The 57,671-nt window shown below is 72.0% G+C and carries 47 protein-coding genes (2 of these 47 cut by a window edge); 17 read left to right on the plus strand and 30 right to left on the minus strand.

Features of this window, described 5'->3' with window-relative positions; genetic code table 11:
• Nucleotides 1-129, minus strand: partial view of an AMP-binding protein gene (locus tag ACLQ2U_RS14875; RefSeq protein ID WP_425751217.1) — the start only. It extends 1,533 nt beyond the left edge of the window; the window shows 129 of its 1,662 coding nt (coding positions 1-129); it begins with the start codon at nt 127-129; its stop codon lies off the left edge, out of view.
• 431 nt (nt 130-560) lie between these two features.
• On the opposite strand from ACLQ2U_RS14875, the gene ACLQ2U_RS14880 reads away from it, so the two are divergent.
• The 3 genes from ACLQ2U_RS14880 (at nt 561) to ACLQ2U_RS14890 (ending at nt 3,625) form a co-directional block, all read left to right on the plus strand.
• Nucleotides 561-1,499, plus strand: a complete 939-nt coding sequence (locus ACLQ2U_RS14880; RefSeq protein WP_425751218.1) for an ECF subfamily RNA polymerase sigma factor, BldN family — start codon at nt 561-563, stop codon at nt 1,497-1,499.
• Nucleotides 1,500-1,764: 265 nt separating this feature from the next.
• Nucleotides 1,765-2,640: a DUF5667 domain-containing protein gene (locus ACLQ2U_RS14885; RefSeq protein WP_425751219.1), complete on the plus strand. Its 876-nt coding sequence runs from the start codon at nt 1,765-1,767 to the stop codon at nt 2,638-2,640.
• Nucleotides 2,641-2,752: 112 nt separating this feature from the next.
• Nucleotides 2,753-3,625, plus strand: a complete 873-nt coding sequence (locus tag ACLQ2U_RS14890) for an HAD family hydrolase (RefSeq protein ID WP_425751220.1) — start codon at nt 2,753-2,755, stop codon at nt 3,623-3,625.
• Nucleotides 3,626-3,761: 136 nt separating this feature from the next.
• Here ACLQ2U_RS14890 and ACLQ2U_RS14895 read toward each other — a convergent pair whose 3' ends face one another.
• The 11 genes from ACLQ2U_RS14895 to ACLQ2U_RS14945 all read right to left on the minus strand — a co-directional run bounded on the left by ACLQ2U_RS14895 (nt 3,762) and on the right by ACLQ2U_RS14945 (nt 20,286).
• On the minus strand, nt 3,762-4,718 hold the full coding sequence (locus tag ACLQ2U_RS14895; RefSeq protein WP_425751221.1) for a hypothetical protein: 957 nt from the start codon (nt 4,716-4,718) through the stop codon (nt 3,762-3,764).
• Between the two features lie 134 nt (nt 4,719-4,852).
• A complete protein-coding gene (locus tag ACLQ2U_RS14900; protein ID WP_425751222.1) occupies nt 4,853-5,488 on the minus strand; it encodes a hypothetical protein in 636 nt (211 codons plus the stop codon).
• 146 nt (nt 5,489-5,634) lie between these two features.
• Complete coding sequence (locus tag ACLQ2U_RS14905; protein ID WP_425751384.1) at nt 5,635-6,507, minus strand: lysophospholipid acyltransferase family protein; 873 nt, start codon at nt 6,505-6,507, stop codon at nt 5,635-5,637.
• 305 nt (nt 6,508-6,812) lie between these two features.
• Nucleotides 6,813-7,886 (minus strand): NAD-dependent epimerase/dehydratase family protein, encoded by a 1,074-nt coding sequence (locus tag ACLQ2U_RS14910; protein WP_425751223.1) that lies wholly within the window; start codon nt 7,884-7,886, stop codon nt 6,813-6,815.
• Nucleotides 7,887-8,006: 120 nt separating this feature from the next.
• Nucleotides 8,007-8,108: a 30S ribosomal protein bS22 gene (locus ACLQ2U_RS14915; RefSeq protein WP_007465623.1), complete on the minus strand. Its 102-nt coding sequence runs from the start codon at nt 8,106-8,108 to the stop codon at nt 8,007-8,009.
• A 219-nt stretch (nt 8,109-8,327) separates the two neighbouring features.
• Entirely contained in the window at nt 8,328-8,537 is a 210-nt protein-coding gene (locus tag ACLQ2U_RS14920) for a helix-turn-helix domain-containing protein (RefSeq protein ID WP_334487057.1), read from the minus strand.
• A gap of 218 nt (nt 8,538-8,755) precedes the next feature.
• A complete protein-coding gene (locus tag ACLQ2U_RS14925; RefSeq protein WP_425751224.1) occupies nt 8,756-9,940 on the minus strand; it encodes an ABC transporter permease in 1,185 nt (394 codons plus the stop codon).
• Nucleotides 9,937-10,851 (minus strand): ABC transporter ATP-binding protein, encoded by a 915-nt coding sequence (locus ACLQ2U_RS14930; RefSeq protein ID WP_425751385.1) that lies wholly within the window; start codon nt 10,849-10,851, stop codon nt 9,937-9,939. The genes ACLQ2U_RS14925 and ACLQ2U_RS14930 overlap by 4 nt, the downstream gene beginning before the upstream one ends.
• Before the next feature lie 151 nt (nt 10,852-11,002).
• Entirely contained in the window at nt 11,003-12,391 is a 1,389-nt protein-coding gene (locus ACLQ2U_RS14935) for an efflux RND transporter periplasmic adaptor subunit (RefSeq protein ID WP_425751386.1), read from the minus strand.
• A 419-nt stretch (nt 12,392-12,810) separates the two neighbouring features.
• Nucleotides 12,811-13,383: a hypothetical protein gene (locus ACLQ2U_RS14940; protein WP_425751225.1), complete on the minus strand. Its 573-nt coding sequence runs from the start codon at nt 13,381-13,383 to the stop codon at nt 12,811-12,813.
• 48 nt (nt 13,384-13,431) lie between these two features.
• Nucleotides 13,432-20,286, minus strand: coding sequence for an RHS repeat-associated core domain-containing protein (locus tag ACLQ2U_RS14945; RefSeq protein ID WP_425751226.1), 6,855 nt, complete (start codon nt 20,284-20,286; stop codon nt 13,432-13,434).
• Between the two features lie 387 nt (nt 20,287-20,673).
• On the opposite strand from ACLQ2U_RS14945, the gene ACLQ2U_RS14950 reads away from it, so the two are divergent.
• Together ACLQ2U_RS14950 and ACLQ2U_RS14955 are read left to right on the plus strand one after the other, a co-directional pair.
• A complete protein-coding gene (locus ACLQ2U_RS14950; RefSeq protein ID WP_425751227.1) occupies nt 20,674-25,173 on the plus strand; it encodes a LamG-like jellyroll fold domain-containing protein in 4,500 nt (1,499 codons plus the stop codon).
• Between the two features lie 262 nt (nt 25,174-25,435).
• A complete protein-coding gene (locus ACLQ2U_RS14955; protein ID WP_425751228.1) occupies nt 25,436-30,013 on the plus strand; it encodes a LamG-like jellyroll fold domain-containing protein in 4,578 nt (1,525 codons plus the stop codon).
• 100 nt (nt 30,014-30,113) lie between these two features.
• Here ACLQ2U_RS14955 and ACLQ2U_RS14960 read toward each other — a convergent pair whose 3' ends face one another.
• From ACLQ2U_RS14960 to ACLQ2U_RS14975, 4 genes are all read right to left on the minus strand, one after another.
• Nucleotides 30,114-31,397 carry a hypothetical protein gene (locus ACLQ2U_RS14960; RefSeq protein WP_425751229.1) on the minus strand — a complete coding sequence of 428 codons (1,284 nt, stop codon included), beginning with the start codon at nt 31,395-31,397 and terminating at the stop codon, nt 30,114-30,116.
• Nucleotides 31,398-31,473: 76 nt separating this feature from the next.
• Complete coding sequence (locus ACLQ2U_RS14965; protein ID WP_425751230.1) at nt 31,474-31,809, minus strand: YrdB family protein; 336 nt, start codon at nt 31,807-31,809, stop codon at nt 31,474-31,476.
• Nucleotides 31,809-32,375 (minus strand): TetR/AcrR family transcriptional regulator, encoded by a 567-nt coding sequence (locus tag ACLQ2U_RS14970; protein ID WP_425751231.1) that lies wholly within the window; start codon nt 32,373-32,375, stop codon nt 31,809-31,811. Before ACLQ2U_RS14970 ends, ACLQ2U_RS14965 begins: the two co-directional genes overlap by 1 nt.
• A complete protein-coding gene (locus ACLQ2U_RS14975; RefSeq protein WP_425751232.1) occupies nt 32,368-33,159 on the minus strand; it encodes an alpha/beta fold hydrolase in 792 nt (263 codons plus the stop codon). Before ACLQ2U_RS14975 ends, ACLQ2U_RS14970 begins: the two co-directional genes overlap by 8 nt.
• Nucleotides 33,160-33,236: 77 nt before the next feature.
• On the opposite strand from ACLQ2U_RS14975, the gene ACLQ2U_RS14980 reads away from it, so the two are divergent.
• On the plus strand, nt 33,237-33,641 hold the full coding sequence (locus ACLQ2U_RS14980; protein WP_425751233.1) for a VOC family protein: 405 nt from the start codon (nt 33,237-33,239) through the stop codon (nt 33,639-33,641).
• Nucleotide 33,642: 1 nt separating this feature from the next.
• Here the strand turns inward: ACLQ2U_RS14980 and ACLQ2U_RS14985 are convergent, their stop codons facing one another.
• Entirely contained in the window at nt 33,643-34,563 is a 921-nt protein-coding gene (locus ACLQ2U_RS14985) for a proline dehydrogenase family protein (protein ID WP_425751234.1), read from the minus strand.
• 142 nt (nt 34,564-34,705) lie between these two features.
• On the opposite strand from ACLQ2U_RS14985, the gene ACLQ2U_RS14990 reads away from it, so the two are divergent.
• Genes ACLQ2U_RS14990 through ACLQ2U_RS15000 form a run of 3 tightly spaced genes read left to right on the plus strand, consistent with a single transcriptional unit; the run spans nt 34,706 to nt 36,738 of the window.
• The gene (locus tag ACLQ2U_RS14990) at nt 34,706-34,981 is read left to right on the plus strand and encodes a hypothetical protein (protein ID WP_425751235.1); all 276 of its coding nucleotides are present in this window, start codon (nt 34,706-34,708) and stop codon (nt 34,979-34,981) included.
• A gap of 1 nt (nt 34,982) precedes the next feature.
• Nucleotides 34,983-36,149 (plus strand): glutathionylspermidine synthase family protein, encoded by a 1,167-nt coding sequence (locus ACLQ2U_RS14995; protein ID WP_425751236.1) that lies wholly within the window; start codon nt 34,983-34,985, stop codon nt 36,147-36,149.
• A gap of 19 nt (nt 36,150-36,168) precedes the next feature.
• A complete protein-coding gene (locus ACLQ2U_RS15000; protein ID WP_425751237.1) occupies nt 36,169-36,738 on the plus strand; it encodes a CGNR zinc finger domain-containing protein in 570 nt (189 codons plus the stop codon).
• A gap of 12 nt (nt 36,739-36,750) precedes the next feature.
• On the opposite strand, the gene ACLQ2U_RS15005 is transcribed toward ACLQ2U_RS15000, so the two are convergent.
• Together ACLQ2U_RS15005 and ACLQ2U_RS15010 are read right to left on the minus strand one after the other, a co-directional pair.
• Nucleotides 36,751-37,557 (minus strand): sugar phosphate isomerase/epimerase family protein, encoded by an 807-nt coding sequence (locus ACLQ2U_RS15005; RefSeq protein WP_425751238.1) that lies wholly within the window; start codon nt 37,555-37,557, stop codon nt 36,751-36,753.
• A gap of 76 nt (nt 37,558-37,633) precedes the next feature.
• The gene (locus tag ACLQ2U_RS15010; protein WP_425751239.1) at nt 37,634-38,578 is read right to left on the minus strand and encodes a Ppx/GppA phosphatase family protein; all 945 of its coding nucleotides are present in this window, start codon (nt 38,576-38,578) and stop codon (nt 37,634-37,636) included.
• Nucleotides 38,579-38,652: 74 nt separating this feature from the next.
• On the opposite strand from ACLQ2U_RS15010, the gene ACLQ2U_RS15015 reads away from it, so the two are divergent.
• On the plus strand, nt 38,653-39,462 hold the full coding sequence (locus ACLQ2U_RS15015; RefSeq protein WP_425751240.1) for a hypothetical protein: 810 nt from the start codon (nt 38,653-38,655) through the stop codon (nt 39,460-39,462).
• Between the two features lie 7 nt (nt 39,463-39,469).
• On the opposite strand, the gene rraA is transcribed toward ACLQ2U_RS15015, so the two are convergent.
• The 5 genes from rraA to ACLQ2U_RS15040 are packed head-to-tail and all read right to left on the minus strand — an operon-like array spanning nt 39,470 to nt 43,314.
• Nucleotides 39,470-39,955 (minus strand): ribonuclease E activity regulator RraA, encoded by a 486-nt coding sequence (gene rraA, locus ACLQ2U_RS15020; protein WP_425751241.1) that lies wholly within the window; start codon nt 39,953-39,955, stop codon nt 39,470-39,472.
• 14 nt (nt 39,956-39,969) lie between these two features.
• Nucleotides 39,970-40,098 (minus strand): hypothetical protein, encoded by a 129-nt coding sequence (locus ACLQ2U_RS15025; RefSeq protein ID WP_425751242.1) that lies wholly within the window; start codon nt 40,096-40,098, stop codon nt 39,970-39,972.
• The gene (locus ACLQ2U_RS15030) at nt 40,095-41,597 is read right to left on the minus strand and encodes a tripartite tricarboxylate transporter permease (RefSeq protein ID WP_425751243.1); all 1,503 of its coding nucleotides are present in this window, start codon (nt 41,595-41,597) and stop codon (nt 40,095-40,097) included. The genes ACLQ2U_RS15025 and ACLQ2U_RS15030 overlap by 4 nt, the downstream gene beginning before the upstream one ends.
• Nucleotides 41,597-42,310: a tripartite tricarboxylate transporter TctB family protein gene (locus ACLQ2U_RS15035; protein ID WP_425751244.1), complete on the minus strand. Its 714-nt coding sequence runs from the start codon at nt 42,308-42,310 to the stop codon at nt 41,597-41,599. Before ACLQ2U_RS15035 ends, ACLQ2U_RS15030 begins: the two co-directional genes overlap by 1 nt.
• Nucleotides 42,307-43,314, minus strand: a complete 1,008-nt coding sequence (locus ACLQ2U_RS15040; protein ID WP_425751245.1) for a Bug family tripartite tricarboxylate transporter substrate binding protein — start codon at nt 43,312-43,314, stop codon at nt 42,307-42,309. The genes ACLQ2U_RS15035 and ACLQ2U_RS15040 overlap by 4 nt, the downstream gene beginning before the upstream one ends.
• A 144-nt stretch (nt 43,315-43,458) precedes the next feature.
• On the opposite strand from ACLQ2U_RS15040, the gene ACLQ2U_RS15045 reads away from it, so the two are divergent.
• Both ACLQ2U_RS15045 and ACLQ2U_RS15050 read left to right on the plus strand, forming a co-directional pair.
• Nucleotides 43,459-45,108 (plus strand): ATP-binding protein, encoded by a 1,650-nt coding sequence (locus ACLQ2U_RS15045; RefSeq protein WP_425751246.1) that lies wholly within the window; start codon nt 43,459-43,461, stop codon nt 45,106-45,108.
• The gene (locus ACLQ2U_RS15050) at nt 45,105-45,779 is read left to right on the plus strand and encodes a response regulator (RefSeq protein ID WP_425751247.1); all 675 of its coding nucleotides are present in this window, start codon (nt 45,105-45,107) and stop codon (nt 45,777-45,779) included. The genes ACLQ2U_RS15045 and ACLQ2U_RS15050 overlap by 4 nt, the downstream gene beginning before the upstream one ends.
• 4 nt (nt 45,780-45,783) lie before the next feature.
• Here the strand turns inward: ACLQ2U_RS15050 and ACLQ2U_RS15055 are convergent, their stop codons facing one another.
• Both ACLQ2U_RS15055 and ACLQ2U_RS15060 read right to left on the minus strand, forming a co-directional pair.
• The gene (locus ACLQ2U_RS15055; protein ID WP_425751248.1) at nt 45,784-46,467 is read right to left on the minus strand and encodes a response regulator; all 684 of its coding nucleotides are present in this window, start codon (nt 46,465-46,467) and stop codon (nt 45,784-45,786) included.
• A gap of 22 nt (nt 46,468-46,489) precedes the next feature.
• On the minus strand, nt 46,490-47,779 hold the full coding sequence (locus ACLQ2U_RS15060) for a sensor histidine kinase (RefSeq protein ID WP_425751249.1): 1,290 nt from the start codon (nt 47,777-47,779) through the stop codon (nt 46,490-46,492).
• A 215-nt stretch (nt 47,780-47,994) separates the two neighbouring features.
• Between ACLQ2U_RS15060 and phoU the strand changes: the two genes are divergently transcribed.
• Complete coding sequence (phoU, locus tag ACLQ2U_RS15065; protein WP_425751250.1) at nt 47,995-48,648, plus strand: phosphate signaling complex protein PhoU; 654 nt, start codon at nt 47,995-47,997, stop codon at nt 48,646-48,648.
• 53 nt (nt 48,649-48,701) lie between these two features.
• Here the strand turns inward: phoU and ACLQ2U_RS15070 are convergent, their stop codons facing one another.
• Nucleotides 48,702-49,469, minus strand: coding sequence for a phosphoglyceromutase (locus ACLQ2U_RS15070; protein WP_425751251.1), 768 nt, complete (start codon nt 49,467-49,469; stop codon nt 48,702-48,704).
• 152 nt (nt 49,470-49,621) lie between these two features.
• Between ACLQ2U_RS15070 and ACLQ2U_RS15075 the strand changes: the two genes are divergently transcribed.
• Both ACLQ2U_RS15075 and ACLQ2U_RS15080 read left to right on the plus strand, forming a co-directional pair.
• A complete protein-coding gene (locus ACLQ2U_RS15075) occupies nt 49,622-50,950 on the plus strand; it encodes an MDR family MFS transporter (RefSeq protein WP_425751252.1) in 1,329 nt (442 codons plus the stop codon).
• A 229-nt stretch (nt 50,951-51,179) separates the two neighbouring features.
• Nucleotides 51,180-52,451 (plus strand): MFS transporter, encoded by a 1,272-nt coding sequence (locus ACLQ2U_RS15080; protein ID WP_425751253.1) that lies wholly within the window; start codon nt 51,180-51,182, stop codon nt 52,449-52,451.
• 436 nt (nt 52,452-52,887) lie between these two features.
• On the opposite strand, the gene ACLQ2U_RS15085 is transcribed toward ACLQ2U_RS15080, so the two are convergent.
• The 3 genes from ACLQ2U_RS15085 to mshA all read right to left on the minus strand — a co-directional run bounded on the left by ACLQ2U_RS15085 (nt 52,888) and on the right by mshA (nt 56,013).
• The gene (locus ACLQ2U_RS15085; protein WP_425751387.1) at nt 52,888-53,529 is read right to left on the minus strand and encodes a hypothetical protein; all 642 of its coding nucleotides are present in this window, start codon (nt 53,527-53,529) and stop codon (nt 52,888-52,890) included.
• A 546-nt stretch (nt 53,530-54,075) separates the two neighbouring features.
• The gene (locus ACLQ2U_RS15090; RefSeq protein ID WP_425751254.1) at nt 54,076-54,591 is read right to left on the minus strand and encodes a YbjN domain-containing protein; all 516 of its coding nucleotides are present in this window, start codon (nt 54,589-54,591) and stop codon (nt 54,076-54,078) included.
• 57 nt (nt 54,592-54,648) lie between these two features.
• Entirely contained in the window at nt 54,649-56,013 is a 1,365-nt protein-coding gene (gene mshA, locus ACLQ2U_RS15095; RefSeq protein ID WP_425751255.1) for a D-inositol-3-phosphate glycosyltransferase, read from the minus strand.
• 181 nt (nt 56,014-56,194) lie between these two features.
• Here mshA and ACLQ2U_RS15100 point away from each other — a divergent pair, with 181 nt between their 5' ends.
• Nucleotides 56,195-56,956 carry an SDR family oxidoreductase gene (locus tag ACLQ2U_RS15100; RefSeq protein ID WP_425751256.1) on the plus strand — a complete coding sequence of 254 codons (762 nt, stop codon included), beginning with the start codon at nt 56,195-56,197 and terminating at the stop codon, nt 56,954-56,956.
• A 1-nt stretch (nt 56,957) separates the two neighbouring features.
• Nucleotides 56,958-57,671 carry the 5' portion of a class I SAM-dependent methyltransferase gene (locus tag ACLQ2U_RS15105; RefSeq protein ID WP_425751388.1) on the plus strand. The gene runs 69 nt beyond the window's last position, so 714 of the gene's 783 nt are visible here — the first part of the coding sequence; it begins with the start codon at nt 56,958-56,960; its stop codon lies off the right edge, out of view.

Genomic DNA, 57,671 nt, shown 5'->3' on the forward strand with positions numbered 1-57,671 from the left:
GTGCAGCGCGGGGTGGTCCCCCCGGTCGGCGGCCGCGCTGCGGAGCCGGTCGGCGAGGGTGGGCGCGGAGCTGTCGGCGGCATCCTGCACGGTGGCTGAGTCTCGCACAGCACCACCCCGCCGGACCATGCCCGCGCGACCGGCGGGGACACGCCGGGTTCCCGCGCGACACGCCGAACGCGGGCCCATTTCACCACCGACCTGGACTTTCCACTCCGGATCAACCCGGGACGTGAAAGTCAACCGCACACGACGGACAACCGGTCCGCCATCGGTGCGACGTCGGAGGAAATACTTCGGCCCTGTGTAACGGACTTGCCACACGCGGGTGACGTTGGCCCTATCATCACTCGGGTCGGCTCACCCCATTTGCCGTGAGTCGACACCCCTCAGCCCGAGGAGGCCGCCGTGCCTGTGAGCGCATTGGACCAGCACCTCAAGGGGATCTGCCGTACGTCGGCACACCCCCACGTGGCCCTGCCCGCCCGGGGCAGAACCGACGCCGCGGCGACCCTTCGTCGCCCGGCGCGCCCGGCCGCGGAGCGGACCGGGGAGGCGCGGTGACCACCTTCGGTTACGCCGAGCGGCCCGCTGGTCTGACCGGCCCGGCGCCCCGGACCTCGGTCAACGAACGGCCGGAGTCCGGCCGCTCCGACAGCGTCCCGCGCCGGGTCCACCAGCGCCCGCACCACAACGAGGCGCCGACCCGACCGCTCGTGCCGGGCGGCAACGCCGCGCCGGCGGGCCGGGTGGCGTCGCCGTCGCGCCCCACCATGCCGGCGCAGAGCCGACGGGTCGGCGAGCCGGCGCCGGTCACCGACACCGAGACCGCCGTGCTGCCGGCGGTGCCGGCCGGCGACACCGCCGTGCTGCCCGCGGTACCGGCCTCCACCACGCCCGCCACCGGCTTCCCCAGCCGGCCCGACCCGTCCGATCCGGCGACCGAGGTCTGGGCGCTGGTGGAGCGCGCGCAGGCCGGCGAGGCCGAGGCGTTCGGCCTGATCTACGACCGGTACGTCGACACCGTCTTCCGCTTCGTCTACTTCCGGGTCGGCAACCGGCAGCTCGCGGAGGACCTGACCTCCGACACCTTCCTCCGGGCGCTCAAGCGGATCGGCAGCTTCACCTGGCAGGGTCGCGACCTCGGCGCCTGGCTGGTCACCATCGCCCGCAACCTGGTCGCCGACCACTTCAAGTCCGGCCGCTACCGCCTGGAGGTGACCACCGGCGACGTGCTCGACGCCGACCGCGAGGACCGCGGGCCGGAGGGCAGCCCGGAGGCGGCGGTGGTCGAGCACATCACCAACGTCGCCCTGCTCACCGCGGTGAAGCAGCTCAACCCGGAGCAGCAGGAGTGCATCGTGCTCCGCTTCCTGCAGGGCTTCTCGGTGGCCGAGACCGCCCGCGCGATGGGCAAGAACGAGGGCGCCATCAAGGCCCTGCAGTACCGCGCGGTCCGCGCGCTGGCCCGCCTGCTCCCGGACGGTCTCCGGCCCTGACCGACCCCGCCGGCAAGGTCGGCGGCTGCGCCCGGACGCCCGGTGACGGTGATCACTCTTGGTAATTTCGCCTCCGCCGCCCCCGTAACCGGCACCCGGCGCGGACCGTTTCTCCGGGTGCGACCAGTGGTTTCCCGGCATCCTCGGGCCACCCGGTCCGGTCAGCACGGTCGGCCGGCGTGCCGTCCGTCGGCGCCACACTGCCACCGGTCGCTGGGAACCACCGCGGCCGATCGGCCGTGACCAGCGAGAGGGGGTGCCTGCGGTGGACAGCGACCTCTTCTCCCGTAGGCGAGCCGCACGCTTCGCCCAGCTTCTCGACGAGGCGAACGGCGGCCGGCGCCACCACGTCCGGTCCCGGACCGACGACCAGCTCACCGCGCTCGTCGCGGTCGGGCGGCAACTCACCGCCGAACGGCCGGACGTCCAGGTGGACCCCGAGTTCCGTACCGGGCTGCGGGCGATGCTGGTGGCCACGGCGGAACGCGAGAGGGTCGGCGCCGCCAGCGCCGCGGACGGGGCCACCCAGCCCACCGCCGCCGCCTCGCGCAGCCCGCTGCTCGGCGGGGTGACCGCGCGCCGGGCCCGCGCCCGGGGCGCCATCCTGGTCGGCATCGCGGCCGGCGCCGTCGCCCTGTCCGGCATCTCCGCGGCCAGCGAGAACGCGGTCCCGGGTGACGCGCTGTACGGCATGAAGCGCTCGACCGAGCGGGCCCAGCTCGCCCTGGCCAGTTCGGACCTCAGCCGGGGCCAGCTCTTCCTCGACTTCGCCCGCACCCGGCTGGACGAGGCCGCCACGCTCCACGGCGATCTGGCCGGGTTCAGCGCGGTACTGGACGACATGGACGCCGACACACGCCAGGGCGTACGACTGCTGACCACCACCGCGGTCCAGCGCTCGGACCCGGCCGGGTTGGACGCGGTCAACACCTTCGTCACCGGGCAGCGCCAGGCGATCAGCGGGCTGCTCGGCGGCGCCGACCGCGCGGAGCGGGACCGGACCCGACGCTCCCTCACGCTGCTCGACGCGGTCCGCAAGCGCTCGGACGGCCTGCGCGCCGCCATCGCCTGCGACCTGCCCAGCCCGGTCGGCAGCGACGCCCTCGGCCCGGCCCCGGCCAGCTGCCCCGCCGACCGCTGACCCGCGGAGCCGTGTACGCCACAGTTCTCCCGTCGGCCGATCATCCGGTGCCGCACCCCGACTAGGCTCGGGGCTGGAGGCAGCGCCGGCTGGTCGTACGGAGGGAGGTGGCATGGCCCGCACCCGCAAGGTCACGGTCAGCACCGACGTCCACGGGCATACCGCCGGCTGGGCGGACGCGGAGCTGCCGCCCACCCCGGCGGAGCCGGACCCGACCGCGGCGGCCTTCTTCGACGTGGACAACACGATGATGCAGGGCGCCTCGATCTACTGGTTCGCCCGCGGACTCGCCGCCCGGAAGTACTTCACCACCGGTGACCTGGCCCGGTTCGCCTGGCAGCAGGCCCGGTTCCGGCTGCTGGCCACCGAGCACGCCGGCGACATGTCGCAGGCCAAGGAGGCCGCCCTGGCCTTCATCCAGGGCTGGCGGGTGGACGAGGTGGAGTTGCTCGCCCAGGAGATCTTCGACGAGCTGATGGCCCCCCGGATCTGGGCCGGCACCCGGCGCCTCGCCCAGCGTCACCTCGACGCCGGCGAGCGGGTCTGGCTGGTCAGCGCCGCCCCGGTGGAGATCGGCCGGGTGATCGCCACCCGGCTCGGGCTGACCGGTGCGATCGGCACCGTCGCCGAGGTGGTCGACGGCGCGTACACCGGGCGGCTGGTGGGCGACCTGATGCACGGGCCGGCCAAGGCGGAGGCGGTCACCCAGCTCGCCGCGGTCGAGGGGCTGGACCTGTCCCGCTGCGCGGCGTACAGCGACTCGGCCAACGACCTGCCGATGCTCTCCGCGGTCGGCCGGGCGGTGGCGATCAACCCGGACGGCACGCTGCTGCGCCGGGCCCGGGAGCGGGGCTGGGAGGTACGTGACTTCCGCACCGGCCGCCGGGCGGTCAAGATCGCTGTACCGTCGACCGCCGCAGCCGGGCTGCTGGCCGGCGCGGTCAGCGCGGGCTTGGCGCTGCACCGTCGTCGCCGGGTCAGCTGACCGCCTCCGGGCCCGCACCCGGTCGGGCCGCCGGGCGTCCGGGGCGTCTGGTCGACAGGACCGGAGGGCCCTGGTGGACCCCCGTGCCGGCGCGGACGGCGACCGTGGCCACCGCCCGCGCCGCGTCCGGGACCACTCAGACGTCGACGTGGTAGTTGACAGCCCAGTAGCCGGTGTTCGCGGTGAAGTTGGAGGCCTCCACCCCGACCCAGCCGTGGAAGGTGCCGTTGTCGCCGATCACCTGCAGCTGTGGCTTGCGGTGCGAGCCACCGGTGTAGCAGGCGCTGCTGGTCAGGCAGCTGCACCAGTGCTCGTAGAAGTTCCGCCGTCCGGCGCCGGCCAGGTAGTACCGGATCGGCGACGAGGTGGTGCTCCCCCCGCATGCCGAGCAGGCGCTGCTCGGACCGCTCAACTGGCTCAGGCAGTTGGTGCTGCACCGGGAGAAGCCATTGAGGTTCATCCCGCTCGGGCCGGCCCCGCCGGTGGTGCCGCTGTAGCCGGCGTACCGGCCGGAGTACTGGACCAGCGGGATGTCCCCCACCGGGACGTACGCGTTGTTGGAGGCGGCGCTGCCGAAGCCCCAGCCCACGGTGACGCCGTAGTTGGAGCTGACAAATTCGATCTTGGTGAGGTCACTCGCCGCGTCGCTCACCCGCCAGGTCTCCTGGGAACCCTCGCTCCAGGAGATGGTGACGGTGCCGTCGCCCGAGTTGGTGTACGTGCCGGAGAGGGCCTTGTTGCCTGCGCCCGGCTGGAAGCCGGTGACCGTCCGCACCTCGCAGTCGTGATTGGCGCAGCCCGTGGTGCGGATGCCCGTGCCCGAGGCACCGGCGGCTTGGGACCGGTTCCAGTACCAGAAGCCCTCGGTGACGGTGCCGTCGCCGAAGAAGTAGTACATGGCCAGGCGTACCCAGACCGGGCCGCTGGCCTGGGCGCCCGCCGGAGGGATGGCGCCGAGCGCGACCGTGTAGATGCGCCGGCCGCCCGGGTACTCCACCGCCTGCGCCGGGGTCGGCGCGACGAAGGTCGCCATGGTCACCGCGACCAGGACCAGGGCCAGCCGCCGGCGTACGAACTTCAATCTGTTGAGCAAGGTCCCACCCCTGTGTGGACGTCGAGTGCCGTGACGCTATCCGATGCCTCCGCACGCCGGTGGCCTGCTGGGCAAACCGGACATGCCCGGCTCAACGCCGGGGCGACGTGTCGCCCCCCGGCCCCCTCGCCGCGTCAGATGTCGAGGTGGTGGTGCACCGCGAAGTAGCCGGTGCCGGCCGTGAAGTTGGACGCCTCGACGCCGATCCAGCCGTGGAAGGTGCCGTTGTCCCCGATGACCTGCAACTGTGGCTTGCGGTGCGAGCCGCCGGTGTAGCAGGTGGTGCTGGTCAGACAGGTGCACCAGTGCTCGTAGAAGTTTCGCCGTCCCGAGCCGGCCAGGTAGTAGCGGACCGGCGAGGAGGTCGCACCGTTCGGGCACGCGGAGCACGCCGTCGTCGACGCGCTCAGCAGGCTGAGGCAGTTGGCGCTGCACCGGGAGAAGGAGCTGAGGTTCATCTGGCTCGGCCCCGCGTAGCCGCGGACGTTGTTGGATGCGGCGTACTCGCCCACGTACGGCTTGAGCGGCACGCTGCTGATCGGCGTGTACGTGTTGTTCGACGCGAGACTGCCGAAGCCCCAGCCCACGGTGACCCCGTAGTTCGAGCTGACGAAGTCCAGTCGGGTGAGGTCGCTGACGGGGTCGCTGGCCCGCCAGGTCTCCACGGACCCCTCGCTCCAGCTGATGGTCGTCGTGTCCCCGGACGTGGTCCAGGTCCCGTCCAGGGTCTTCGCCGGCGCGCTGGGCTCGAAGTTCTTCGCCGTCCGCACCTCGCAGTCGTGGCCCGCGCAACCCGTCGTCCGGAAGCCGGTCTCGGATCCGCGGTCTCGCGTGTCGAACGGGCAGATCGTGGGCAGCGGCTCACCGCGCCGTGATCCACGGCGACGAATGGGGCACTTCCGGCGTGCCCCGCAGGTCAGGGGCCGAACGGGTCGGGTCGGCGTTCCAGCAGCTTGTGCAAGGTCTGCTGGATGGTCTCCCGGACCTGGTCGGCCAGGTTGAACACCACCAGCGGGTCGTCCGCGGAGTCGGTCAGGTGCGCCGTCGGGATCGGCGGGCAGAACTCGATCAGCCACTTGCTCGGCAGCGGCACCATGCCCAGCGGCCCGAGCCACGGGAAGGTCGGCGTGACGGGGAAGTACGGCAGCTTGAGCAGCCGGGCGAGCGGCTTGATGTCGGCCAGCATCGGATAGGTCTCCTCGCCGCCGACGATGGCGACCGGCACGATCGGGGTGCCGGTGCGCAGCGCCGCCGAGACGAACCCGCCCCGGCCGAAGCGTTGCAGCTTGTAGCGGTCGGCGTAGAGCTTGCCGACGCCCTTGAAGCCCTCCGGGAAGACGCCGACCAGCTCGCCGTTGCCAAGCAGCCGCTCCGCGTCGGGGTTGCAGGCCACCGTGCCGCCGGTCTTGCGGGCGATCTCGGAGACCACCGGCATCCGGAACACCAGGTCGGCGCCGAGCAGCCGCAGGTAGCGGTGCTCGGGGTGCTGGTCGTGCAGGGCGGTGGAGAGGATCAGCGCGTCCAGCGCGACCGTGCCGGAGTGGTTGCCGACCACCAGGCCCGGCCCGTCGGCGGGCACGTGTTCCAGGCCGGTGACCTCGGTGCGGAACCAGTCCCGGTAGAGCACCCGCAGCAGCGGGTGGAAGACCGACCCGGTGAGGTCCGGGTCGAAGCCGAACTCGTCCACCTCGTAGTCGCCGGAGAGCCGCCGGCGCAGGAACGCCAGACCGGAGGCGACCTTGCGGTCCCAGTGGTCCCCGGGCCGGTCCGGCACCGCCGGCCCGGTCACCGGCCCGCCGCCGTTCCGCCCGCCGGCCACCACGTCGGTCGCCTCGGCGCCCGCCCGCGCGTCGGCGGCCGGGACGTCGGCCGCGGTCGGCTCGCCGGTCGCGGAGGCGTCCGCCGGGCTCGCGACCGGCTCGTCCGTCGCCGCGGTGTCCGGCTCGTCCGGGACCGCCGGGCCGTCGGCCGCCCGGTCCGGAGCGGCGGCGGCCGTCCGGCGCCGGTGCCCGTTGCGCCGCGCCGGCTCCGCGTCCGGCCCGGCCACGGTCAGCGGTACGTCGTGCCGACCCTCGGGTCGCTCGTCTGATCGGCTCACGAACGCTCCCGTACGGCCGAGCGGACCTGCCGGATGCTCTCCAGCACCAGCTGCTCGGCGGCAGCCAGATTGTCCCGGGTGACCACCACCCCGCCGTGGTGGGCGCGGATGAAGTCCTCGAACGCGGCGGCGGTCGACCGCGGGGTGAAGCCGTACTCCCGTTCCAGGCGGGTGGTGTCGACCACCCGGCCGTGCACGAAGAGGTCGACCTGGTCCAGGCCGTAGCGGCCGAAGCCGAGGTTCCGGGCGATCGCGGCGGCCCCGGAGAGGCCCGGCTCCAGCACCGGCATGGCCACCCGGCCGGCCCGGCGGATCGCCTGGGAGAGCGAGAGCACACCCGGACCGGCCACGTTGTACGTCCCCGGGTGGTCCTCGACGATGGTTCGGTGCAGCACCTCGAGGGCGTCGTCGAAGTGCACGAACTGCAGCCGCGGATCCCGGCCGAAGACGGTGGGCACCACCGGCTGGGAGAAGTAGCGGGTCAGCGTGGTGTCCGCGGTGGAGCCGATGAACGGGGCGAAGCGCAGCACCGTCGCGGTGACGTCGGGACGGCGGCGGCGGAAGCCGCGGACGTACCCCTCGACGTCGAGGATGTCGCGGCCGAAACCGCCGCGCGGCACCTCGCGCGGCTCGGTCTCCTCGGTGAAGACGGCCGGGTCACGGAACGACGCGCCGTACGCGGCGGTCGACGAGCGGACCACCAGCTTGCGCAGCCGTGGGGCGCGCTGGCAGGCGGCGAGCAACTGCATGGTGCCGATGACGTTCTGTTCCTTCATCGCCGTCCGGCCGCCGTGCTGCGGGTCGGGGGCGCTGACCAGGGCCAGGTGCACCACGGCGTCGACGTCCAGGTCGGCGAGGAGGCCGCCGAGCGAGCCGAGGTCGAGCCGGATCCGCTCGACCCGGTCGAGCAGGTCGGTGAACTCGGGGCCGGGGGTCGCCGGGTCCACTCCGATCACCCGCTCGATCCGCGGGTCGGCGGCGAGCCGGGCGGCGACGTGGGCGCCGAGGTAGCGACCGACCCCGGTGACGACGACGACCCCCGGAGCACCTGAGGTGCCACCGGGGGTCATCGCGCACGCCCTGACCGGCAGGAGGGATCGAGCCGGGACGTCCGCGGCCTGATCACCTGAGCCTCCGAGGGTCGACAGTTTGGCAAGTGGTGCCGGTGCCGGGCAGTGGCCCGGCCCCGGTCACTTGCCGAGGCGGCGACGCTGGACGCGGGTCTTGCGCAGCAGCTTGCGGTGCTTCTTCTTAGCCATACGCTTGCGGCGCTTCTTGACCACCGAGCCCATACGACAGCCTTTCAATGGAACGTGCGGGGCGGACGGGTGGCGCCACTGCGGTGGCGCCGGTGACCGCTTGCGGACAACGGACCGGACCAGCCTGGTGGCGTCGGGGCGCACCGGCGAGCGGTCACGGTCGGCTCCAGGGTAGCCGGAGAGCGTCAGCAGGGCCAACGCGGCCCCGTCGATGCCCGTTACGTCGCAGTCGACGGATCGCCGGGCGACGGGTCAGGCGCTCTCCTGAAACGCGCCCCGCAGATAGTCGTGCACCGCGTGCTCCGGCACCCGGAAGGAGCGGCCGACCCGTACCGCGGTGAGCTCACCGCTGTGCACCAGACGGTAGACCGTCATCTTGGAGACCCGCATGACCGACGCCACCTCGGCGACGGTGAGGAACTTGACATCCGACAGCCGACCGTCGGACTGCGACCCGGCCATGGCTCACCCGACCCATCCCATGCCCGGCGCGTGCCGAGCGACCGGAGCTTCCGTCCGGGCCGGCAACGCGCGTGTTACCAGTACGGTAGCGGGGCGGCTGTGACCGGCGCGATCCCTTCGTGCAACTGATCATGGCCGACGGGCCGTTCACCCGGCCCCGAGCTGGCGTTTTCCGCCCCGTTGCGTCGGTCGTCCCATTGCCGGGGACCGCCGCCGGGTCACTCGGCGCGCAGCGCGACCACCGGGTCGAGCCGGCCGGCCCGCTGCGCCGGGACCACCCCGAAGACGATGCCCACCGCCGCGGAGACGCCGAAGGCGAGCGTCAGGGACCACCAGGTGATCGCGGCCGGGATCGGCGAGAAGGCGTCCACCAGCAGCGCGGTGCCCACCCCGAGCGCCATCCCGGTCAGCCCGCCGATCGAGGTGAGCAGCACCGCCTCCAGCAGGAACTGCACCCCGATGTCCCGGGGTCGGGCGCCGACCGCCTTGCGCAGGCCGATCTCCCGGGTCCTTTCCCGGACCGAGACCAGCATGATGTTGGAGACGCCCACCCCGCCGACCAGCAGGGAGATGCCGGCGATGGCGGCCAGCACCCCGGTGAGCACGCCGAGGATGTCGCCGAGCACGCCGAGGATCTGCTGCTGGGTGACCGCGCTGAACTCGGTGTCCGGATGCCGGCGGCTCAGTTCGGCGACGATCCGGTCGCCCAGTTCCCCGATCCGCTCCCGGTCCGGCGCCTTCACCGCGATGCCGTCCACCCGCTGGGTGCCCCAGAGCCGCTGCGCCGCGGTGACCGGCACGTGCACCTCGTCGTCCCGGTCGACGCCCAAGCTCTGCCCGAGCGGGGCGAAGACGCCGATCACCCGGAACCGGACGCCGGCGAGCGCGACCTGCTGGCCGAGCGGGTCCCGATCGGGGAAGAGGGCGCGGGCCACCGAGTCCCCGAGCACCGCCACCCGCCGGCTGGTGTCCACATCGGCCCCGGTGAGGTAGCGGCCCCGGGCCAGCGACCGGGTGAAGACCGTCGGGGTGGTCTCCAGCACCCCCTGCACGGTGGTGAAGTCGGACCGGTTGCCGGCCCGGGCGGTAGCCCCGGAGGCGATGGTGACCGCCACCCGGCTCGGATCGCCGACCACCCGGGACACGGCGTCGACGTCCTTCAGCGTCAGCGGCGAGACCACCGGGGCCGTGCCCACCTCGATCTTCCCGGGTACGACCAGCAGCAGGTTGGAGCCGAGCCCTTCGACCTGCTGCTCGACCTTCTGCTTCGTACCGGTACCGATGGCGACCAGCAGCACCACCGAGGCCACCCCGATGATCACGCCGAGCATGGTCAGCCCGCTGCGCATCCGGTTGGCCCGCAGCGCGTCCAGCGCCACCCGCCACGCCTCGGCCACCCTCACGAGGCGCCTCCGGCTTGGCGCGGAAGGCGTCCGGTGGCTCCAGTGGGCCCACCGGAGCCACCGGACGGGTGCCCCGGGCCGCTTCCGGACGCGGACCGGGGCTCCGCGCTGGGAGCGGTCCTCAGTGTCTCAGGTCGTCCGTCGCCGTCGGACAGCGGTCGATCATGAAGCCCCGGCACGGTCGTCGCCGCAGGTCGGGCCTCCGCGCCCTGGTCCGAGACGACGACCCCGTCGCGCATAGCGATCTGCCGGCGGGCCCGGGCCGCCACCTCCCGATCGTGGGTGACCATCACCAGGGCGACCCCCGACTCGGCGTTGAGCTGCTCCAGCAGGGCCAGCACGGCCTGGCCGGTGGCGCTGTCCAGGTTGCCGGTCGGCTCGTCGGCGAGCAGCACCGTCGGGTCGGTGACCAGCGCCCGGGCGATCGCCACCCGCTGCTGCTCGCCGCCGGACATCTGGTTGGGACGGTGGTGCAGCCGGTGCCCCAGGCCGACCCGGCCCAACATCGCAGCGGCCCGCTCGCGCCGCTGCCGGGCGCCGATCCCCCGGTAGACCAGTGGCAGCGCCACGTTGTCGACTGCCGAGGTACGCGGCAGCAGATGGAACGCCTGGAAGACGAAGCCGATCGTCTCGTTGCGCAGGGTCGCCATCTCCGGCGCGGAGAGGCTGTTGACGTTCCGACCGCCGATCACCAGGCGCCCAGCGGTCGGCCGGTCCAGCCCGCCGAGCAGGTGCATCAGAGTGGACTTGCCGGAGCCGGACGGCCCGACCAGCGCCACGTAGTCGCCCGGCTGCACGGTCAGCGACACCCCCCGCAGGGCGGGCACCGAAACCCCGTCCAGTTCATAGGTCCGGGAGACATCCACCGCCTCGATCGCGGGCGGCCGGGGCGTCGGCCCCGTCGGAGCCACGCCCGGCCGGCCCGGCTTCGCCGAGGCGCTCACCGGTTCCGCTCCGTACCGCGCGGCTTGCGCGAGGCCGCTGGAACCGCGCCCCGGCCCGGTCCACGTACCGCCGCGACCGCGCTCCGCGTAGGCCGTCCCGGACCGCCGGTCGGTGCGGTCACCGGACCTCCTGGCCGTCGGTGACCTGGTCGGCGCCGCGGACCACCACCCGGTCGCCGGCCTGCACGCCGTCGATGATCTGCACCAGGTCGGGCCCCTGCACGCCCACGGTCACCGCTGCCCGGTCCGCCTTCCCGTCGCGGACCACCCAGATTGCGTCCCGGCCGTCGGCGGAGAAGACCGCCGATGCGGGGACGGTGACCGCGTCGGCGGCCTCGCGCACCCGCAGGTGGACGATGGCGTTCATGCCCGGGCGGGGCGTCGGGGCCGGCTCGCCCTCGCGCAGCTTCCCGGCGCCGAGGCCGAGGCGTACCCGGTAGCTGACTCCACCCCGGGCGGAACTGGTGGGGAGCACGTCGACCGAGCGGACCGTGGCCTCGTACGTCGCTCCGGTGACCGCGTCCAGTTCGACGGTCGCGGTCAGCCCGGGTCGCACCAGCAGCACGTCCGTCTCGTCGACCTCGGCGGCCAGGCCGAGCGCACTGGTGTCCACGATGGTCAGGACGGGCGCACCGGCGGTGACCCGGCCACCGACGCCGATCGCGTCGTCCACGCCCGACGGCGGGCCCGCCCGGGACGGGCTGAGCGCCGACGAGTCGATGCCGGCGGGCAGCTCGCCCCCGCCGAGCAGCGCGCCGAGGTCGGTCCCACCCCCGGTCGGGGTGCCGCCCGGCTGGACCACTCCCCCGATCGGGGCGCGCAGGGTCAGCGCGTCGACGGTTGCCTTCGCCAGGTCGTACGCCTGCTGGGCCTGGAGCCGTTGCGCGGACGACAGCGCGCTCACGGCGGAATTCAACCCCGCGATGCCCCGCTGCACCGAGCGGACGGCCTGGTCGGCGCTGCGCGCGGCGGCGGCGTACTGCTTTTGCCCGGAGGTGACCTGGGCCAGCAGCGCGTCCCGCAGCTGCGGATCGGCGATCTTGTTCGCGGCGTCCCGGGCGGCGTCGAAGGCCTCGTCGGCGGCCTTGTCGGTGCCGCGCCGACTGCCGGTCAGATCGCCCGTGCCGACGCCCCGACCGGCCCGCTTCGCGGCGGCGAGCGCCTCCTTCGCCTGGCGGAGCCGCTGCTGGGCGGAGGGCGAGTCGACCACCGCGAGGACCTGGGCGCGCTTCACCCGCTGTCCGGGCTGGACGCGCAGGCTGGTGAGGGTGCCGTCGGCGGGGGCGGTGAGGGTGGCGGCGGCCCGGGCGGTGACGGTGGCCGGGGCGTCGACGACCTCGGCGACCGCGTTCCTGGCGGCCGAGGCGAGCGTGAGGTTCGACCTTTCGTCGCCGCAGGAGGCCGCGGTGGTGGCTGTCAGGACGGTGACGGCGATCAGGGTGGTGAGTAGGCGGGGCCGCGTGGCTCTGGGGGGCCGCGGCGAGTGGGTGCGGCGCACTTGACCGATGCTACGGGCCGGAACACGCCATAACCATGAGTGGTCGCCAGGCCACGGAAACCCTGCTGCGGCGGAACCACCCACGCGAAGCCTCGAGTCTGTACGGCGACGTCCGGAAGAAGCATATGAACAGGCCGAGCGGGACGACGACGGACGAAAGATCGACCGGGTCATCCCGCGCTTCCAAGACATGGTCGTACCAACCCAACCCGCCGAGGCCGGCTACGGCGACCGTCGAGGCGACGGGGCTTCGCGTCACCCTACGACGCAGGGCGCCAGGACGCTGATGACCAGGAGGGCGGTCAGCAGCCGGGGTCGCACCGACCTGTCGCGAAAATTGAACGGCGCCACCACGAGCGCGGTGACGCCGTTCAATTCACTTCAGTCGGGTCCAGCTCAGCTGATCGGCTTTAGACCCAAGTCCACATCTATTCCTCTCCAAGAGCCAGCCATGCCAGGGCGTCCTCGTTTTCAGCAACCGTACGGTAGGGCTTACCGACGTTGCGACGGACGGTCTCACGGAGTGAGGTCGCCTTGTAAGGAGCAGGCAGAACAGCCGTTCCGATGCTGTCCTGCCAGACAGTTCCCTGAACGAAAACCGAGCCGCTCAGGGACGACATGGCGAACCCAGGGCAGCCGGGCCCCCAACCTAGTACCCCGGATGCCGCACCTACTCCCATCACATCCCATTCGTCTGCCAGTTGGACCAACCCCCACACAAGTTCAGCCTCCTCCTCGTCGTCGGGACCAGAACCGCCGGCTGCCGCCAGCGGAACCTCCAGCGAAACCAGGAACCGTCGCCCGTCGGTGAAGAGTCCGTAGTCCGTGGCCAACGTGTACCAATCCGCATTGGCTTTGGACACCCGCTCGGGGTCGTCGAGACTCACGGTGCGGTCGCGTCGTCCCTCGTCGGGGTGGCTGGACGTCACCATCCAGGCGGCGAAGCTCGGTATCCCAGTCGACCTCTTGATTCCGAGGAAGTCGAACCCGAACTCCGCCATCCTGGCCACGAGCAGGCCCGACGGCCGCCTTGAAAATGTCACCAGACCTCAACACTTGGGCACGAAGGGTAGGAGCTTGTTGTAGTTGTGGCCATGGGGGTTTTTCCCGTCGGGCGCGAGGTAGGCGAACTGGCCGTCCTTCTCAAGGATCCGGTACGCGTTGTTGTTCGGGTCCGGAGCATAGATCTTCGCACCCGCCCACCACTTCGTCTTGCGGTTGTCGCCGCCTCGGTAGAAGTCCAGAGACCCATTTGGGTTCGTACGCTGCTGCAGCGTCCCGTCCTTGATCTGCTGGACACCCCGCTGAATGATGTTCGGCGACGGCTGCCCGTCGGTGTTGTGCACGAGGACCGGCGCGGTTCCGGCCATCACATAGTAGGTGTGGATGCCGTCGACGGTCAGGTTGTAGGCCATCGCCGTCTTGGTCGAAGCAGGACGAAGGCCACCCACCGGGAAGAAGTGACCATCCGGACCAGTGACCAGGTCGCCGCGGTTGAGCTCGTCCGCCCGCTGCCACGCACGATCCGTGTGATTCCAGAACGGATGATCCTCAGTGGTGGTGAGAAGCACTCCACCGATCTCGAGATCGATCAGTTCGTCCCGGTGCACCCAGACGTGAGTCACCCTCCGAGGACCGTGTTCGCCAGTTTCGGGATCAGAGACGAGGATTTCGTCACCAACCTCGACCTCATCGATCGGCTTGGTGCTGCCGTCGGCCATGAGCACTTCGGTGCCACCGCTGAAGCTCATGCAGCCGCAGTTGCACTCGACGTCCGGCCCGCGGTTTTGCTTGCCTCCCTTGCCTAGGCCACCCTTACCGCCAACTCCCGAGATGATCCGATCGTCGTCGGGCAGATTTTCGACACCCCAGTCCCAGTGATCGGACCAGAGTTCCTCGATCCACTGCTGACAGCCGCCGGGCCTGCCCATCTCGTGACAGATGTTCATGGCGAGATTGCGGGTGTCATCCATCATCCAGTCTTTGTTGTTGCCCTGGCTCATGGTGGAGAAGTGCGCGGCCCGCTGGGCGTTCCAGCGGCGCATGAACTCCTCGTAGGGCACGGTTTCCGGCACCATGATCCCGTAGCCGAGGTTCCGCGGGTGGTTCCACTTCCGGGACTTGGTGCTCTTCCGACCGTGGCTGTTGCCCCACGCGATGTTGGCCTCGGTCCCACAGCCGCCCGGGCATCCGCCAGCGCCACGACCGTCTCCCTCCTTCAGAGGGCGCGGGTCGTACCCGCGGCAGTCGAACTCCAGGCAGTCGCTCGGGATGAGGCCGCTCGGATCGCTCAGGGTGACCGGGGAGTTGTTGGCGTAGGAGTAGCCGTTCCACTGCTGCGGATCCGCCACGTCATGCAAAGCGTCGAGCGAGACGAAGCGTCCGATACTCGGGTCGTAGTTACGTGCACCGACCTGGGTCAGCCCGGTGTTCGGGTTGAGCGGCTGGTTGAGGAAGCCCCGATTGTCGGGAGCCGACACCGTGGCACCTCGCGGCGCGCCGTAGGGCGCGTACTGCCGCCAGGTCGGCACCTGGGCGGTGTTGTTGAGGTAGAGGCTCGGCGTGCCCTGGTGGTCCGGCACGGTGAAGCCGTACGTGCTGCCACTGCCAGTCCGATAGGCCATCGCACCGCTAGGCAATTGGTAGTACCGGGTGCCGCTCAGCGTCTGGCTGCTGGTGTTCAGGACGATCTGCTCACCGGGCAGGTAGAGGGTGGTTACCCCCGGGTCCTTCTGGATGAGCAGGTTGCCGTCGGCGTCGTACAGGAAGGAGCTGTCCCCGTCCGTACCGCCGGTCACCGACCCGAGTTCGCCACTGTCGTCCCAGGCCAGAGCCTGCGTGCCCTGCCCGGCCTGACGGCTGGTCATGTTCCCCGCGTTGTCGTAGGCGTACGAGGTGCTGCCGGTGAGACCACCGGTGGTGGTCGTGCCGGTCAGCGTGTGCGGCTGCCCCTTGCCGTTGCCGTCGTAGGCGTAGGTGGTGGTGGTGTCGGTGCCACCGGTGAGCGAGTACTGCGTCTGGGTCTTGCGGTTGCCGAGCGAGTCGATGTCCCACTCGGTCCAGTACCTGCTGGTCACACCGATACCGCTGCCCACCATCGCCCGGTTGCCGGTGGTCGGGGTGACCGCACAGCCGTCGGTCGCGGTCCACGCCTTGGTGAGCCGCCGCAGCGAGTCGTACCGGTAGCACTGGGTTTCCGACGCCGTGGTCGGCTCGTACCGGGTGTCGACCGTCTTGACGATGTTGCCGGACAGGTCGTACTCGTAGTCCTGCTTGTCGACATTTTTGGTCGTGGTCGTCGTCTTGGTGACCATCTGCTGCTTACGCCGACCGTTGTGGTCGTCGTAGGTGTTGACGATCGACGCCAGGCTTGTGGCGGAACCCACGACACCACGCGTCACCCGACCCCAGGCGTCATACTCGGTCGACTGGCTGTAACCGGCCAGACCGCCGAGGGTGGTCGGCATGTCCAGCACGCCACTGTAGCCACGCAGGACCGTCTCGGCGGGCAGGCCGCCCCGGGCCGGGTAGGCGTCGGTGATCGGCTTTCCGGTCGAGGCGTTGTAGCTGTGGCTGAAGCCGTAGGTGTTGCCGAGCTGTCCCTCCACCGCGGGAATGGTGATGGTCTCTCCGGTGGAGGAGCCGAAGGCGTTGAAGCCCACCCACTGTGTGCCGTAGGCGGCGCCGTTCCGGAAGGCGGTCGCGGTGGTCAGGTTGCCGATCGGGTTGGCCATCGAGGCCACGGCGGCGTTGTCGTTGTCGTACACCCAGGCGGCGAGCTGGTTGCTCGTCGACTGCCCCGATACCGCTGCCGCGTAGCTACCGGTCTTACGGTTGAGCTTGTCGAAGGTGTACGAGACCGTCTTGCTGCGCGCGTCCGTCGACTCCACGACGTTGCCGACACCGTCGTAGCGGATCGTGCTGGGGCCGGAGTCCGGGTCGTCCTTGCTGACCACCTGCCCCAGCAGGTTGTACTGGCTGGTCCAGACGTTGCCGGCCGCGTCGGTCATCGTGGACTGGTTGCCGTGGCCGTCGTACCCGTAGCTGCTGGCGACGGTGGTGCCCCCGGTCACCTGGAAGATGCCGGTGAACGGGTTGGCCGGGCTGTTCAGTGTCGGTGCCGAGGTGTACTGGAGCTGCTTCTCGGCCCGGCCCATCGGGTCGGTCACCACGGCGGTGGTGGTGCCGCCAGTCGGCGGGATGACGGTCGTCCGGTCGCCGTTGTAGACCGTCCTGCTCGACGACTTGACCACGCCGTCCCGGGCGGCCTCGGTCAGGATGACCCGGCCGAGCCCGTCGTAGGTGTTGAAGGTCTGGTTGAGGGCCTTCTTCAGCAGGCTGTCGGCGTAGACCGGGGTGGTGTCCGGCGTGGCGGCGGCGTCCCACCAGCCGTTGTACGTCGCCCGCACCCAGCCGCGGGTGTCGTAGAACGAGTCGGTGACCATCCGGCCGCCCTGCGGGGTGACCGACTGGGTCTGCCGCACCCGGTACAGCGCGTCGTAGATGGTGGTCGACTTCTGGTAGCCGTTGCTGTTGTTGAGGGTCTCGGTGGTCGTCGCCGTCGGCCCGGTCTTCGAGACCGTGTAGGTGTGCTTGACGTTGGCGGGGGTGCTGGTGGCCCGGGAGGCCATCCACACCGCCGTGGTCCGGCCGAGCGCGTCGAACTGGGTGCGGGTCACCACACCGTTCGGGTCGGTGCTGGAGGTGGTGAGGTTGCGCATCGGCGTGGCGGTGTTGGAAGAGACGTGGCCATCCGCGTTCGTCACGGTATGGCCGGTGGTCAGACCAACGGCGTTGTCCGTGTAGGCGGTCGTGCTCTTGTTGCCGTTACCGTCCCAGCTCCCGGTCGCCCGGCCATACGCGTCGAACTCGGCCCGGTCGGTGGTCTGGTAGACGTACGCGCCGGAGACCCAGTCGGACGCCTCCCGGACCATGGTGACGTTGCCCCGGGTCGGCGCGGCCTGCGGGAAGGTGGTCGCGAAGGTCGGGTCGTCGTAGTAGGTGCGCACGTGCGAGACGACCTGCGCCGGACGGTTGACCGTCGTCGGGGCGGTGAGGGTGTTCATGCTGCCCGGCTCCGACGCTGGGGAGCCCTGGGTGAAGCCGCCGCAGGCCACCGACACCGTCTCGACCTGGCTGGTCAGGCCGACCAGGTTGAGGCCGGTGTTCGCCGGGGCGTACGTCGTGGTGGTGCAGCGGTCGTAGGCGGCGTTCGCCGGCACCGAGTGGTCGTACGTGTGCTCCAGCAGGCCGAAGGTCGCCGAGCTGGTCGACGTGTCGTACGACATGTCGGTCTGGCTGTACCGCCAGGTGGTGGTGCCACCGGTGGTGACTGCCTGCCGCCGCCAGGTCTGCACCGGCGCGCTGAACCGCGCGTTCAGCGCGGGCAGCCCGGTACGGCTGCGGCTCGCCGTCGCCCCCGATACCCAGTACGAGGTGACCGTCGAGCTGTCGATCGGGCCGCCGTCGCCGAGGTAGCTGGTGGTCTCCAGCGCACGCCCCGCGAGCTCGTCGACGTCCTCGTGGACGCCGCCGGCGGAGTCGGTGACGTTGACGACCGTGGTGTTGTTGTTCTTGCTCATGCCACGGTAGTAGGTCGTCTCGGAGAGCGTGCGGGGGTCGTTGACCCCGTCACCGCTGCGCACCCGGACCTTGCCGTAGCCGCGGAACTGTCCGTACGTGCGGTACTTGGCCTTGATCACCTCATTGTCGTCGTAGTGCCAGGCGGCACCGCCGACGTACTCGTAGCTGGTGGAGGTGGCCGGCGCGCCGCCGGTGGGGTCGGTGGCGGTGACCCGGGTGACGGCGTACTTGTTGAACCAGTCCAAGGTCTGGTTCGTGTACCCGTCCGGCGTCCAGTAGGTCGGGTAGCAGGACTTCGTGTTCGACGCCGGGCTGACCGTGACCGGGGCGGTGCACGGCTGCGGCAGCTCGTAGCTGGGCGAGACGACCGAGCCGGTCTCAGTGGTGATCGCCGAGATGCGCTGCCGGTAGAACGACGGCAGGCCGCCGGTGACGTCGACCCGGTTGGCCAGCTTGATGCCGCTGAACGACACCGAGGGCAGCGTGATGGCGGCGGTGGAGCCACCGGAGGTGGTGTCGTGCCCGCTGCGGGTGATCGACGACAGCCACAGCGTCGGTGAGGTGCCGTCCCCGGTCGCCGGCATGGTGTGGGCCAGGGTGTATCGGTCCACCGGCTTGTGGGTGGAGGTCGCGGTGTCGTACTGCTGGGTCTCGATGGAGGTCAGCCGCACGGTGGAGAAGAACGACGGGCTCCACGACTGGCAGTCGGTGCCGGAGTTGCAGATCAGGTCGAACGGCACGTCCGGCCAGTTGGCCTTGTTGGTCGAGTTCAACGGCTGGCAGGTGCCGGAGAGGCAGCGGTCGCCGGTGTTGAAGATGATCCGGTTCGGGACGGTGCCGTAGGCGCCGTTGTCCCGGAAGCCGTAGTCGATACGGGCCAGGTAGCTGTCCCGGATGTAGGAGACGTCGGTGGTGCCCTGGTTCCGGCCGTAGTAGTTGGTGGCCTGGTTGTAGTAGTAGGCCATCGCGTTGCCGTGGACGTCCTTGACGTAGTCGAGGTTCCACCGGTACGCCATCGTGCAGACCGAGGAGGAGAAGCCGGCCGAGTTGTAGCAGGGATCGCCCGAGTGCGGCGAGTAGACTGGAGTGTGGTCGACAGACTTGGTCTCCGGCTTGCCCGTGGTCCAGCCCGGCAGGCGGTTGCGACCGAACTCGTAGGTTGTGCCGTCGCGCTCGGTGACCCGCCAGTAGTCGGTGTTGTAGGTGCCGCTGCCGTTACCCGAGTTGGTCACCTTGGTGACCACGGCTCCGGTGTCGTTCTGGAGCTTCCATACGTCCTTTGTGGAGTCCCAGATCAGCGAACTCGACGACCCGTTCAGCGCGATGGTCAGAATCGGGCCGGTATAGCAGCGGTCGTAGGTCTTGACCGGGGACGGACTGCCGCCCGGGTCGTCCTTGCAGGAGACAAAGGTCTGCTCGACGTACGACTTCGGCGTGGTCCAGCCGTCGCCGGCCCAGGACGCCTGCGCGTTGGTGGAGGAGGTCTGCCCGTCGACGCCAGCCGAGTCGTAGGCCAGGCCGACCTGGGGCACGAGCTTCGACCGGCTCGGCGGCACCGTCACCGGGTACGAGTACGAGAATGAACCCGTGCTGTTGCCCGCGCTCCAAGAGCCGGACGGCATCAGATCGGTCGCGGCGTAGGTGCCGCCCTTGCCGCCCTCCTCACCGGCGGTGGCGACCGCTGCGAGCACCATCGCCGTGCTGGTCGTCTGCGCTGCAGAGGCGGTCGGAGTCAACGTGACCTCGGCCGACACCGTGCTCGCCTTGGCGTCGTTGGTCGACGGCAGGGGCTTCGGGGTGCGGCACGTGTCGACGGTCGGCGTGGTCAGCGCGCACGCCGGCAGCTGCACCAGCCTCAACCGCGAGCCGTAGTTGCCGCCGTACGCCTCGGCGAACTGCGCGTAGTCCACGCCCACCCGGGCCGCGCCCGAGGCGACGTCCGGCGTGACGGACAGCAGCACGCCGTCCACCCCGGCCGCCTCCGCCGCCGTCCGGTCGGCGACCTTCACCTCCAGACTCCGCGGACCCGCTGGACGGCCCGCCTTCGCCGGCACCGGCTGCGCCCACACCGGGGTACCCGCCACGCGCACCTTGGCCGGCGCTGCCACGCGGCCACTGGCGGCCGACGCGGACACGGACTCACCCAGGTCCACCCGGGCGGACGCGGCCTTCGGCCACGTCGTTCGGGTCGGCTTGTAGGTGGACTTCGCCTCGTCCGGCGGAGTCTTGAACTTCGTCGGCAGGGGCTTGACGCCCTTCACCGACCGGCCCGGCGAGACGGCGGGCAGCTTCGGCTGCCCGTCGTCCACCGGTTTCGCCATCGCTGGCGTACCCGACAACAAGCTCGCCGCCAACGACGCCGCCGCGGTCATCGCGACCAGACGTCTGGGACGAGTCAACAGGCGTAAGCCCCCGTGCCCGACCATTCGAACCTCACCTCTGCGAGATACAAGGAAAGCCACGCAGGGTGTCAGATCGCGCACCCCCGTGGCGCGACCAATGTTTCATGTCATCGATCCTTCAAGGTAACGGGAAGGTAACGATAGGCAAGGATCACAGGGTTCATAACGACCGCAGAGAGTTCGAAAGGGACAACCCGATGTGAGGGAAGGCGTTCCCCGAAGGCCGGTCCGGCTGCTTCACTGTGGCCGCTCAGCGGATGCGGGACGCGCGTCCGTAAGACATGCACACGGGGGAGGTACCTCTTGATGCCCAAAAACAGCCCTCCACAGCGGACGAGACGAAGGAGAGCGGTCGCGACCAGCGTCGCCACCAGCGTCTTCCTGGCCAGCGCGGCCACGTCCCTGACCATCTCGCCGGCCGTCGCGGCACCGGCCAAGCCGGCCGCGAAGCCGGCCAGCGGCTCGCTCGGTGTCGACCAGGCCATGGTCGAGGCGAAGCGGACCGGCAAGCCGGTCGAGGCGGTGAAGGCTCGGACGTCGACCTCGACCTACACCGCCCGCCCGGACGGCACGGTCGAGCTGACCCAGTCCGCCGTCCCGACCCGCACCCGAGTCGACGGCCAGTGGAAGAACCTCGACCCGACGCTGGTCCGGCACCCCGACGGCAGCATCACCGCCGCCGCCACCACCAACCCGATCCGAATCTCCGCCGGCGGCACCGGCCCGCTTGCGCAGATGACCAGCGGCGACCGGGCACTGTCCGTCACCGCACCACTGACCCTACCCAAGCCCACCCTGTCCGGGCCGACGGCCACCTATGCCGAGGTCCTGCCCGGGGTGGACCTCACCGTTCGGGTCAATGGCGGGGGCTCGTTCTCCCACGTCTTCGTCGTCAAGAACCGCCAGGCCGCCGCCAACCCCAAGTTGGCCGCCCTCGACCTGGCCACTACCACCAAGGGCGTCACCCTCGCCGCGGACACCGCCGGGAACATCACCGGCCGTGACCGCGCCGGCCAGACGGTGCTCACCGCCCCCGCCCCCGCCATGTGGGACTCGGCCACCCGCTCCACCACCCAGGCCGGCCCCACCAGCCGCGACGCGACCTCCAGCCCCGCCGCCCCGGGCGAGGACGCGAAGACCGCCCCCATCGGGGTCAAGGTCAGCGCCGGCAAGCTGCGCCTGACCCCGGACCGGGCCCTGCTCGACGACGCCAGGACGGTCTACCCGGTCTTCATCGACCCGACCTTCACCTGGACGCCGGTCGGGCCGACGATGTCCGGCTGGGCGACGATTTCCTACCAGCACCAGTCGACCAACTACTGGAAGAACACCCCCGACCCGATCGGCCGGATGCAGGTCGGCAACTCCGGCAGCCAGCGCTCCAACACGCTGATCAACTTCCCGGTCCCCTACAGCACCCTGACCGGGGCGGAGATTTACGACGCGATCTTCAAGATCACCAACACCCGGTCGTGGAGCTGCACCGACAAGACGGTCAACGTCTACGCGCCCGCCACGGCGCTCACGTCGGGCAACGCGACCTGGAACTACTGGGAGACCCAGAGCAACGGCTCCCTGGCCGCGTCCAAGAGCTTCGCGTACGGCTACAGCGGCTGCGACGCCACCGGCGTCTCCTTCGACATCACCAACCAGATCAAGGCAGACGTCACCGCCAAGAAGGGCACCCGGACGCTGCGGATGGTTGCCGCCAACGAGGCCAGCGACACCCAGAGCTGGAAGGAGTTCCTTGAGACCAGCCCCACGCTGACCATCCGCTACAACCACGCCCCCGCCGCGCCGACCGGGCTGAAGACGTCGCCCGCGACGTCCTGCACGGCTGCCAGCCCGACGGTCGTCGGTGACACTTCGGTCTCGCTCTACGCGCCGGTTTCCGACCCGAACAGGGGCACCCTCGGCGTGAGCTTCAAGGTGTGGAAGGACAGCGACGCCACCCAGACCGCCATCGTCCCGATCGACCCCAACCTGTTGACGTACTCCTCGGGAACCACCGCGGTGCGCATCGTTCCCCGGGATGTACTCGCCTCGAAGTCCCTCGACGGCGCCGGGAAGCCGGTGCCAACGAGGTTCGCGTGGAAGGTCCAGAGCACGGACTTCCGCACCCCCAGCGCCTGGTCGGTCACCTGCAAGTTCACCTTCGACGCCACCCGCGCCGGGCCGCCGAAGATCGCGGAGCTCACCGAGCCGACCACGATCGGCACGCCGGTGACCATCTCGATCACCCCGCCTTCCGACGGGACCAAGCCGACGAGCTACGTCTACCAACTGAACGCGGCACCGCCGGTGGCGAAGGCCGCAGACGTGAACGGCAACGCGAGCTTCGAGGTGACCCCCACGCGCTTCACCAACACCCTCTCCGTCACCAGCGTCACCGCGGCCGGGAAGAATTTCGGCGAGACGGACGTCTTGGAGTTCAACGCGAACCCCCCGTCCACGCCGGCCCCGGACGGTGACCTGAACGGTGACGGCAAGGCCGACCTGCTGACCGTCGGTTCGGTCAACAACCTGAAGGCCGGGCTGTGGCTGGCCGAGAACAACGGCGAGGCGGGCGTCAACCCCGGCATCAGCAACATGGGTGCCCGGGGCAACGGCGTCACCGGCAACAACTCCCCGGCCGACTTCGACGGCGCCCAGGTGCTCACCGGGCGTTTCACCGGCGGCAGCTTCCAGGACGTGATGGTCTACTACCCCGCCGGCAGCAACCCCGGTGGTGGCGGGATCATCGCCGGCAACGGCGACGGGTCCGTGCTGATGCCGGAGCGTAGCGGCGTCCATTACAGCATCGACCCCAGCTCTCTCTCCGACGAGTACAGCAGGTCGCCGATCCAGCTCGCCAGCATCGGCGACGCCCGTGGCTACGGCTCCGACTTTCCGGACCTCATCGGTACCACTGGTGACGCGACCAACGGCTACCAACTGACCTACTACCCCAGCATTGCGATCTCCGGCGGCTTCATTGGAGGGACCTCGACCGGTGCGCTGACGCCTACCGGCGACACCGACTGGAACAACTGGACCATCGCCACCGCGCAGACCAGCACCGGCGCCGCGATGTTCCTGTGGAACAGGGCCACCGGTGGCCTGTACCTCTGGTCCGACCTGCACTACGACGACAACACCGGACAGCTGACCTCCACGGCACGCACCCTGGCCGCCTCGGGTTGGAATACCGGTGCCTCGCTGTCCCTGCGGGCCGGCGACGTCGACAACGACGGCACGCCGGACCTCTGGACCGTCGGCTCCGGTGCGGCAACCACCGCCTGGCTGGTCACCAACCTCCAGCCGACCAGCGCCACCATCACCGCCCAGCCCCAGCAGACGCTGATCACCTCCGACCACACCTGGCAGTTCGACGACCAGGCCGACGATCCGGTGATTACCGCCAAGGACCTCTCCGGCGGCAAGGCGCTGGCGGTCGAGGGCGGCAACGTGACGTGGCGGAGTGGCGACCTCTTCAGCCCGGTCGTGATCATGAACACCGACGAGACCGGTACCGTCGTGGACGTCTCGAAGAAGGGTGCCCTCTCGGTCAACGAGCGGCTGATCGACACCAGCAAGTCGTTCAGCATCTCGGTCTGGGCGAAGCCGACCGCTGCCGGCGGCGTGATCGTCAGCGAGGACGGCGCCAACGCCTCGCGTTTCCTGCTCTGGAACAACGCGAGCGACAACACCTGGCGCTTCGGCCTGGGCAACACCGACAGTGGGTGGTCGTACACCCAGGTGGTGACGCCGGCCGGCACGGCGCTGGGGGTGTGGACGCACCTGGTCGCCACCTACAACGCCGAGACCCGGACGATCTCGCTCTACGTCAACGGCATGCTGAAGGGCAGCGCCCAGTACACCGCGACGCCGACCTGGCCGAGCACCGGCAAGTTCGTCGTGGGGCGCTACCTCTACCAGGGCGCGCCGACGGCGCACTACGCCGGCATGCTGAGCAACCTGCAGGTGTGGAAGCGCGCGCTCACGCCCACCCAGATCGGCGCGAGCAACACGACCCGGACCGGCAGCCTGACGCCGGCCGGGGCGACCACCTGGACGCCGCCGGGCACGGGCACGGCGCAGACCGACATCTACGCCATCGACGCCAGCGGCAACCTGTGGAAGGACCGCAAGCGGATCTTCCCGCCGAACTCGCCGATCCCGCCGGACAACCAACTGTGGGCGCCGCGTCTGATCTCCACCGGCTGGAACCAGTTCACGCCGTTCGGCGTCGCGGACATGAACCACGACGGCTACCAGGATCTGGTCGCCCTCGACAACACGTCCTGCGATCTCCAGGTCTTCCTCGGCACCGCCGACGACCTGAGCCCGACGCCCTCGTTCCTGGGCAACGGGTGGTGCGGCTACCGCCCCTTCGGGGTGGCCGACTGGAACCGTGACGGTTTCCAGGACATCATCGCCGCGCACCCGAACGGCGAGATGTGGAACTACCCCGGCGACCTCGTCGGCGGCAGGGCCGCACGGGTACGGATCGGGACCGGCTGGTCCAGCGACTTCACCACGTTCGGCATCGCCAACGTTCGCGGTGACACCACACCGGACGTCTACACGAAGATGGCGAGCACCGGCGTGTTGCGGCTCTACGACTTCCCGGCGGGGGCCCCGGCGGGCATCATCCAGGTCGGTGTCGGTTGGGGCGGCTACACCTCGTTCGGCCTGACCGACTTCAACCGGGACGGCAAGCCGGACGTCATCGCCCGGGAGAACTCGACGGGCAAGCTCTGGATGTATCCGGGGGCAACGGGCGGCATGCTCAGCGCCCGCACCCAGATCTCCTACGGCTGGTGACCTGAGGACGGCGGGCCGGGCCCTCGGGTCCGGCCCGCCGTCGCCGCTTCCAGGTCGCGTACCTCATTCACCCGACCGGCGTGCGCCGACCGGCGGACCGGTCGGCGTGCGCCGACCGGCGGACCGGTCGTTCCAGGGAGGCCGCATCCGTGCCGCCACGACTAAGGGGAGTCACCTCTCGATGTCCAGAAGCCCATCCACACGCCCCAGCCGTCTGACCGCGTCCGCCGCAGCGGCCGGCCTGTTTCTCAGCACCGTCGCCGTGACCGGCACGCCGGTCGCCGCCGCGCCCGCCGCTCCGGCCGCGAAGCCGGCCGCCGCCCCGCTCGGGGTGGACCAGGCGATGAGGCAGGCCCGGCGCACCGGTAAGCCGGTCGAGGCCACCGCCGCCGGCACCCCCACCGCCACCCTCACCGCCCGCCCCGACGGGCAGGTCGAGCTGACCCAGTCCGCCGTGCCCACCCGTACCCGGGTCGACGGCCAGTGGAAGAACCTGGATCCGACGCTGGTCCGGCACGCCGACGGCAGCATCACCGCCGCCGTCACCACCAACCAGGTCCGCCTCTCCCCCGGCGGCACCGGCCCCCTCGCCCAGATGACCAGCGGCAGCCGGGCCCTGTCGATCACCGCGCCGCTGCCACTACCGGCACCGACCCTGTCCGGGCCGACCGCCACCTACGCCGAGGTCCTGCCGGGCGTCGACCTGACCGTCCGGGTCGCCGGCGAGGGCTCGTTCTCGCACGTCTTCGTGGTCAAGAACCGGGCCGCCGCGGCCAACCCGAAGCTGGCCACCCTCGATCTCGCCACCACCGGCAGGAACGTCACCCTCGCCGCCGACGCGGCCGGCAACATCATCGGCCGGGACACCCACGGTGAAACGGTGATCACCGCTCCGGCGCCGGCCATGTGGGACTCCACCGCCACCGCCGAGGCGGGTCCGGCCGCGCGGGGCGCGGCGTCGACCAGCGCCGCACCGGGCAGGGCCGCGAAGACCGCCCCGATCGGGGTACGGATCGCCCCGGGCCAGCTCCACCTGACCCCGGACCGGAAGTTGCTCGACGACTCCAGGACGGTCTACCCGGTCTACATCGACCCCACGTTCACCTGGACCCCCGTCGGGCCGAAGATGTCCGGCTGGGCGACCATCTCCTACCAGCACCAGTCGACCAACTACTGGAAGGACACCCCCGACCTGATCGGCCGGATGCAGGTCGGCAACTCCGGCGAACAGCGCTCCAACACGCTGATCAACTTCCCGGTCCCCTACAGCACCCTCGCCGGGGCGACCATCAGCTCGGCCACCTTCAAGATCACCAACACCCGGTCCTGGAACTGCACCGACAAGACCGTCTACATCTACGGCCCCAGCACGGCTCTGAGCCAGTCGAACGCCACCTGGAACTACTGGGAGGGCGTCAGCAAGGGCAGCGCGATCGCGTCGAAGAGCTTCGCATACGGCTACAGCGGCTGCGACGCCGCCGCCGTCTCCTTCGACATCACCAACCAGATCGAGGCCGATGTCGCCGCCGAGAAGCCGACCCGCACCCTGTGGATGGTCGCCGCCAACGAGGCCGGCGACACCCAGAGCTGGAAGGAATTCCTGGAGACCAGCCCCACGCTGACCATCCTCTACAACCACAAGCCGAACACGCCCACCGGCCTCACCACCTCACCGAGGACGACCTGCGCGGGCGGCAGCACCGTCGGCGACGCCTCCGTCTCCCTCTACGCCCCGGTCTCCGACCGGAACGGCGGCACCCTCGGCGTGTCCTTCAAGCTCTGGAAGACCTCCGACAGCACCCAGACCGCCCTCGCCTCCTCCAACCCGAGCCTGCTCACCTACTCCTCCGGCTCCACCGCGGTCCTCGTCGTCCCGGTGACCACCCTGCGCAACGCAGCAGCCGGCGCGCTCACCAGCTTCTCCTGGAAGGTCCAGGCGACCGACTTCGGCGCCACCGGCGACTGGTCGACGGTCTGCTCGTTCACCTTCGACCCGACCCGTCCCGGAGCGCCGGGGGTGCCCGACCCGGCGGACGGGTCGACCACCATCGGCGAGCCCTTCAGCATCGACATCACCAAGGCCAGCGGCACGGATCCGAGCGGGTACGTCTACCAGCTCAACGCCGGCCCGCCCGTCGACGTGACCGCCACGAACGGCGCCGCCACGATCACCTTCGTCCCCACCCGGTTCACCAACACGCTGACCGTCACCAGCGTCTCGGCCGGCGGGAACATCGGCGACAGCGCCAGCGTCACGTTCAACTCCAACCCGGCCGCCACCGCTCCGGACGGCGACCTGAACGGCGACGACGCTCCGGACCTGGTGACGGTCGGCGCCACCAACGGGCTGCCGCCGGGGCTGTGGCTCGCCCTGGGCGGCAGCGAGCACAGCGCCGTGGCCGGGACCAACATCGGCGCCCGGGGCAACGGGGTGAGCGGGCAGAACTCGCCCGCCGACTTCACCGGCGCGCAGGTCACCACCGGCCACTTCACCGGCACGGGTCTCCAGGACGTCCTCGTCTACTACCCCACCGGCCTGTACGCAGGAACCGGTGGGGTGCTCAGGGCCAACGGTGACGGGTCGGTCATCGAGAGCCAGCAGAGCGGGAACCAGTTCAGCCTCTCCCGGGACCTGCTCACCGACGGCGACGGCACCCTGCCGTCGCAGCTGGTCAACGCGGGGAACTCCAGCGGGGCCGGCACCGGCTACCCGGAGCTGATCGGCGTCAGCGGCGACACGACCGTCGGTCACCACCTGACCTACTACTCGAACTTCTTCGCTCCCGGTCTCTACGGCAACCCGGTCCGGATCACCCAGGCGACCCCGACCGGCGGCGCCGACTGGGAGAACTGGACCATCACCACGACCCAGTTGGACGACGGCACGGCGATGTTCCTCTGGAACCGCACGACCGGGGCCCTGCACCTCTGGACCGGCCTCGCCTTCGACGGCATCGACCAGCTCAGCCACACCTCGTACCTGTTGAATCCGAGCTGGAACACCGGCGCGGCCCTCGCGCTGCGGGCCGCCGACATCAACAGTGACGGCACCCCCGATCTGTGGACCGTCGGAGCCGGTGGGGTGACGAAGGCGTGGCACGTCAGCGGCCTGGCCGCCGGCAGTGGCACGATCACCGCGCAGCAGCCCCAGACGCTGGTCACCTCCGACCACAGCTGGCAGCTCAACGACAACACGCAGGGCGCGATCAGCACCGTGAAGGACGTCGCGGGCACCCTGCACGCCACCGGCAACGCCGGTGTCACCTGGGGCACCGGTGACGCCTTCGACCCGGACGCCGTGTTCAACGGCACCAGCGGCACCCTGACCACGGCGTCGACGGCGATCAACACCAACGCCGACTTCACGGTGGCCGCCTGGGTCAAGCCCACCGCTCTCGGCGGGACGGTCCTGTCCCAGGACGGCACCAACACCGCCGGTTTCAAGCTCTGGACCGACGCCGCTGACAAGTCGTGGCGGTTCGCCATGCCGCGCACCGACGTCACCAGCCCGACGTACGACACGGCGGTCAGCGCTCCCGGCACGGCCCGGCCGGGCGTCTGGGCGCACGTCATGGTGAGCTTCACCAAGTCGAGCGGGGCGATGACGCTGTACGTCAGCGGGGTGAACTCCGGACGCGCCACCCACACCACCGGGTTCAGCGCGGCGGGCGGATTCCGGATGGGCAGCCACAAGACCGCCGCCAGCACGGTCGGCGGCTGGTTCAAGGGCGAGCTCGCCTACGCGCAGACCTGGAACCGGGTCTGGACCATCGACGCCGACACCGCCGCCAGCGGTGACGTGACGGTGGTCAAGTCGGCGACCGGCACCCTGCTCGCGTACCGGCGGGGGGCGGACGGCTGGATCTGGGGCAGCGGCCAGGTCACCGTGGGCGGCGCCTTCGGCACCTGGATCCGGATCGGCAACCGGAGCGGCTTCATCGGCAGCCCGACGGCGCTGAAGGCGTCCAACGGCACGATCGTCATCTACGCCCGGGGCATCGACAACCAGATGTACGGGGTCGGCCAGCCCGCGGTCGGCGCGGCGTTCGCCGATTGGAAGCTCGTTGGCGCCGGCCAGCCGGCGGCGGGCTTCGCCAGCGACCCGAGCGTCGTCCTGACCACCTCGAACACCCTCGCCATCTACGCTCGCGCGGCGGACGGCTGGGTCTGGGGGACGAACCAGACGGCCGTCGGCTCGGCGTTCGGCAACTGGGTCCGGATCGGCATCGGTGGAGCCGGGGTCGCCTCCCGGCCGCACGTCATGAAGAACGGCGCCGGTGCCATCGTCATGTACGTCCGGGGCACCGACAACAAGATCCACGGCGTCGGCCAGCCCGCCCCCGGTACGGCGTTCGGCGGCTGGCAGAACATCGGGACCGGCGGGCCCATCGGCGGCTTCGTCGGTGACCCGACCGGGCTGCTCACCCCGAGCGGCCGGTTCGTGCTCTACGCCCGCGGGGCGGACGGCAAGCTCTGGGGCACGGGTCAGGCCACCGTGGGCGGCCCGTTCGGTGCCTGGTTCGTCATCGGTACCGGGCAGCCCACGTTCGCGGGCGACCCGGCCGCGCTGCTGACCTCCAGCGACCGGATCGTGCTCTACGGCCGGGGCACCGACGGCAAGATCTGGGGGTCGGGTCAGGCCACGGTCGGCGGCGCCTTCGGCGCCTGGGGCGTCATGGGCACCGGCACGCCCACGGCGGGCTTCGCCAGCGATCCGACGCCGGCGCTCAACGGCAACAACCTGCTCACGCTGGTCGCCCGGAGCACCGACAGCCGGATCTGGACCGCCGCCCAGCCGTCCAGCGGCACGGCGTACGGCAGCTGGACCGAGATTTCGTGATCCGGTCCTGAGGGGAGGGGCGGCTGCGGCCGCCCCTCCCCGGGCCCGACCGTCCCGCGTCGACGACCGTCGGCGCGGGACGGTCGCTTTACCCGGAAGATCAGGCGGCAACGGCGCGGACGTACCCGACGCACTCGTCGTGCAGCGGCCCCCAGGGGTCGCCGAAGACCTGCTCGGAGGCGTCCTCCAGGGACCGGCGCTCGTGCACGACGGCCCGGAAGAACTCCAGCACCCGCTGCTCGCCGTACCGGTCGACGAGGTGGCGGACGGCCAGGTAGCCGACCCCGTAGGCGGCGCCGGCCCGGTCCGCCGGATCGGCGTCGGCCGGCGCCAGGCTGTCCAGCCGGCCGTTCCAGCCGCCGAGCAGCGCGCGGACCTCGTCCAGCCCGTCGTACCGGGTGACCGGCGCTCCGTCGGCGCCGGCGTACTCGGCCAGCCCCTCCACCAACCACCAGGTCCGCTTGACCGAGTAGCCGCGGTCAGGCAGCGAGGCGGCGTGGGTCAGCTCGTGCCGCAGCAGCTCACCGGCGCCGGTGGCGGGCAGCGCGTCGGCGTTGAGCACCACCTCGTGGTGGCCACCGCCGACGCTGACCGCGTAACCTCCGGTCCACTTCGGGCGGCCGCCGCCGTACCAGCGCCGCCACTCGGCCGGGCCGGCGTAGAACACCCGGTACCGGTCCGGTGGCGGGCCGGCCACCGCGTACAGGTCGGCGACCTTCGCCGCCGCCTCGGCCTCGGCGAGCAGGCCGGGCAGCTTCCCGCGCAGCGCCGGGGTGGTGGCCACCAGGGTCCGCCGGCCGACGGCGACGGCCAGCTCGCTGACCTCCCAGGGCCGGGCGCCGGTCTGCGCCGACCGGGACTCCTCGACGGCGAGCAGGACCGGCGCGTCACCCGTATCCCGCCAGCGGGTGCCGACCAGCACCGGGCTGGGCGGGCAGTCCGGGACGACGAGGCAGTAGCGGAAGGTGACCAGTTGCCGCCACTCCCCCGCCCGGCCCGGGACGGCGGTGGGCAGGCCGTCCCGCTCGGCCCGCCACACGGTGACCCGCAGTGCCCGGAGCGCGGCGTAGCGGCGGGTCAGGGCGGCGCGGGCGGACCGGTCGGCAATGGCCAGGAAGCCGGCGCGGTCCCCGCGCAGCAGGGCCCCGGCCTGCCGGTCGAGCTGCGCGGTCAGCCGGTCGCCCACGCGGCGGGCGGCCAGGGTGGTCGGGTCGTCCGGCGCGGCGGTGGTGCGGGCCGACGCCGGCCGGTCGGTGACCCGTTGGATCACCCCGGCCACCAGCACCGCCGGCAGGGCGCAGCCCAGCAGCGCCACGACCGCCGCGAGCACCGCCCACAACGGCCAGCGCGGGCGCGGTCGCGGCTGGTCCACCCCGTCGGTCACCGGCGAAGGGTACGACCAACCGGGCGATCCCGGCCAGACCCGGCCGCGCGTCGCACGCGTGGGCGTCGGTGGCGGGTCAGGCCGGGTGGCCGCTACGGCTCAGCACCGCCCGGTTGACCGCCCAGGCGACGACCAGCCCGGCCCCGAGGATCGGCTGGCCGGCAAGGGCGAGCAGGATGCCCGCGGTCAGGAAGCAGGCAGCCTGGACGGCGTACTTGGCGGCCGGGGGCAGCGGCACGGCGGCCTTCGGCGAGCAGAAGACGCCCCAGACCACCGCGATGAGCAGCGGCGCGCCGAGCCCGGCGAGCAGCCGTACGGCCAGCCCGGCGTCGAGGGTGAAGCCCCACCAGCCGGCGGCGACGAGCATCGCCAGCTCCAGCAGGAAGGCGAACGCCAGCAGCACGGCCTTCATCAGGACCTCCAGTCCCGGTACGCGGTGTCCAGGGCGGCCACCATCTGGTCGAAGGAGCGGTCGAGGCCCCGGGGCAGGCCGAACCCGCCGGCCGCCTCCAGGGTCACGAAGCCGTGCACGGCGCTGCGGAACATCCGCGCCGCGTCGACCGCGTCGTCGCCGGCCAGGCCGTACCCCCGCAGGATCGCGTAGACGGCATCGAGGGCCCGCCGGCCGGCGGCGACATGCTCGGGGTCGGCGGGGTCCGGCACCTGCTGTGCGGCCGGGTAGCGGCCGGGATGCCGGCGGGCGTAGCCCCGCCAGGCACCGGCGACCGCACGCAGCGCATCGCGACCGGCCCGCCCGGCGGCGGCCGAGGTCATCTCGTCGGCCAGTTCGGCGATGGCCAGCGCGGCCAGTTTCTGGGTCAGCGCGTCAACGCCCTTGACGTGTTTGTAGAGGCTGGGCAGCGCGACGCCGAGCCGGCCGGCCAGGGCGGCCAGGGTCAGTTTCTCGTAGCCGACCTCGTCGGCGAGCCGGGCCGCCTCCCGCACCACGGTCCGCGGGGTGAGCCCGGCCCTAGGCATGCGAGGTCGCCGCCAGGAACTCGACCAGCTGGGCGGCGGTGGCCTCCGGCTGGTCGGCGTGCGGGTAGTGGCCGGAGTCGCCGATCATGCGGGCCTCGGCGGTTGCGAAGAGCCGGCGGGCGGCCCGCGCCTCGGCCCCCGGGTCCTTGAAGTCCGGGTCCTTCGTGCCCATCAGCACCAGCACCGGCTGGCGGACGTCGCCGGCCCGGGCCGTCCAGTGCGGCGCAACCGGGGCGACCACCCCGCGCACCGCGTCCATCCGGCCCCGCAGCCTGGCGACCATCTCCTTGCGGTACGCGGCGTCGTCGGCTGGCCGCGCGGCGGGGAAGAGCGTCCTGTGGAACATGCCGAAGAGTCGTGGGCTGCGCAGCACCGCCGCCTGGGCGGCCCGCATCACGAGGTTGGGCTTCAGCTCGGCGACGAACGGGCTGACCTGCACGACGCCGTTGACCAGGTCGGGCGCGTCGCCGGCGGCGAAGACCACGGCCGCCGCGCTGGACGAGCTGCCGACCAGGGTGGCCGGCCCGCCGAGGGTACGCACCACGGCCAGCAGGTCGGCGCCGACCTCGGCCGGAGCGTACGACGGCCAGTGCGGGCTGGAGTCGCCGTGCCCCCGGACGTCCACCGAGGCCACCCGGTAACCGGCCTCGACCAGCAGCGGGATCAGGTGGCGGAAGGTGCGCCGGTTCTCCCCCATGCCGTGCGAGAGGACCACCAGCGGACCGTCCCCATGCACCTCGTACGCGATCGTGCCGCCGTCCCGCTCCACGTGGCTAATCGTCATAGCCTTAAAGCTAATGCCATTAGCTTTAACCGTCAAGGGTTGACCTGAAGTCGGGTGGAGATCGCAGGATCGACCGCATGACACCGTCCGGCACCGCGCACGTCCGCATCGCCCGTCCGAGCCGCAGCCTGGCCGCCGCCGAACGCTTCTGGGTCGACGGGCTCGGCCTGCGCGTGCTGTACCGAGGTGGGGCCGGCGGGCCCGGCGAGCACGACCTGCTGATGCTCGGCTGGCCGGACGCGGCCTGGCACCTGGAACTGGTCGGCGGGGAGCAACTGAGCGTCGCGCCGCGCCCGACGGAGGAGGACCTGTTCGTGCTCTACCTGGACGGGCCGGTCGACGACGAGCAGGTGACGAGACTGGAACGGGCCGGCGGGACGAGGGTCTCCGCCGGCCCGTACTGGGACCGCTGGGGGGTGACGGTGGCCGATCCGGACGGCTACCGCCTGGTGCTGAGCACCCGGGGCTGGTCGAACGCCTGACTCACTTCTTGGAGATCAGCGCCCGGCCGAAGAACATCAGGTTCGCGGGGCGCTCGGCGAGCCGCCGCATCAGGTAGCCGTACCAGTCCTCGCCATAGGGCAGGTAGGTGCGCATGGTGTAACCCTCGCCGACCAGCCGAGCCTGCTCCTCGGGCCGGATGCCGTACAGCATCTGGAACTCGAAGCGGTCCGGCCCCCGGTCGAACCAGCGGGCCCGGTCCTCGCCGATGGCGATCAGGCGCGGGTCGTGGGTGGCCAGCATCGGGTAGCCGTCCCCGGCCATCAGCACGTTCAGGCAGCGCACGTACGACTTGTCCACCTCGCGGGCGGACTGGTACGCCACCGACTCGGGCTCCTTGTACGCGCCCTTGCAGAGCCGTACCCGGGACCCGGCCGAGGCCAGCTCTCGGCAGTCCGACTCGGTCCGCCGCAGGTACGCCTGGAGCACCGCCCCGGTCGACGGGTAGTCCTTGCGCAGCTTGGCCAGGACGTCCAGGGTCGAGTCGGTGGTGGTGTGGTCCTCCATGTCCAGGGTGACCGTGGTCCCCGCCTCGTCGGCCGCCGCGCAGATCGCCCGGGCGTTGTCGTAGGCGAGCTGCTCGTCGAACATCTGGCCGAGCGCGGAGAGCTTCACGCTCACCTCGGCCGCGGGGGTCAGCCCGGCACCCGAGAGCAGCTTCAGCAGCTTGAGGTATTCGTCCCGGGTGGCGTTCGCCTGCTCGGGGGTGACGGTGTCCTCGCCGAGGTTGTCGAGGGTGACCGCGAGGCCGTCGGCGACGAGTTCGCGGGTCGCGCGCAACGCGTCGTCGGTGCCGGCGCCGGCGACGAACCGGCGGACGACGTCCCGGGTGAACGGGGCCGTCGCGACGAGCCGCTCGACCTGGGATGACCGGGAGGCAGCGAGGATGACGGAACGGAGCATGAGCCGAGCGTAACGCCCACCCGCCGGGCCCCGCCCGGGGGCGGGCGTGCCGCCGCGACCGCCGGCGACAGGCGTCCCACCGGCACCACCGACACCACCCGCGGGGCGACGGAAGTGGCGCCGATCAGCTACAACCATCCCCGTGGAACGACACTCCCGCCGCCGGCTCCGGTCGGCCTCCGTGCAGCTGGGCGCGCTCACCGCCCTGGCGCTCGCCCTCTCGGGCTGCAACATGACCTCCGACGACGACGATGACGACTGCGCCCTCGGCCCGGGCGGCGGCGGGGACACCGTCGCGCTCGCCGCGCGCGTCCCCACGGTGACCGCCGACGCCGGGCGCGCCGAGCCGCGGCCGGTGGCCGCCGCCCTGCCCGACCAGGGCGGCTTCGGCACCCACCTCGCCTCCTGCGGCGGCTGAGATGCGGCGCGAGGCGGCCACCCCCCGCCCGGACTGGGACGCCACCATCCGCGGCCAGGGCCTGGTGTACGTCGACACCGAACTGCCCGACGGCGGCACCATGTCGTACTGGGACGAGACGGCGGCGTACGCCTTCACGCTGGACGAGGTGCTCCGGCTGGAGGAGGCGACCGAGGAGCTGCACCGGATGTCGGTGGCCGCCGCCGAGCACGTGGTGGCCCGCAACCGGTACGCCGAGTTCGGCATCCCGGCCTGGGCCGCCGAGGCGGTCGCCCGGTCGCTGCGCGAGACGCCGCCGACCCTCTACGGCCGCTTCGACCTCGCCTACGACGGCTCGTGGCCGCCGAAGCTGCTGGAGTACAACGCCGACACCCCGACCGCGCTGGTCGAGGCGAGCATCATCCAGTGGTACTGGCTGGAGCAGACCCGGCCCGAGGCCGACCAGTGGAACAGCCTGCACGAGCGGCTGGTCGGCGCCTGGGCCAAGATCGGCGCCGGGCTGCACGACCGCCGGGTGCACGTGGCCTGGTCCAACGAGGAGGAGTCCGGCGAGGACCAGATCACCGCCGGCTACCTGGCCGAGACCGCCCGGCAGGCCGGGCTGGACGTCACGCTGCTGCCGATCCAGCACGTCGGCTGGGACGGCCGGCGCTTCGTCGACGCCGCCGACAGGCCGGTGACCACCTGCTTCAAGCTCTACCCGTGGGAGTGGATGCTGGCCGAGCCGTACGGCCCGCCGGCGCTGGACCCGGGCACCCCGACCACCTGGATCGAGCCGGCCTGGAAGCTGCTGCTGTCGAACAAGGCGCTGCTCGCCGTGCTCTGGGAGCTGTACCCCGGCCACGAGTACCTGCTCCCGGCGTACCTCGACTCGCCGCGTGGAATGTCGGAATACGTGGCCAAGCCGCTGCTCGGCCGGGAGGGCGGCTCGGTGCGGATCGTCACCGGCGGCACCGAGATCACCAATCCGGGCAGCTACGGCGACGAGGGCTTCTGCTACCAGGAGTTCCGGGCGCTGCCCGAGTTCGCCGGGAACCGGACGGTGCTGGGCAGCTGGATCGTCGACGGCGAGTCGGCCGGGGTGGGCGTACGGGAGAGCGAGAGCCTGATCACGGACGGTTACGCGAGGTTCCTGCCGCACTACATCGACGCGTCGCGCACCCCGTGAGTCGTCTACCGTTGGTGTCGTGAACTTCGACGCGTACGCCCGGACCGGCGTTGACCTCGTCAACGCCCGCCTGGACGACCTCGACGACCTGCGGGCCATCTTCCCGGACGACAACGCGTGGATGCGCGACGAGGTCGCCGAGCGGGACTTGATGATCTTCCGGCGAGCGCAGAAGCGCCTGCGCGACGTGTTCGAGTACGGCACCTCGGGGCGGGACGCCCAGGCGGTGTCCGAGCTGAACGCCATGCTGGAGGCGTTCCCGGTGCAGCCGCGCATCTCCGGCCACGACTCCAGCGACTGGCACGTGCACGTGACCAGCCGGGGCGCCTCGGTCAGCGCGGAATACCTGGCCGGCGCGGTCTGGGGCCTGTCGGTCTGGCTCTGCGAGTACGGCAGCGCCCGGTTCGGCGTCTGCGCGGACGAGCGCTGCGGCAACGTCTACCTGGACACCTCGTCCAACTGCTGCCGCCGGTTCTGCTCCGAGCGCTGCGCCACCCGCTCGCACGTCGCCGCGCACCGGGCCCGCAAGCGTGCCGCCATCGGCGAGCAGCTGTCGACTCCCGCCGACACCCTCACCCCCGTGCGCTGACCCCCGGCGGGGTCAGACGTCGATCGGGGAGGGGGCCGTCAGGTTGGCCCGGGCGAACTCCAGGGCCTCGCGCAGGTCGGCCTCGCGGACGGCGCGGCTCTTCGCGCCCCGGGTGGTCACCTCCACGGCCACCGAGCCGGTGAAGCCGCGGCCGGCCAGCGACCGGAGCAGCTCGGCGCAGGGCTGACCGCCCCGCCCGGGCACCAGGTGCTCGTCGCGCCCCTCGCCGGTGCCGTCCCCCAGGTGCACGTGCGCCAGCCCGGCACCCATCCGGTCCGCCATCTCCAGCGAGTCGGTGTGCGAGGCGGCGCAGTGCGACAGGTCGAGGGTGTACGAGGCGTACCCGGTCTCGGTGGGGTCCCAGCCGGGCACGTACGGGACGAACTGCCGGCCCGCCATCCGCACCGGGTACATGTTCTCCACCGCGAAGCGCAGCCCGCCGAACTGCCCGGCGATCGTGTCGAGGCCGTCGGCGAAGTTCTTGGCGTAGTCCCGCTGCCAGGTGAACGGCGGGTGCACCACGACGGTCGGCGCCTCCAGGGTCTCGGCCATCTCGGCGGCCTTGCGCAGCCGCTCCCACGGGTCGGCGCTCCACACCCGCTGGGTGACCAGCAGGCAGGGTGCGTGCACCGACAGCACCGGCACGCCGTAGTGCTCGGAGAGCCCGCGCAGCGCGCCGGCGTCCTGGCTGACGGCGTCGGTCCAGACCATCACCTCGACGCCGTCGTAGCCGAGCGCCGCGGCCAGCTGGAACGCCGCCGCGGTCCGCTCAGGGAAGACCGAGGAACTGGAGAGGAGCACCGGGACGCGGGAAGTCACGCCCCTCAGGGTAGCCGGGTTCCCCGCAACGCTTCAGGACGAGCGTCCCCAAAACCCCCAGAACGGCCGGTGGAGATCACATCGGCTCCAGCTGATCCAACCGTCTGAGGATGACCCCCTCACGCAGCGCCCAGGGGCAGATGTCCAGCGACGGCACGTCGAGCCGGCGCATCACCGCCTCGGCCACCACCGCGCCGGCCAGCAGCTGGTGGGCCCGGCCCGCGCTCACCCCCTCCAGCTCCACCACCTGGGCCGGCGGGATGTGCCGGATGAAGCCGAGCACCTGCCGCAGCCCGGCCCGGCTGAGGCTGCGCCGGGCCCACAGGCCGGCCCCGGAGGGCGCCGCGCCGGCCAGCCGGGCCAGCATCCGGAAGGTCTTCGAGGTGGCGACCGGACGTTCCCAGCCCACCTCGGACAGCTTCTCCAGCACCGGGTCGAGCTGCGCGTCGACGTACTCCCGCAGTTCCTCCACCGCCTCGGCGGACGGCGCCACCAACCCGGCCGGGTCCACCCGCAGCCGCTCCCGGCTCAGCCGCCCGGCGCCCAGCGGCAGCGAGATCGCCACGTCCGGGTCCTCGTCGATGCCCGCCGCCAGCTCCAGCGAGCCACCGCCGATGTCCATCGCCAGCAGCCGACCAGCCGACCAGCCGAACCACCGCCGGACCGCGAGGAAGGTCATCCGCGCCTCGTCCGCGCCGGAGAGCACCTCCAGGCGTACGCCGGTCTCGTCGCGGACCCGGGCCAGCACCTCGGCCGCGTTGGTGGCGTCGCGCACCGCGGAGGTGGCGAAGGCCAGCAGGTCGTCGGCGGCCAGCCCGGCGGCCGCCGCCCGGGCCATTCCGACCGCCTTGACCAGGCCGTCGGCGCCCTCCTCGGTGAGCGCGCCGTCCGGCCCGATCTGCTCGGCCAGCCGGAGCACCACCTTCTCCGAGTGCGCCGGCCACGGGTGGGCGCCGTGGTGGGCGTCGACCACCAGCAGGTGCACCGTGTTGGAACCGACGTCGAGGACACCCAGTCGCATGCCCTCGACACTAGGGGCAACACGTTTCCCCGGCTCGTCGGCCCGCGGCCGTCACCCCGCGTACGCTGGTCCGGGTGACGAGCCAGGTGGAAATGCACGTGCTGGTGGACGACCCGGACGACCCGCGCAGCCGCGAGGTCGGCCTCGACTTCCCCCGCGAGTGGATCGAGTTCGTCGACCCGGCCGACGAGAAGCATCTGGTCCGCGCCGACCTGACCTGGCTGCTCTCCCGCTGGACCTGCATCTTCGGCAAGGGCTGCCACGGCATCATCGCCGGTCGGGCCGCCGACGGCTGCTGCTCGCACGGCGCGTTCTTCACCGACTCCGACGACGAGAAGCGGGTCCGCGCCGCGGTGAAGCGGCTCACCCCGTCGACCTGGCAGCACTTCCGTCGCGGCTTCAAGAACTGGACCGAGAGCGACACCATCGACGGCAAGAACCCGGCCCGCCGCACCGCCACCCAGGACGTCGACGCCCCCTGCGTCTTCCTCAACGACGCCGACTTCCCCGGTGGCGGCGGCTGCGCGCTGCACGCCCAGGCGCTGCGCGACGGGGTGCACCCGCTGGAATACAAGCCGGACGTCTGCTGGCAACTGCCGATCCGCCGGGACCAGGAGTGGAGCAAGCGACCGGACAACACCAAGGTGCTGGTCTCCACGCTCTCCGAGTTCGACCGGCGGGGCTGGGGCGCGGGCGGGCACGACCTGGACTGGTGGTGCACCTCCTCCACCGACGCGCACGTCGGCGCCGAGCCGATGTACGTCTCGTACGGCCCGGAGGTGACCGCGCTGATCGGCGCCCCCGCGTACGCGAAGCTCGCCGAGCTGTGCACGGCCCGGCTCCGCCAGGGCCAGATCGCCCCCCACCCGGCCAGCGAGAGCTGACCGGGGCCTACGCCCTCCCCTCCAAGGGCAGGACCACCACGCCGTCGTCGTCGCTGTGCACCTCGGCGCCCGGCCCGAAGACGCAGTTGCCGAACGTCACCGGCACGTCCCGCTCGCCCGCACCCGTCTTGGCGCTCTTGCGCGGGTTGGCGCCGAGCGCCTTGATGCCGATCGGCAGGGCGGCCAGCGCGGCGACGTCGCGGACCGCGCCGTTGATGACCACACCCGCCCAGCCGTTCTCCGCCGCCGTGCCGGCGATCAGGTCGCCCATCAGGGCGGTGTGCACCGATCCGCTGCCGTCCACCACCAGCACCCGCCCCTCCCCCGGCTCGGCGACGATCGACTTGAGCATGGCGTTGTCCTCGAAGCAGCGCACGGTGACGGCCGGCCCGGCGAAGGCGCGGACGGCACCGAACTGGCGCAGCTGGGTGTCGCACGAGCCGAGCACGTCGCCGTACCGGTCGTAAAGGTCGGCGGTGGCCGCAGTGTCCATGGATCTTCCCTTTCTCAATCGGATGGTGAGCGGTGCAGGCCGGTCGCGGCGACGGCCGCGCCGGCCAGGCCGGCGGCGGTGCAGGCGAGCACCCCCGCCGCCGGCGCCGGCGGCGAGCGCACGTACCCCATCAGCACGGTCATCCAGCCACCAACCTTCCTCGGAGCGGACGGACCACGAAGCGGCCGAGCAGCGGCCAGAGCAGCACCACCAGGATCACGGCGTAGATCAGCCAGGAGGCCCAGCCGCCGATCAGGCCGTGCAGCTCGCCGCCGGAGAGCTGCAACGCCCGTCGGCCCTGCAGCTCCGCACGCGGGCCGAGGATGACCCCGACGATCAGCGGCAGGATCGGCAGCCCGAACCGCCGCATGCCGAAGCCGAGCAGGCCGAGGGTGAGCAGCAGGAACAGGTCGAACGGCTGGGCGTTCACCGCGTACGCACCCATTGAGGCGAAGAAGAGGATCCCGGCGTAGAGGTACGGGCGCGGGATCCGCAGCAGCCTGGCCCAGGCGGGCGCGAGCGGCAGGTTGAGCACCAGCAGCAGCAGGTTGCCGACGAAGAGGCTGGCGATCAGCGTCCAGACCAGGCTGGACTCCCGCTCGAAGAGCAGCGGGCCGGGCTGGATGTTGTGCTGCTGGAAGGCGGCCAGCATGACAGCGGCGGTGGCGTTCGTCGGCAGGCCGATGGCCAGCAGCGGCACCAGCGTGCCGGCGGCGGAGGCGTTGTTGGCGGCCTCCGGCCCGGCGACGCCCTCGATCGCGCCCTTGCCGAACTCCTCCGGGTGCTTCGACAGCTTCTTCTCGGTGACGTACGACAGAAAGGTCGGGATCTCCGCCCCGCCGGCGGGCACCGCGCCGAACGGGAACCCGAACGCGGTGCCGCGCAGCCATGGCATCCAGGACCGCTTCCAGTCCTCCCGCCCCATCCAGGGTTGACCGACCGGAATCACCTCGCCGGACTTGCGGCGCAGGTGCGCGGCGATCCAGAGCGCCTCGCCGACGGCGAAGATGCCGACCGCCACCACGACCACGTCGATGCCGTCGGCGAGCTGCGGGATCCCCAGGGTGAGCCGCTGCTGACCGGTCTGGTCGATCCCGATCACGCCGATGACCAGGCCGAGCAGCAGCGAGGCGAAGCCGCGTACCCGGGACGCGCCGAGCACCGCGGTGACGGCCACGAACGCGAGCAGCATCAGCGCGAAGTAGTCGGGCGCGCCGAGGCTGATCGCGAACGACACCACCGGCGGGGTGACCACCACCAGCAGCAGGGTGGCGATGGTGCCGGCGACGAACGAGCCGATAGCGGCGGTGGCCAGCGCCTGCGCCGCCCGGCCCGCCTTCGCCATCTTGTTGCCCTCGATGGCGGTGACCACCGAGGAGGACTCGCCGGGGGTGTTCAGCAGGATCGAGGTGGTCGAGCCGCCGTACATGCCGCCGTAGAAGATGCCGGCGAACATGATCAACGCCTGGGTCGGGCCCAGGCCGTAGGTGACCGGCAGCAGCAGCGCCACCGTCATCGCCGGGCCGATGCCGGGCAGCACGCCGACGGCGGTGCCGATGGTCACGCCGAGCAGCGCGATCAGCAGGTTCATCGGGGTCACCACGTTGGCGAACCCGTCGAGCAGGTGGCCGAAATTGTCCATCAGAGGATTCCTTGCAGCACGCCGGCGGGCAGGTTGACGCCCAGCCCGATGGCGAACGTGTAGAAGGTGATCAGCGACAGCGCGACGGCGATCAGCAGGTTGCGCACGTAATGCCGGTTGCCCAGCGCGAACGCCGAGCCCCAGAAGAGCAGCGTCCCGCTGATCACCCAGCCGAGCCGGTCGATCAGCACCGCGTTGACCAGGAACGCCCCGATCAGCAGCAGCACGGTCCGCCAGTCGATCGGGCTGCTCAGGTCGACGTCCTCGCCGGCCTCCGGCTCACCGGTGCCGCCGCGGGCCACGTCCACCGTGTAGACCGCGGCGACGATCAGCAGCAGCACGCCGAGCAGGATCGGCACCGGCTTCGGGCCGATCGGGTCGGCCGTGCTGATCGCGTGCCCGATCCGGGTCGCATCCAGGATGACCAGCGCGCCGACCAGGGCGAGGAACGCGCCGACGGCGTACTGCGCCCGGTCCCGGGCCGGCTTCGCGGCGGTCGGGTCCGGCCCGACCTCCGCGTCCGGCTGCGTGGGTCCGTCCGTTCCGGCCACGGCCGGGTCCAGGTCCGGGTCGGCGGCCGCCGCGGCCACGCCCGGCGTCGCCGGGTCCGGCCCGGTCGGCTGTGCCGGCACCGGCGGTACGACCGGCCCGGTGGCGCCCGGCCGGGGCGGCGGGTCGCCGCCCCGGTCCGGTCGGGTCGTCCTGCCGGTCATGCCAGTCCGAGCTGCTTGAGCAGGTCGGCCACCGACTTGTCCTGTTCGGTGAGGAAGGTGCCGAACTCGTCGCCGGTGACGAAGGCGTCGGTCCAGCCCCGCTTGGCCAGCTCGGCCTTCCACTCCGCCGACTCGTGCATCTTGGTCAGCGCGTCGATCCAGACCTTCTTGTCGGCGTCGCTGATGCCGGGCGGTGCGACGATGCCCCGCCAGTTGGTGAAGACCAGGTCGATGCCGGAGGACTTGAGCGTGGGCACCTCCTTGAGCGCCTCGATCGGCGCCTCGCTGGTCACCGCGAGGACCCGGATCTGGCCGGCCTCGACCTGGTCGAGGAACTCGCCGAAGCCGCTGGCGCCGAAGGCCACCTTGCCGCCGAGCACGGCCGGCAGCAGCTCGCCGCCGCCGTCGTACGAGACGAAGTTGACCTGGCGCGGGTCGATGCCGACGGTCTTCGCCAGCTGCATCGGCAGCAGGTGGTCCGGGCCGCCGGGCGACGAGCCGCCGCCGACCGCGATGCCCTTCGGGTTGGCCTTCCAGGCCGTGACCAGGTCGCCGATCGTCTTGTACGGCGAGTCCTTCGGCACCACGATGGCGCCGGCCTCCTCGATCATCTTGGCCAGCGGCGTGGTCTGGGTGAGCGTCGCCGACGACTTGGAGGTGTACGAGGCACCGACCACGCCCAGCCCCATCTGCATGGCGAGCTTGCCGTTGCCCTTCTCGTTCACCGTGCGCTGGAGGCCGACGGTGCCGCCCGCGCCGGGCAGGTTGAAGACCTGTACTCCGGTGGCGATCTTGGCGTCCTCCATTACCTTGGCGGCGGTGCGGGCGGTGGTGTCGTAGCCGCCGCCGGGGGTGTTCGGGACCATGATCCGCAGACCGGTGGCCGGCTTGCCGTCACCGCCGGACGATCCCTCGTTCTTGTCGGCGGTGGCGCCGCACGCGCCCAGCGCCAGCGCCGTGGCGGCGGCGACGCCCACGGCCAGCAGGTTTCTCCGAGTTGCCATCTTGTTTCTCTTCCGTTTCGAGGGAGTCCGGCGGCAAGATGATGACTCCCGGGCGGACACCGCGTCTGCCTTCTGTCACCAGCGGAGATTGAGGTCTTTGTGGTCGCGGTCACTCCCCGCCGCACCTTGGCCGGGCAGTTGCTCGTGCTCCAGCTCGCGATCATCGTCGTGGTGCTGGTGGCGGTCGCCGCGGTGTCCCTGGCCCAGTCCGCGGCGACCTTCAACCGGGTCGAGGGTCGGCGGGTGGCCGCCCTCGGCGAGCAGCTCGCCGTCAACCCGCTGCTGCGCGACCGGCTCACCCAACCCGCGCCGGGGGAACTGGTCGCCCCGTTGGTGCAGACCACGCTGACCCAGTCCGGGGTGACCTCGGTGACCGTGGCGGACGCCCGGGGCCGGGTGGTCAGCTCCACCGACCCGACGCTGGTGGGCAGTCGGGTGGTGCTCGGCGATCCCGAGGTGGCGCAGGGCCGGAGCTGGTCCGGCGAGCTGGAGGTCGGCGGGTCTCGCGAGCTGGTGGCCCAGGTGCCGGTGCTCGGCAGCGACCCGAACAAGAACCTGGGGAAGCACCTGGGCGTGGTGGTGATCGGTGAGAAGTCGCCGACCTGGTCGGAGCGGCTGGTCGGCGCCTCCTCGTACCTCTTCACCTACCTCGGCATCGCCAGCCTGCTCGGGGTGGTCGGATCCTGGCTGCTGGCCCGGCGGATCAAGCGGCAGACCCTGGGGCTGGAGCCGCGGGAGATCGCCGGCCTCGCCGAGCACCGGGAGGCGCTGCTGCACGGCATCGCCGAGGGGGTGGTCGCGCTGGACCCGCAGCAGCGGGTCACGCTGGTCAACGCGGTCGGTCGGCGGCTGCTCGACCTGCCCGAGCACTGCCTCGGCCGCAGCCTCGCCGACCTGCGGATCTCCGGCCGGTTGCGGGACGTGCTGGCCGACACCGGCGGCGACGGGGCGGCCCGGGACGAGGTCGTCGTCCGGGGCGGCCGGGTGCTGGTGATGAACCGGATGACGGTCAGCAAGGACGGCCACCGGCTCGGCTCGGTGACCACCCTGCGGGACCGCACCGAACTGGCCCGGCTGGAGCAGGAGATCGGCTCGTTCCGCAGCACCACCGAGCTGCTCCGGGCGCAGACCCACGAGTTCGCCAACCAGCTGCACACCATCTCCGGCCTGATCCAGATCGGCGAGCACGACGAGGTGGTCCGCTACGTGGACGCGCTGAGCCGGCACCGGGCCTCGCTGGACCTCACCGTGACCAGCCGGATCCACGACACCGCGGTGGCCGCGCTGCTGATGGCCAAGTCCGCGGTGGCCGCGGAACGCCGGGTGGAGCTGCGGATCTCCGAGCGGACCGGACTGGACCGGCTGGAGCCCGAGGTCGCGGCGGACGTCGCGACGGTGCTGGGCAACCTGGTCGACAACGCCGTGGAGGCGGTCGCCGGCGGCCGGGACACGGCGGCCGACGCGATCACCGGTGGCCGCGAGGGCGGGGCGGCCGGAGAGCCGGACCCGGACCGGCCGGCCTGGGTCGAGGTCGAGCTGCGCCGGGACGCCTCCTCGGTGGAGATCGTGGTCCGCGACTCCGGGCCCGGGGTCGCGCCGGACCTGGCCCAGGAGGTGTTCACCCACGGCTTCACCACCAAAGCGGCGCGGGGCGGCGAGCGGGGCATCGGACTGGCGCTCACCCGGCTGGTCTGTCACCGTCGCGGCGGTGAGGTCGCGGTGACCAACACCGAGGAGGGCGCGATGTTCACGGCCCGGCTGTCGGTGACCGGCGCGTTGGAGGGGGTCCGGTGATCGACGTACTGGTGGTCGACGACGACTTCATGGTGGCCCGGATCCACCGGGGCTTCGTCGAGCGGATCGACGGCTTCCGGGTGGTCGGTACGGCGAGCACCGGCGAGCAGGCCGTCGCCGCGGTCGACGAGCTCCGCCCCGACCTGGTGCTGCTCGACCTCTACCTGCCCGACATGTTCGGCCTGGACGTGGTGACCCGGCTGCGCGCCGCCCGGCACGACTGCGACGTGCTGGTGATCAGCGCGGCCCGGGAGGCCGAGGCGGTCCGCCGCGCGGTCCGCTACGGCGCGGTCAACTACCTGCTCAAGCCGTTCGGCTTCGACGAGCTGCGGACCCGGCTGGAGCAGTACGCCGCCCGGCGCAACACGCTGCGCCCGGCGGTGGTCGCCGACCAGGCCGACGTGGACCGGGTGCTGTCCCGCAGCGGCACGCACATCGCCACCTCGGCGCTGCCCCGCGGGCTCAGCGCCGAGACCGCCGAGCTGGTGGAACGCGCCCTGCGGGAGCACACCGGCACGCTCTCGGCGGCCGAGTGCGCCAACCGGGTGGGCATCTCCCGGGTCAGCGCCCGCCGCTACCTGGAGCACTTCACCGAGAGCGGGCGGGCCGCGGTCAACCTCCGGTACGGCTCGGCCGGCCGCCCGGAGCGTCGCTACGGCTGGGTGGCGTGACGGCCTACGGCTCGAACTTGTAGCCGAGGCCGCGCACGGTGACGATGAACCGCGGCGCGGACGGCTCCGGCTCGATCTTGGAGCGCAGCCGTTTGACGTGCACGTCCAGGGTCTTGGTGTCCCCGACGTAGTCGGCGCCCCAGACCCGGTCGATCAGCTGGCCCCGGGTGAGCACCCGGCCGGCGTTGCGCAGCAGCAGCTCCAGCAGCTCGAACTCCTTGAGCGGCAGCTGCACGGCGGCGCCGCCGACGGTCACCACGTGCCGCTCGATGTCCATCCGGACCGGGCCGGCGGCCAGGGTCGGAGCGCCCGACTCGGCCACCTCGGCGGTCTGCCGGCGCAGCACTGCCCGAATCCGGGCCACCAGCTCGCGGGGCGAGTACGGCTTGGTCACGTAGTCGTCGGCGCCGATCTCCAGGCCGACCACCTTGTCGATCTCGCTGTCCCGCGCGGTGACCATGATGATCGGCACGTGCGAGCGCTGCCGCAGCTGCCGGCAGACCTCCGTCCCGGACATCTCCGGGAGCATCAGGTCGAGCAGCACGATGTCCGCGCCGGTCCGGTCGAACTCGGTGAGGGCAGAGGGTCCCGTCGCGGCGACGGACACCTCGAAGCCCTCCTTGCGGAGCATGTACGACAGGGCGTCGGAGAACGACTCCTCGTCCTCGACCACCAGAACGCGGCTCAACGGGTGTTTCCTCTCCTTGCGGTCAGGCCTGCCCGAGCTCGACCGGGCCGGCCTCGATACCAGCGGACGGCAGTGTCGTGTCCAGGTCGTCCGGAGGGCTGGCGGGTAGCCGGAGGGTGAACGTCGAGCCCCCTCCCAGAGTGCTCGCCACCTCCACCCGGCCGCCATGGTTGCTGGCGATGTTTTTGACGATGGCCAGGCCGAGACCCGTGCCACCGGTGGAACGGGAGCGGGCCTGGTCGGCCCGGTAGAACCGTTCGAAGATCCGGTCGACGTCGTTCGGGGCGATGCCGATGCCCTGGTCGGTGACGGCGATCTGGATGTGCTCATCGTCCGCCCGGGTGGCGACCCGGACGCAGGTGCCCTCGCCGGAGTAGTTGATCGCGTTCTCCACGAGGTTGGCCACGGCGGTGGCGATCTGGGCGGCGCTGCCGTGGACCGTCAGCCCCTTCTCCCCCTCCGTCACCACCTGGACCTGCCGGGCGGCGGCCGCGGTGCGGGTCCGGTCGATCACCTCGGCGAGCACCCAGTCCACCGCGACCGGCTCGGGGGCCGGCTGCGGTTCGGCGCCCTGGAGCCGGGTCAGCTCCAGCAACTCCTGCACCAGCCGGCCCAGCCGGGTCGACTCGTGCTGGATCCGCTCGGCGAAGCGGCGGGCCGCGACCATGTCCTCGGACAGGTCGGGCGCGCCGTCGCCGGCCGGCTCGGTGGCGTCCAGCAGCGCCTCGGCGAGCAGTTGCAGGGCGCCGATCGGGGTCTTCAGCTCATGGCTGACGTTGGCCACGAAGTCGCGGCGGACCCGGGCCAGCCGATGCGACTCGGTGACGTCGGCCGCCTCGACGGAGACGCAGCCGCCGCCGAGCGCCATCGCCCGCAGGTGCACCCCGAGCGGGTTCTCCCCGGCGTTGTCGCGGCCGCGCGGCAGGTCCAGCTCGATCTCCCGCCGCACCCCGGTGCGGCGGACCTGCCCGGCCAGCGTGCGGATCAGCGGGTGCGCGGCGATGGAGCCGGGCGTGGCGCCGGCGCGGAGCAGACCCATCGCCCGGGCGGCGGGGTTCACCAGGACCGGCACATCGTCCGGGTCCAGCACCACGACGCCGGCGCGGAGGGAGTCGATCGCCTTGCGGCCGAGCCCGGAGAGCCCGGCCTGCTGGTCGTCCGGAATGGTGAGCCTCCCTGAGCTCCAGCGGGAGCCGGCGCTCCCCGACGCGAGGCCGCGCCGCCAATCCTGGACGGGCCGCGCCAGCAGCAACCCGGCGACCAGCCCGGTCGCCAGTGCCACGGCCACCACGACCGCCACCGCCCATTCCACGTCGCGATCGTAGGGTCATTGTTAACCTGGGTATCGCCCATAAAGGGATGAACCACTCTCACTTCCGAGAAAGTTCACTCGTCGGCCCCACGTCGTTCACCGGGGTTCACCTCGGATCCGCCCCCCGCGCCTACGGTGGGTCGCGCACCTGCTCAACCCGTGCGCCGGTACCGGACATCCGGGACGCCGGCGGCCACCGACCCCAGGAAGTGACGATGCGCGACGAGTTCCGGGCCGACCTGCAGATTGTCAGCCAGCTGCTGGTGGACATGGCGGAGGGGGTGCGCGCCGCGATGCGCCAGGCCACCCGCGGGCTGCTCACCGCCGACCGCGAGGCGTCGGAGGCCGTGATCGCACGGGACGCCGAGATCGACGACCTCTACCGGCACGTCGAGGAGCGGGTCTGCGACCTGCTCGCCCGGCAGGCGCCGGTCGCCTCCGACCTGCGGGCCATGATCACCGCGCTGCACGTCGCCGCCGACCTGGAACGGATGGGTGACCTGGCTGACCACGTGGCGAAGACGGCGCTGCGCCGGCACCCGTCCCCGGCCGTGCCGGCCGAGCTGCGGCCGGTCTTCACCGACATGGCCGCCATCGCCGACCGGATGGCCGAGAAGATCGGCCACGTGCTGGCCAGCCCCGATGCCGACATCGCCGCCGAGCTGGACCGCGACGACGACGCCATGGACGACCTGCACAAGAGCCTCTTCGGCGTGCTGCTCAGCGACGACTGGCCGTACGGGGTGGAGACGGCGATCGACGCCACCCTGCTCGGCCGGTTCTACGAGCGGTTCGCCGACCACGCGGTGAACGCCGGCGAGCACGTCGTCTACCTGATCACCGGGCAGACCTCGCCCTCGGCGAGCTGAACGGCGACACGGAAAGGCCCCGGTCCGCGCGGACCGGGGCCTTTTCGCGTACCTCAGCGGCCCTGGTTGGCCACTGCGGCGGCGGCCGCCTTGGCGGCGGTCGGGTCGAGGTACGTCCCGCCCAGGGTGAGCGGGCGCAGCTGCGGGTCGAGGTCGTAGCGCAGCGGGATCCCGGTCGGAATGTTCAGCTTGGCGATCGCCTCGTCGGAGATCTGGTCGAGGTGCTTGACCAGGGCGCGCAGCGAGTTGCCGTGCGCGGCGACCAGCACCGTCCGGCCGGCCAGGATGTCCGGCACGATCGAGTCGTACCAGTACGGCAGCATCCGGTCGACGACGTCCTTGAGGCACTCGGTGCGCGGCATCAGCTCGGTCGGCAGCAGCGCGTAGCGCGCGTCGCCGACCTGCGACCACTCGTCGTCGTCCGCGATCGGCGGCGGCGGCGTGTCGTACGAGCGGCGCCAGAGCATGAACTGCTCCTCGCCGTACTCCTCCAGGGTCTGCTTCTTGTCCTTGCCCTGCAGGGCGCCGTAGTGCCGCTCGTTGAGCCGCCACGACCGGCGCACCGCGATCCAGTGCCGGTCGGCCGCGTTCAGCGCCAGCTCGGCGGTGCGGGTCGCCCGGCGCATCACGCTGGTGTGCACCACGTCCGGCAGCAGGCTGTGCTCGCGCATCAGCTCGCCGCCGCGCCGCGCCTCCGCCTCACCCTTGGCCGTCAGGTCGACGTCGACCCAGCCGGTGAATAGGTTCTTCGCGTTCCAGTCGCTCTCGCCGTGCCGCAGCAGGACCAGCGTCCCGACGGTGGGCCCCTCGCTCGCAGTCATGCCGATCATCCTGCCGTACCTCGTCCGGGGACACGCGGGCAGTGGTCGTGACGACCACCACGTGGAAAAACCGGTGACCGGAGGTCCGGACCGACACTAGGTTGTAAGGCGCTGCGAGGATAACGGTCATTACCTGGAGCGGGGGCGCCGTCGTGCGGACGATGCGGGGTTGGTTCCGGGACACCACCGGCGGCCTGCCGAGGGCCTTCTGGTACCTCTGGACCGGCACCCTGATCAACCGGCTCGGCTCGTTCGTGCTGGTCTTCCTCGCCATCTACCTCACCCAGGAGCGCGGCTTCTCCGCCTCCAAGGCCGGCCTGGTGCTCGGCCTCTGGGGGGTCGGCGGCGCGGTCGGCACCACCGTCGGCGGCACCCTGACCGACCGCTGGGGCCGCCGGCCCACGCTGCTCACCGCGCACCTCGGCGCGGCCACCATGATGCTCGCGCTCGGCTTCGCCCGGGAGCTGCCGACGGTGGCGGCGGGCGCGCTGCTGCTCGGCATGTTCGCCGAGGCCGCGCGGCCGGCGTTCGGCGCCATGATGATCGACGTGGTGCCGGAGAAGGACCGGCTGCGCGCCTTCTCGCTGAACTACTGGGCGATCAACCTCGGCTTCGCCTGCGCCGCGATGCTCGCCGGCCTCGCCGCCCAGGCGGGCTACCTGCTGCTCTTCGTGGTCGACGCGGCCACCACGGTGGTCACCGCGCTGATCATCTTCACGAAGGTCCGGGAGACCCGCACGGCCTCCGCCACCGGAGTCCGCACGGGCGGCACCGCCCCCGCCGGGGCGCTGCGGACCATCCTCACCGACCCGGTCTACCTGGGCTTCGTCGCGCTCAACCTGTTCGCCGCGCTGGTCTTCCTCCAGCACATCTCGATGCTGCCGATCGCCATGGGCGACGCCGGCCTGAGCCCGACCACGTACGGCTCGGTGATCGCGCTCAACGGCGTGCTGATCGTGGTCGGCCAGCTCTTCGTACCCCGGCTGATCCGAGGCCGGAGCCGCTCGCACGTGCTCGCCCTGGCCTCGGTGGTGATGGGTGTCGGCTTCGGGCTCACCGCGTTCGCCGACGCCGCCTGGTTCTACGGCCTGACCGTGCTGATCTGGACGCTGGGCGAGATGCTCAACTCGCCCTCCAACGCCACCCTGATCGCCGAGCTCTCCCCGGCCGCGCTGCGCGGCCGCTACCAGGGCGTCTTCTCGCTCTCCTGGCAGATCGCCGGTGCGGCGGCCCCGATCCTCGGCGGCCTGGTCCGGGAGCAGGCCGGCAACACCGCGCTCTGGCTGGGCTGCGCCGGGATCGGCGGCCTGATGGCGGTGGCCCACCTGGTCTCCGGTCCGGCCCGGGAGCGGCGCGCGGCCCAGCTCCAGGTGCCCAGCGAGCCGGTCACGCCGGTCACCGCCGTCCAGCCGCCGGCGCCCGAGGCGGCCGAAGCCGCCGCCATCGCGCCCGCCGAGCCGGTCCCGGCCCGCACCGCCTGAGGTACGCGGACAGCCCCACGAGGTACGCGGACGCTGCCAACCGCCGTCCGTCCTGCCGGCGGCAGGCGGCGGACGAGGTCCTCTGGTCGAGCCCTTGGAGCTGATGTCGCAAACGAATCGGCCCCGCCGGTCGGGTGTCCACCGCGGTGATCACGAACACGCTGGCGCGGAACGGGCCGCCTCCCTACGGTCAGACGCGGACCGGTTAACAAACCTTCCTGGAGGACGGGTGCGGGGCCTGTGGCGCTGGTGGGACGGGACGGCCGGCGGCCTCCCCGCCACCTTCTGGTACCTCTGGGCGGGGCTGTTGGTCAACCGGGCCGGCGCATTCGCCGTGCTCTTCCTGTCGCTCTACCTCACGGCGGCGCGCGGGGCGTCCGAGGCGCTGGCCGGCGCGGTGGTCGGGGCGTACGGAATCGGCGGGGCGGCCGGGGTGCTGCTCGGCGGGGTGCTGGCGGACCGCTGGGGCCGCCGCGCCACCCTGCTCGCGGCGCACCTCGGGGCCGCCGGGCTGATGCTGGGGCTGGCGTTCAGCCGGGACCTGGCGCTGATCGCGGTGCTGGCCGCGCTGGTCGGGGTCGCGCACTCGATGCCGAGCCCGGCCTTCGTCGCGGCGATCGTGGACGTGGTCCCCGGGCACCGGCGCTCCCGGGCGTTCAACCTGCAGTTCTGGGCGTTCAACCTGGGCATGGCGGTGGCCTCGCTGCTGGCCGGGCTGCTGGCCGAGGCGAGCTTCGTCGCGCTCTTCCTGGTCGACGCCGCCGCCACGCTCACCGCCGCCGCCCTCATCGCCTGGAAGGTGCCCGAGACCCTCCAGCGCTCGCAGGTGGGCACCCGAACGGAAAGTGTCCAAGATCTGGCCAAGCGGCGGCCGGGGCTGCGCACCGCGCTGACCGACCGGACCTTCCTGGTCTTCGTCGGGTTGACCTTCGTGCTGGCGGTGCTCACCATGCAGGCCTCGACGATCATGCCGCTCGCCATGCGGGCGGACGGGCTGCGCCCGTCGGCGTACGGGGCGGTGGTGGCGCTGGGCGGTGCGCTGATCGTGGCCGGGCAGCTCCTCGTACCCCGGTTGATCGACCGGCACCGCCGCGACCGCGTGCTGGCGGTCTCCACCGGCCTGCTCGCGGTCGGGTTCGGGATGCTGGCGCTCGCCGACCATCTCTGGGCCCACCTGGCCGCCGCGGTGGTCTGGACGGTCGGCTCGATGCTGGCCGCGCCGCCGAACGCACAGATCAACGCCGACCTGGCCCCGCCGGAGCTGCGGGCCCGCTACCAGTCGGTCTTCTACCTGACCTTCCCGGCGGCGTCCTTCGTCGCGCCGACCCTGGGCGGGGTGAGCCTGCAGTACCTGGGGAGCCGGCACTGGCTGGTCGTGGGTGCCCTTGGCCTGCTCGCGGCGGGTGCCCACCTGCTGGCCGGCCCGCCCCGGGAACGCCGGGTCGCCGCACTGCGCGCCGCCGACGAACCCGTCCTGACGGAGCGGACAGCGGTCCGCTGAGGGCCGACACCCGTCCCCAAGCGAGATCGACTCCATGCCGGCGACGGTGACAACCGACCGCGCTGGCCGGCAACGGCAGAGCGCCCACCCCGACCCGTGGGTCGTGGTGGGCGCTACCGCTTGCCCGGCGGCGGCGGGCGACACTCACCCCCGTAAGCGTCGCCCGCTCGCGCCGCCGGTTCCCGGGTGGCACCGTCCCCCAACGGTGTGCTCCACCCGATCTGGCGCCTCGCTCGGTGCACGGATCTGATCGATCCGCCGCTCCCCCGAACGTTTCCAAGCGTGGCGCGGTGCGATAAAGCTAGTTCGCCCGGATTCCGGATTCAACCCGGATCACTGTCTTGCCGGTCACAGCACAGACGGCGAATCCGGCACCTGCTCCGGGCCTCGGAATGTCCAACACGGGGCTACCCGCCAGCCATTCCCGTAAACACCCTCAGGCGTCTTGCCGATCGGGTGACTCGGTACGGAAAAAGTTGCTCTGCCGGCCGTCGCGCATCTGTTCCTGGAAGATGAGATTCAGCCGCCGTGCCTCGAATGTCCGGAACCAATCGTCCCAGGAGATGGCCTGGATCCGGCTGCTCTCCCGGAAGCCCGGGATGTTGAAGGTGAGCACCCCGGGCCGACCCTCCCGCTCGGTGCCGGCGATCGTCGCCGGCTTCGCGCCCCGGGCGGCGGCCCAGTTCCGGATCACCTCGTGGTTGGTGGTCACCAGGCTGCGCCCGGGACGCTCCGGACGGTCCGCGGGCGACGAGATGACCTGCGACGAACGTACCGACCGTGCGGTGGACCGACCGGTACGGATGCCGGTGGCCGGGGCGCCGGCCGCTGGTGTGGCCCTGGCCCCGGTCGTCGCTTTCTTGGCCGGCGCGGCCTTGGCCCGCTTCGCCGGCTTCCCGGCCGGTGCAGTCTTCGCCGCGGGCCTCCCCGCGGGCGCGGCCTTGGCCCGGGTCGTCGCCTTCTTCGCCGGCGCGGCCTTCGCCACCGCCTTCTTCGCCGGCGCCTTCTTCGCCGCCGCCTTCTTGGCTGGTGCCTTCTTGGCTGGCGCCTTCTTGGCTGGCGCCTTCTTCGCCGCCACCTTCTTCGCTGGTGCCTTCTTCGCTGGCGCCTTCTTCGCCGCCGCCTTCTTCGTCGGCGCCGCCTTCGCGCGGGCCGTCGACTTCGCCGGGGCGGCCTTGCGCGCCGGAGCCGCCTTGCGGGCCGGCGCGGGCGCGGCCTTGGCCCGCGCGGCGGTGGTCTTCCGGCCACCCGCCTTCGCGGCGGCGGCCTTCTTGGTGGCCGCCGCCCGACCGGTCGGGCCGGTGCTGCGCCGCGCCGCGCCGCCAGCGCGGCCCTCCGACCGCAGCGTCCGCGCCAGCGTCTTCACCAGCTCCGGCTTGCGCAGGGCGGAGATGCCGGAGACACCGCGCCGGCGCAACTGCCCACGGATGTCGTCCACCTTCATCCGGGAGATCTCCGACTCGGAGATGCCCGGGGTGTTCGGGGTCTGGTTGCCCTGCCTGGTCCTGGTCGCAGTTCCGCCGCGACCTGAGCTGCTCCGCTGAGCCATGACACGCTCCTCGACAGTCCGTCCTCGGCCTGCGGCGGGTCCCAACTGCCGCACCGCAGTGGTGCGGCATACCCGTCAGGACCGGTCCGAACCTCCGGCGGACGGTTCGAAGAGGTGGGCGAAGGCGGCGAGGTTGGCGGTGGACTCGCCCCGCTTGACCCGCCACTCCCATTCCCGCCGGATCGAGCTGCCGAAGCCGATCTCCAGCATGGTGTCGAAGGACTCGTCGGCGTACGTCAGCACCGCGCCGAGCAGCCGGTCCAGCTCGTCGGCGTCGATGCCGGCCGGGTTGACCCGACCGGTCAGGTAGACGTCGCCCACCGCGTCGATGGAGAACGAGACGCCGTACATCCGGGCGTTGCGCTGGAGCAGCCAGGCCCAGAGCTCCTCGCGCCGCTCGTCGGGCTGGCGCATCACGAACGCCTCGATCCGCAGCGCGTGCTCGCCGACGATCAGGTTGCAGACCGTCTTGAGCTTGTGCGTGCCGGGGAGGGTGACCGCGTACGACCCCTCGCCGGTCGACTCCCAGTCCAGCTCCCGCTCGGTGCAGACGGACTCGATCAGGGCGGCCAGGTCGCTCTTCGCGCTCATCGCACCCACTTTACGGTCGGGCGGACCCCGGCACCGGACGGCGGATGGTGGCCCGGGTCACCACGAGCAGGACATCGCCGGGTCGCCGGCGAGCTGCGTCGCCAACCGGCTCCGGTGCTCGGCGATCGCCTCCCCGTAGACCGCGAGCAGGCCGGAGACCGTGCGCTGCCAGGAGAAGCTGCGGGCGTGCCGGGCCGCGCCGCGGGCCAGGTCGGCCCGGCGCTGCCGGTCCGGCAGGAGGGCGCCGAGGGTACGGGCCCAGTCGACCGGGTCGTGCCCGTCGACGAGCACCCCGCTCACCCCGTTCCGGACCGCGGTGACCAGACCGCCGACGGCGGCCGCCACCACCGGCGTACCGCAGGCCTGGGCCTCCAGGGCGACCAGGCCGAACGACTCGTTGTACGACGGCACCGCGACCAGGTCCGCCGCCCGGTACAGGGCGGGCAGGTCGTCGCCCGTGCGCGGCGGCAGGAAACGGATCCGGTCGGCGACGCCGAGCGAGGCGGCCAGCTCGATCAGCGCGGTGGGCCGGTCCAGCCCGCTGCCGCTCGGGCCGCCGCAGATCACCACGGTCAACTCGTCGGCGAGGGCCGGGTTGCGGTCGCGCAGTGCGGCGACCGCGCGGATCAGCACGTCCGGCGCCTTCAGCGGCTGGATCCGCCCGACGAAGGCCACCAGGTACCCGTCGGTGGGCAGCCCCAGCCGGCGGCGGGCGGCGAGTGCGGCCTCGGCCCGGTCCCCGACGGCCGGGCGGAAGCGGTCCAGGTCGACGCCGGGCTCGACCACGGCGACCCGGGCCGGGTCGGCGTCGTAGCGGCCGATCAGGTCACCCGCCTCGACCCGGGTGTTGGCCACCAGCCGGTCGGCCTCGGCGACCACCTGCTCCTCGCCGATCACCCGGGCCTTCGGCTCCGGCCGGTCACCGGCGGCGAGCTGGGCGTTCTTCACCTTGGCCAGGGTGTGCGCGGTGTGCACCAGCGGCACCCCCCAGCGCTCCTTGGCCAGCCAGCCGACCTGGCCGGAGAGCCAGTAGTGCGAGTGGATCAGGTCGTAGTGGCCGGGCGGGCGGGCCGCCTCGGCGCGCAGCACGCCGGCGGTGAATGCGCAGAGCTGGCCGGGCAGATCCTCCTTGGTTAGCCCTTCGAGGGGGCCGGAGGTGATGTGCCGGACGTGCACCCCGGGCGCCATCTCCACCACTGGGGGCAGGTCGCCGGAGGTGGCCCGGGTGAAGATCTCCACCTCGACGTCGGCCTCGGCCAACCGGCGGGCGACCTCCAGGATGTAGACGTTCATGCCGCCCGCGTCGCCGGTGCCCGGCTGGTGCAGCGGCGAGGTGTGCACCGACAGGGTCGCGATCCGCCGGGGCCGGGGCCACGGCCGCGCACCGCGCTGCCGACCCACGCCGGTGTGCATTTCCGCCACGTCCGCTCCCTCTGTCACGGTTGTTGCCGTCCGCACGACCGGCGCTTCTCGGTCAACCTCGACGCCGGATGACATCTTCCCCATCGGGCTTCGGAAATGCGTTGCGGCGGGTCCCGGGCGTGACGGACCTCATCGACCGCCCGTCGGCACGTGCCACCCACCCGGGGGTGACAATGGCCGGATGACCTCTGTCGCGATCGTCACCGGAGCGTCCAGCGGGATCGGCGCGGCGACCGCCCGCCGGCTGGCCGCCGAGGGTTTCCACGTGCTGGCCGCCGCCCGGCGCGCCGACCGGCTGGCCGGGCTGGTCAAGGAGATCGAGGCGGCCGGCGGCGCGGCGACCGCGGTGAGCTGCGACGTCACCTCGGGCGAGTCGGTGGCCGGGCTGGCGGCTGCGGCCGCCGCCGCACCGGGGCCGGTCACCCTGCTGGTCAACAACGCCGGGGGCGCGCGCGGGCTGGACCCGGTGGAGTCCGGCTCGGTCGGCGACTGGCAGTGGATGTACGACGTCAACGTGCTCGGCACGCTCCGGGTCACCCAGGCCCTGCTGCCGGCGCTGGAGGCGTCCGGGGCCGGCACCATCGTGATCGTCTCGTCCACCGCCGGCTTCACCGTGTACGAGGGCGGCGGCGGCTACGCCGCCGCGAAGCACGCGCAGACCGCAATGGCCGGGACGCTGCGGCTGGAGCTCTGCGGCCGGCCGGTCCGGGTGATCGAGATCGACCCCGGCATGGTGCAGACCGACGAGTTCGGCCTGGTCCGGTTCGGCGGCGACGCCGACAAGGCCGCCGCGACGTACGCCGGGGTGCCCGAGCCGCTGGTCGCCGAGGACGTCGCCGACTGCGTCGCCTGGTGCGCGACCCGCCCGCAGCACGTCAACGTGGACCGGCTGGTGGTCCGCCCGCTGGCCCAGGCCGCCCAGCACAAGGTGCATCGGGTGTGACCTGGTGAAACCCCAGGGCGTCGTGACCCGGGGGACGACCAACCCGAACCGGCTCCGGCGGGTGGACAACTGGATCGTCGAGACCTGCGGCGACCGGCTCCGCGCGGCGGCCGATCCGCTGGTGGTCGACCTCGGGTACGGCGCCACCCCGGTCACCGCCGTGGAGCTGCGCGCCCGGCTGGCCGCCGGGGTCCGCGCCGACGTCCGGGTGGTCGGGCTGGAGATCGATCCGGTACGCGTCACCGCCGCCCAGCCCGCCGCCGACCCGCCGGGGCTGACCTTCGCCCGGGGTGGCTTCGAGCTGGCCGGCCTGCGTCCCGCCCTGGTCCGCGCGTTCAACGTGCTGCGCCAGTACGACCAGGGCGAGGTCGCCGCCGCCTGGCGCACGATCACCGACCGGCTGGCCCCCGGCGGGGTGCTGGTCGAGGGGACCTGCGACGAGCTGGGCCGGCTCGGCGGGTGGCTGCTGGTCGACGCGGCGGGGCCGCGCACGCTCACCCTGGCCGCCCGCCTGACCACCCTGGAGAGCCCGGCCCAACTGGCCGAACGCCTGCCCAAGGCGTTGATCCACCGCAACGTGCCCGGGGAGCGGATCCACGACCTGATCCGTGCCCTGGACGACGCCTGGCAGGCCGCCGCCGGCTACGCCCCCTTCGGCCCCCGCCAGCGCTGGGTGGAGGCGGTCTCCACGCTCAAGCGCTCCGGCTGGCCCATC

The sequence above is a fragment of the Micromonospora sp. DT47 genome (assembly GCF_049844475.1).
In the GTDB taxonomy this organism is placed as follows: Bacteria; Actinomycetota; Actinomycetes; order Mycobacteriales; family Micromonosporaceae; genus Micromonospora.

Excerpts from the sequence above, each read along its gene's own strand:
- ACLQ2U_RS14890 (WP_425751220.1), top strand. The coding sequence starts at position 2,753 with ATGGCCCGCACCCGCAAGGTCACGGTCAGCACCGACGTCCACGGGCAT.
- ACLQ2U_RS14910 (WP_425751223.1), bottom strand. The coding sequence starts at position 7,886 with ATGACCCCCGGTGGCACCTCAGGTGCTCCGGGGGTCGTCGTCGTCACC.
- ACLQ2U_RS14915 (WP_007465623.1), bottom strand. The coding sequence starts at position 8,108 with ATGGGCTCGGTGGTCAAGAAGCGCCGCAAGCGTATGGCTAAGAAGAAG.
- ACLQ2U_RS14920 (WP_334487057.1), bottom strand. The coding sequence starts at position 8,537 with ATGGCCGGGTCGCAGTCCGACGGTCGGCTGTCGGATGTCAAGTTCCTC.
- ACLQ2U_RS14940 (WP_425751225.1), bottom strand. The coding sequence starts at position 13,383 with ATGGCGGAGTTCGGGTTCGACTTCCTCGGAATCAAGAGGTCGACTGGG.
- ACLQ2U_RS14945 (WP_425751226.1), bottom strand. The coding sequence starts at position 20,286 with ATGGCGAAACCGGTGGACGACGGGCAGCCGAAGCTGCCCGCCGTCTCG.
- ACLQ2U_RS14950 (WP_425751227.1), top strand. The coding sequence starts at position 20,674 with ATGCCCAAAAACAGCCCTCCACAGCGGACGAGACGAAGGAGAGCGGTC.
- ACLQ2U_RS14965 (WP_425751230.1), bottom strand. The coding sequence starts at position 31,809 with ATGAAGGCCGTGCTGCTGGCGTTCGCCTTCCTGCTGGAGCTGGCGATG.
- ACLQ2U_RS14970 (WP_425751231.1), bottom strand. The coding sequence starts at position 32,375 with ATGCCTAGGGCCGGGCTCACCCCGCGGACCGTGGTGCGGGAGGCGGCC.
- ACLQ2U_RS14975 (WP_425751232.1), bottom strand. The coding sequence starts at position 33,159 with ATGACGATTAGCCACGTGGAGCGGGACGGCGGCACGATCGCGTACGAG.
- ACLQ2U_RS14980 (WP_425751233.1), top strand. The coding sequence starts at position 33,237 with ATGACACCGTCCGGCACCGCGCACGTCCGCATCGCCCGTCCGAGCCGC.
- ACLQ2U_RS14985 (WP_425751234.1), bottom strand. The coding sequence starts at position 34,563 with ATGCTCCGTTCCGTCATCCTCGCTGCCTCCCGGTCATCCCAGGTCGAG.
- ACLQ2U_RS14995 (WP_425751236.1), top strand. The coding sequence starts at position 34,983 with ATGCGGCGCGAGGCGGCCACCCCCCGCCCGGACTGGGACGCCACCATC.
- ACLQ2U_RS15010 (WP_425751239.1), bottom strand. The coding sequence starts at position 38,578 with ATGCGACTGGGTGTCCTCGACGTCGGTTCCAACACGGTGCACCTGCTG.
- rraA (WP_425751241.1), bottom strand. The coding sequence starts at position 39,955 with ATGGACACTGCGGCCACCGCCGACCTTTACGACCGGTACGGCGACGTG.
- ACLQ2U_RS15025 (WP_425751242.1), bottom strand. The coding sequence starts at position 40,098 with ATGACCGTGCTGATGGGGTACGTGCGCTCGCCGCCGGCGCCGGCGGCG.
- ACLQ2U_RS15030 (WP_425751243.1), bottom strand. The coding sequence starts at position 41,597 with ATGGACAATTTCGGCCACCTGCTCGACGGGTTCGCCAACGTGGTGACC.
- ACLQ2U_RS15035 (WP_425751244.1), bottom strand. The coding sequence starts at position 42,310 with ATGACCGGCAGGACGACCCGACCGGACCGGGGCGGCGACCCGCCGCCC.
- ACLQ2U_RS15040 (WP_425751245.1), bottom strand. The coding sequence starts at position 43,314 with ATGGCAACTCGGAGAAACCTGCTGGCCGTGGGCGTCGCCGCCGCCACG.
- phoU (WP_425751250.1), top strand. The coding sequence starts at position 47,995 with ATGCGCGACGAGTTCCGGGCCGACCTGCAGATTGTCAGCCAGCTGCTG.
- ACLQ2U_RS15070 (WP_425751251.1), bottom strand. The coding sequence starts at position 49,469 with ATGACTGCGAGCGAGGGGCCCACCGTCGGGACGCTGGTCCTGCTGCGG.
- ACLQ2U_RS15090 (WP_425751254.1), bottom strand. The coding sequence starts at position 54,591 with ATGAGCGCGAAGAGCGACCTGGCCGCCCTGATCGAGTCCGTCTGCACC.
- ACLQ2U_RS15100 (WP_425751256.1), top strand. The coding sequence starts at position 56,195 with ATGACCTCTGTCGCGATCGTCACCGGAGCGTCCAGCGGGATCGGCGCG.